Here is a 42,352-nt window from a genome sequence, read left to right as displayed (position 1 = left end):
GGGGGGGCCCCCCCACACCACCCGGGCCCCGGGGGGGCGGCCCCCGGGGGGGCGGCCCCCCCCGCCCCCGGGCCCCCGCGGGCGGTTCAGCCCGCCGGTCCCGGCGCGGGCTCCGGCTCCGGTACGGGGTCGGGGTCAGGGCCCGGCGGCCTCGGAATGGGGTCGGGCGCGGGTCCCGGCGGGGGCGAGGGAGTCGGCACCGGGCCGGGCAGCGGACCGGGATCGGGTCCGGGCGGGCCCGGCGTCGGGACCGGCGAAGGGGGTACGGGCGGCTGGGTCATGCCTGCCTCCAGAACGGTACGGAGTGGTGCGTTCCCAATGTCTCCCGTTGCGCGTGCCCACGCGCGCCGCGTCCACGCGTCATGATCGGGACGCGACTGCCTCCGCGGCCGCCCGCAGCCCTTGCCGGGGACTGGAGAGGACCGGGACAGCCGTCCTCGTACGGTCGGCGGCGCCCGCCATCGAGGCCTGGGCCAGAACGATGACATCCGCCTCGCGCACCGCGTCGACGGCGGCGGCCACCGCGTTCAGAAAGCCGTCGCGGTCGCCCGCCTCGAAGCGCTCCCAGGCACCGTCGACGAGCAGCGTGCGCAGGTCGACGCGACGGCCCGCGGCCTCTTCGCGGATCAGCGCGGCAGTCGGGTCCAGGGTGCTCTGCACGGTCGCGACCACGACGACACGCCCCTTTCCGGCCGCCGCCGCGGCCATCGGACGGTCGACCCGCAACACCGGTACGCCCAGGTCGGCGGCGCATGTCTCGGCGACGCCACCGATCGTGGAGCAGGTGCACAGCACCGCGGTCGCACCCTCGGCGACGGCTCCGGCGATCACGGCCGCGACTGCGGGTGCGACCGCCGCGGGGCCTGCCTCGCGAGCCCTTTCCAGTAGGTCCTCGTGGACGAGGTGACGCAGCGCGAGCCCCGGGTGGTCCTCGTCCCGCAGGGCCTCGAAGACGGGGACGTGGACCGGGGAGGTGTGCAGCAGCGCCAGCATGACCGGCATGCTAACGCCGCTGCTGCGGTCACCAGAGCCGCGGATTCGCCTTCAGCTGCTCCTGCGCGGCCCGCACCGGACCGGCCGGGGCCTCGGGGGCCTCGTCGGGGTGGCGGCGGGCCCACTCGGCGGCGTACGGACACAGCGGTACGACGGGAACGCCCTCACGTGCCGCCATCGCGTAGAACTCCCGTACCAGCGCGCTCGCGACGCCCTTGCCCTCGTGCCCCGGCTCCACCACGGTGTGCACGGCGACCAGGGCGGCCGGGGGCGTGTCGAGGGTGAAGTAGACGATGCGTCCTGCGACTTGGCCGTCCTCGTACGCCTCGCGGAGTCCCTCCGGACGGTTGTCGCGGATATCGGGATCTGCCATGGCGGGTGCCTCCTTCGGGCGGGCAGGACTTCGGGGAACGATCACACGGCGGCACGTCGGCGTACGGCGACACGTCGGCGTGCTGATCGGACGCCGACGTGCTGATCGGACGTCGGCGTGCGGTCAGACGACGGCGTGCGGGCTGCGTTCCGTCCGGCTGCCGGGCACCGGTGCGGAGGCATCCGAGCCGAGGGCGACGATCCGGTTCTCCGTGTCGACATGGACGACGCTGGGCACCAGGGTGCGCGCCTCGGCGTCGTCGACCTGGGCGTAGCTGATCAGGATCACCAGATCGCCGGGGTGCACAAGGTGGGCGGCCGCGCCGTTGATACCGATGACTCCCGAGCCGCGCTCGCCCTCGATGACGTACGTCTCCAGCCGGGCGCCGTTGGTGATGTCGACGATGTGGACGAGCTCGCCGGGGAGCAGATCGGCGGCTTCCATCAGCGCGGCGTCGACGGTGACCGAGCCGACGTAGTGCAGATCGGCCTGGGTCACGGTGGCCCGGTGGATCTTGGACTTGAACATGGTACGCAACATCGAGGCACTCCCGAATCTATGCTCCCTGCCTGCTTTTTTTGCAGGTCAAGGGCGGTTTCCATACCCAATCACGAGTCGGGTCCCCGGGCAGATTCACGAGGTTTTCAGGACTCATGCTGACCGATTGCCGACTTGTCCGACACCACGTCAGTTGGGTGCGGAGGCGCTGTCGGCAGCCTTCCGCCCCACCCACGTGGACCGCACCAGCCTACGCAACCACTCCTGGGATGCCCAGCCGCGGGTGGGAGCGGGCGACCGTGACCGCCCCCGGCCTCAGGGGGCGATCTTGCCCAGGCGGGCAGACAATGAGCGCCAGGGACCCGCTCGCGGCTGTGGCGGGATGTGTGGTTCTGCGGTCTGGAGGTCGTGGGACATGGGTTCGGTGCGGCCATGACGGTCGAAGAGCAGACACCTCAAGTCGGCGCATGCCTCCCCGTCGAGGGCTCGCGTCGCTGCCCCGGGCCGGTGGAGCGCGCCGATCCCGCAGGGCCGCCGGACCTCCCGACACCCGGCTCGCACCACGAACTCGTGTCCATCCGGAACTTGGTGGCACGGCTGAGTGCTGCCTACCCCTCGGTCGACGCGGTCACCGTCGAGGCGACGGTCAGGACCGCGTACGACTCGTTCCACCGGGCCAGGGTCAGAGCCTACGTCCCGATCCTGGTCGAACGCCGGTCCCGGAGGGTGCTCGGTGCCGCCTGCCGCACCGCTCCCGGACAGGCAATCGACGACAGGGCGGCTGAGGCCGGCCCGGAGCCGGACGCAGCCGCCCCCGCGGGTGGCGGAGGCCGTGAACGCTCCCACGGCCCCGGAAGCGGTGAGGAGCGGGCCGTGACCGTCCTGTCCCCCGAAACGCGCCGTGCTCACCCCCGACCAGCGAAGGACTGATAGGCGATGTCGGACGAGAGAGCGGAACGCATCGCGGATTTCATCGAGCCACTACGGGTGGAACCGGGGTCGAAGGTGCGCCTGGACCGGGACTTCGATCCTCGCTACAAGGCCGGTCTGAAGAAGCGGGACGGGATCGAGCTGCTGCGGAACGGGGTGTCGTTGCTGGCCGAGTACCAGGAGCGGCTGGCTGCCCAGGACACGTATGGCGTGCTGCTCTGTCTCCAGGCACTCGACGCCGGAGGCAAGGACGGGACGATCCGCCACGTGATGAGCGGCGTCAACCCCCAGGGCGTACGGGTCAGCAGCTTCAAGGTGCCCTCCACCGAGGAACTCGACCACGACTACCTGTGGCGTTACGCCCGGCGGCTGCCCACGCGCGGCGAGATCGCCATCTTCAATCGCTCGCACTACGAGGAGGTTCTCGTCGTGCGAGTCCACCCCGAGAACCTGGTCCGGCAGAAGCTGCCGGAGAACGCACGTGGGCCGGGCCTGTGGGACCGGCGCTACCGGGAGATCAACCACTGGGAGCGCTACCTCACGGACAACGGGTTCACAGTGGTGAAGATCTTCCTGAACCTGTCCAAGGAGGAGCAGCGCACCCGTTTCCTGAAGCGGATCGACCTGCCGGAGAAGAACTGGAAGTTCTCCGCGGCCGACGTCCGGGAACGGCGCCGGTGGGACGACTACCAGGACGCGTTCTCCGAAATGCTGTCGGCCACGAGTACGAAGTGGGCGCCGTGGTACGTCGTGCCGGCGGACCGGAAGTGGTTCGCGCGGATCTGCGCGGCTGCGGTCCTCGCGAACGCCCTGATGGACATCGATCCTCAGTACCCCGACGTGGGGGAAGAGGCGCGGAAGGATCTGCTCGTCACCAAACGGGAGCTGGAGCAGGAAGCCCCCGCCGGGGCCCCGGCCGATCCGTACGCCGACCGGCATCCGTCGGCCGCGCGAGCCACTGGGCGGAGGGACGGTCCGACGGCGAACAGGCGCACGTCCGGCGCCGGGCGGCCGAAGAAGAAGCAACGCGGCTAGGACCCTGTCGGACCGGCGCGCGACCGGTCCGGACGATCCGCGGCCACGGATCGGAGGCAGACGATGACGGTGCGTTCGGATTCCGTGGGAGGACAGCCTCGGCCTTCGGGGGACGGCTGGTACACCCGCGCTCCCGAGGAGGTCGTGGCCGCGTTCGGCGTCGATCCGGCGGTCGGTCTCTCCGCGGCCCGTGCCGCGGAACTCCTGACCACGCACGGCCCGAACTCGCTGCCCGAGGAGAAGCGAACTCCGGCCTGGCGCCGGTTTTTCCAGCAGTACCGCAGTTACATGCAGATCGTCCTCGTGGCCGCGGCGGTCGTCTCGCTGCTCATCAAGGAGTGGACCACCGCGATCCTGCTGATCGTCCTGACCCTGCTGAACGCGGTCGTGGGCCTGCGCCAGGAGGGCAAGGCCGAGAGCGCGATGAACGCGCTGCAGTCGATGATGAAGGCGACGGCGCGGGTGCGCAGGGACGGGACGGAGGCCGAGATCCCCGCCGAACAGCTTGTCGTCGGCGACATCGTGCTCATCGCCGCCGGGGACCAAGTGGCGGCGGACGGACGCATCATCGAGGCCAGTGCCCTGCAGATCGACGAGTCGGCGCTCACCGGCGAGAGCGTCCCTGCCTCGAAGGACACCCGTACGCTGCCGGGCCCCCGGCCGGCACCCGGCGACCAGACGAATATGGCGTTCATGAACACCCCGGTCACCCATGGCAGCGGCGTACTCGTCGTCACCGCGACCGGCGCCGGAACCGAAGTCGGCAAGATCTCCAGGATGCTGTCGGCCACCGAGAAGGAGGTACCGCCGCTCACCAAGGAGCTCGACACCCTGACGCTGTGGATCACGGGGGCGGCGGGCTTGACCATGATCGTGATGTTCGCCCTGGGGCGGCAACGGGACCAGGCCTGGGACGTCCTGTTCGTCAGCGCGGTCTCGCTGGCCATCGCCGCCATCCCCGAGGCTCTGCCGACCGTGACCCAGGCGATCCTGTCCGTCGGCAGCCTCAACCTGGCGAAGCGGAACGCCATCGTCAAGGAACTGCCGTCGGTCGAGACCCTGGCGTTCACGTCGGCGATCAACTCGGACAAGACCGGCACCCTGACGATGAACCAGATGACCGCCGTCGAAGTGGTGAGTCCCACCGACCGGTACACCGTCTCGGGCACGGGTTACGGGCTCGACGGGAAGATCCACCATGCCGCAGGTTCCTCCGCGGGCATCGAGGACGCGATCCTGCCGTATGTGGTGGCCAGCGACGCGAAGCTGGTGGACGGCGAGGTGGTGGGCGATCCCACCGAGGGCGCGCTGCTGGTGCTCGCGCACAAGGCCGGGCTGGACATCGAAGCCACCAGGGAAGGCCTTCCCCGGCTCGCCACGCTGCCGTTCGACCCGGACTACAAGTTGATGGCCACCTTCAATTCAGCGGTCGACGCCTCCGGGCGGCAGGTCGTCCGATGCTTCGTCAAAGGAGCGGTCCCGGCGGTGGTGGCGCGGGCCGCCACCGCGCTCGCGGCGGGCGAGACCATCCCGTGGGACGCCGAACTGGTCTCGCGTGCCGAGGCGCAGACCGAACGGATGGGCGGCGAGGGGCGCCGGGTGATGGCCGCGGCCACCCGTGATCTGGACCCGGCCGGCTTCGATCCGGACGGCGACCTGCTCGCGCACGTCACCGAGCTGCGGATGACCAGTCTCGTCGGCATGGTCGATCCGCCCCGCGAGGACGCCAGGGCCGCCGTGGCCGGCGCCCAGGCGGGGCACATCCGGGTCCGCATGGTGACCGGTGACGACGTCACCACCGGTGCGGCGATCGCCCGGCAGCTCGGTATCCCCGGCGAGGCGGTCCTCGGCACCGATTTCGCCGCCATGAGCGAGGACGAGCAACTCGCCCGCATCGACGGCATCGGTGTGGTGGGGCGCGTCGCGCCGGAGCACAAGGTGCTGCTCGCCCACACGCTCAAGAAGAAGGGCGATGTCGTGGCGATGACCGGGGACGGCGTCAACGACGCGCCCGCCATCAAGGCCGCCGATATCGGTATCGCCATGGGCAGCGGCACGGACGTGGCGAAAAACGCCGGACGCATGATCCTCTCCGACGACAACTTCGCCACCATCGTCTACGCCGTGGAGCAGGGCCGGAGAATCTACGACAACCTCACGAAGTACATCCGGTTCGTACTGCTCCTGCTGGTCACCTTCGTGCTGACCTTTCTCGGGGCCACCGTCTTCAACATCGCCGCCGGTGAGCCCTTCACCCCGCCGCAGGTGCTGTGGATCCACTTCGTGGTCAACGCCTCCTTCGGCTTCGCGCTCGGCTTCGACCGGGAGAGCCCCGGGCTCATGCGACGCAGGCCGCGTCCGCGAGGGGAGTCGGTGCTCACCCGGCCCGTACTGGTCACGGTCGGAGTCGGCGGGCTGGCGATCACCGTCATCCTGCTCGGACTGATCCAGCTCGGTCAGGCCCACGTCGACAGCGTCCGGACCGGTCAGTCGATCGCGTTCACCGCCTTCGCCCTCTGCCTGATCGTGGCCGCGTTCGAGTGCCGCAGCGAGACGGATTCGGTGCTGACGACGTCCACCTTCGACAGCAAGCAGATGAACTGGGTGGCACTGGCCCAGTTCGTGCTCGCCGTGCTGGTGACCCAGATGGACGGCTTCCGTCGCATCCTCGGGACGACCCAGATCGACGCGCGGCAGTTCGGCTGGGCTCTGCTGGCCGCCCTCACGCTCCTGCTCCTGTGGGAACTGGGCAAGCTCCTGGCCCGTCGGTCGAGAGGCACCTGATGCGCCGACACTTCGCCGCCCTCATACGGGCCTCACCATTCGCGTGCCGCCCTCTGCCGTGCGCGAACTCCCGACTCCCCTGGTGCCGGCCGGAGAGGACCGGGAGCAGTGAGGCAGAACGGAAGGACGGTCTGTGACAACCCAGCACAAGAGCCGCAAGCCTCTCTCCCGGTTGCGGGCTGTTCCCGGGATCCGTGCAGTGTCGTCCTACCGGCGCGAGTGGCTGGTCAAGGACCTGGTTGCGGGAGTCGTCCTGACCACGCTCCTGGTGCCGCAGGGCATGGCGTACGCCGAGTTGGCGGGCCTGCCGCCCATCACCGGCCTGTACACGACGATTCTCTGTCTGCTCGGATACGCGGTCTGCGGGCCGTCCCGGATCCTGGTGCTGGGCCCCGATTCCTCGCTGGGGCCGATGATCGCCGCCACCGTGCTGCCCCTGGTGGCGGCCGACGGGGATCCCGGCCGGGCGGTCGCGCTGGCGTCGATGCTCGCGCTCATGGTGGCGACCATCATGATCCTGGCCTCGGTGGCGAAGCTCGGTTTCATCGCCGACCTGATCTCCAAACCGACGATGATCGGCTATATGAACGGCCTGGCCCTGACCATTCTGATCGGTCAGCTGCCCAAACTGCTCGGCTTCAAGGTCGAGGCGGACAACCTGATCGGCGAGTGCGTCGGCTTCGTGCAGAAACTCGCCGACGGGGCGGCGGTGCCGGCCGCCGCCGCGGTCGGCGGCTGCGGGATCGTCCTGATCCTGGTCCTGCAGCGCCTCCTGCCGAAAGTCCCCGCGGTGCTCGCGATGGTGGTCCTGGCGATCGCCGCGACCACCGTCTTCGACCTGGGGAACCACGGCGTCGGCCTGGTCGGAGAACTGCCCGAGGGCTTCCCGCCGTTCACGATCCCCGATGTGCGGCCCGCCGACCTACCGCTGCTGCTCGGCGGTGCGCTGGGCATCGCCCTGGTGTCCCTGGCCGACACGATCTCCAACGCGTCGGCCTTCGCAGCCCGCACCGGGCAGGAGGTCCGCGGCAACCAGGAGATGGCGGGGGTCGGTGTGGCCAACCTGGCGGCCGGTCTCTTCCAGGGCTTCCCGGTCAGCACGAGCGGATCCCGTACGGCGGTGGCGGAGCGCGCGGGGGCCAGGAGTCAGCTCACCGGAGTCGTCGGAGCGGCGCTCATCGTCCTCATGCTCGTGCTGGCTCCGGGCCTGTTCCGCAATCTCCCCCAGCCTGCCCTTGCCGCCGTGGTCATCACCGCGTCACTGTCCCTGGCCGACGTCCCGGGGGCAGTACGGCTGTGGCGGCAGCGCCGGACGGAGTTCCTGCTGTGCTTCGCGGCCTTCGCCGGCGTGACCCTGCTCGGCGTGCTGCTCGGGATCGCCATCGCGGTGACCCTGTCCGTCCTCAACGTCTTCCGACGCATCTGGTGGCCGTACAACACCGTGCTGGGGCGGGTTCAGGACCTGGAGGGCTACCACGACGTCCGCTCCTACCCGCAGGCCGGGCAGCTGCCGGGCCTGGTGATCTACCGGTTCGACGCCCCGCTCATCTTCGCCAACGCCAAGGCCTTCCGCGACGAGATCCTGCGACTGGCCGACACGGACCCGCGGCCGAGCTGGATCGTGGTCGCGGCGGAGCCCATGACCGACGTGGACACCACCGCCTCCGACGTCCTGACGGAACTCGACGAGACGCTCAACGCAGACCACGTGCACCTCGTGTTCGCCGAGCTCAAGGACCCCGTGCGGCGCAAGATCGAACGGTACGGGCTCACCCGCACCATCGACCCCCGGCACTTCTTCCCCACCGTGGAGGCCGCCGTCGCCGCCTTCCGCCTGCGCACCGGGGCGGAGTGGACGCCCGTCACCACCGCCGAACAGCCCGCCCGGCCCGAACCCGACGCCGCTGCTCCGCCGCCCACCGCTGCTCCTCCGCCCGGCAACGAGCAGTGACCGCCCTCCGGATGGGAGAAATCCGGTGGTCTCCCGGACGACGAACCCGGGCGTCGCCGCACCAGTACCGCACCCGTACCGCACGCCGTTCGTCCCCCGGACCGACACCCGCCGTTGATCAAGCGGCACCGCGCCCTGCCGCGACCCGCCCCATCGTCAGCGCCAGACGACGCACCCGGCGCCAGTCCATCGGCGGCGCGGCGTGCGGCACGCCGGGCCGGTGCCGGGGCACGCGCACGCGCAGAGCGCCGGACGCGAGACGGCAGTGCACCGGAGTAGGCAGCATCAAGGCCTCGCCGTCGACACCGGCCGGGATGACGGGAGCGTCGGCGTCGACGACGACTTCTCGGGCGGTGACCTCGGTCAGCCCGCGGCCCTGCCCGCCGAGCAGCAGGAGCTCCGTCGCTTCGGCGGCGTTGTCGACGGCGACACCGAGCAACCCCAGCTCGCCGGAGTCCAGACGCTCTCGGCGCCCCAGTCCCGCCGGATCGCCGCTCTCATAGGGGTTGTTGCTCACCAGCACGGCCTGGGTACCGTCCATGGTCAGCGAACCGGCACGGACACTCAGCCGCGCGCCGCTGCGGCGAGTCAGCAGATCCGGCAGCATCTCCAGGATGGTGCGGGCCTTGTCCTCGCGATAGGCGGGACTCTGCACGACTTCTGCGTACACGCCGAACGAGGCGTTGTTGATGAAGGCGCGCCCCGCGCCTCGGTCCGCAGGATCTCCCGCATGGAGGTAGCCGAGGTCGACGCGCAGTTCGACGCCGTCGGTCAGTGCCTCCAGACACCTGGAGGGATCCTGCCGGTCCAGGCCCAGATCCATGGCGAAGTGGTTGCGGGTGCCGGCGCTGATCACCATGAAGGGAATGTCGTGCGCTGCGGCCACACCGGCGACCAAGGCCTGCGTACCGTCACCACCCGCGACGCCGAGCAGGTCGGCTCCACCCCGGACGGCCCGCCGCGCCAGCTCGGCCACATCCTGCCGCCGGTCCGGATCCAGCACGACGACCTCGGCCCCGAGTGCCCTGGCTCGCTCCGCCAGATGAAACCTCTCGACCTTTCCGCCACCTGAGCGCGGATTCATGATCAGGAACGGTCGCGCGGCCCGGCTGACGGAGCGCTCCGGCATGCTCGGTGCGGTGTCTTCGACAAGTGCGGCCTTGCCTGCGGAAACAGCCAGCACCCACAGGCCGAGCGAGACCAGCACGACCCACAGCAGCCCGGCAGCCGCGTACAGAACCAGGACACCGAGCGGCGCGGCGACCACCAGCAGCACGGCCAGCACCCTGATCCAGCCGGTGTGGGTGAGCATCCACCACGCGCCGGCCGCCGTGAGCGCCAGCCCTGCCCACCCCACCCCCATGAGCACGAGGCTTCCCAGCCCGGCGAAGACCACCAGCACCAGAAGCGCCGCTGTGCCCGCCGCCAGGGCCAGTCGCGCGGTCCAGCGCCTGCTCATGGGACAACCTCCAGCCGCTTCACCGAGTACCGGACAGGAATCTCGACCACTGCGCGCCTGGTGAGCCGACTTCCCGTGGAGATGGACGTCCGCAGGCATCCACTTCAGGGTACGAGCGGGCACCCTGCACGGCATGTCCATCGTGGACGTCTGATCGGCCGCTGGGGATGCGATGGGGCCGGCTCATTGGTGACTCGGGAGTGGCCCGCACAGCACCTTCCGTTCCAGTGCTCTTTGCAACACCCCGGTTCAGGGGATGGCAGGGACTTCGAGATCAGCAGTGTTCGGACGGTAACCCAAGGCCGCCGGCAACTGGTGCGTGAGCGGGAGGACTCCCAGCTCATGCAGCAGGGCCTGAGCGACAACGAGGCGGGCCGGATCACCGGTATCAACCCGAAGACCGGGCGGCGATGGCGCAACGGCCGCAGCGCCGACCACAAGCAGACGGCGAGCGCCGGCCTCTTCAGCCGCCACCCCGGGTACGGGCTACTCCCCGGCGGCGTCCGTGCGGCCCTCGCCGGACTGCGCGGCGGACTGCCTCGTGGCCCGCTTGCCCAGCACCGCGGCCGCGGCGAGCGCGCTGCCGAGGAAAGCCACGGCCACCACCCACGGCTGGTCGAAGCGGTGATCGGTCGCGTGGTCGAGGGAGTAGCGGCCGGCCCCGGCGAGTCCGATGGCGGCCGAGGTGAAGCCCAGGAAGGCCGGGTACTCGAAGCCTCCGGCCTGGTTGAAGAACCCGGCGGGCACGTGCACCGCCACCGCGCCGGCCATGGCGCCCGCGGCCGCGGCACCGGCCGCCGGGGTGGCCAGGCCCAGCGCGAGCAGTGCGCCACCGCCCGCCTCCCCGAGCCCGGCGGCGACGGCGCTCTCGCGGCCCGGGTGGAATCCCATGGCCTCCATGCCCTTTGCCGTGGCGTCCAGCCCGCCACCCCCGAACCAGCCGAACAGCTTCTGCGAGCCGTGTGCCGCGAGGACCGCGCCGGTGCCGACGCGCAGTACGAGCAGTCCGAGGTCACGTCGGTTGATGCAGGCCATGGAGGTCTCCCGGATCGGACACGGTGGGGTGGAGGGCGTACGGGATCCACTCTCACCCGGTTCGGGCCGCCGTCCCCGTACTGCTGCGCCGTACGGGTGATGCGGGCTCGTGATCCACTGGCCGGAACCATGCGGTACATTTTGCGCGCCCTTGACCAGCGTCAACTACTCGACATGGAGACCGGCCCCTCAATGAGTGACATCGTCAACGGACTTGGCCGCGCGAGCGCGTACGGCGCCCTCGGTGTGGTCCTCCTGATCCTCGGCATAGTCCTGATCGACGTGCTGACGCCCGGGAAGCTCGGCAGGCAGATCTGGGAGGACCGCAACCGCAACGCCGCGCTGCTGCTCAGCTCGGCTCTGCTCGGTATCGGCGGCATCGTGTTCACGTCGATCTGGACGACCTACGACAACTTCGGCAAGGGTCTCGCCTCCACTGCCGCCTTCGGCCTGCTGGGCCTGGTGATGATGGCTGTGGCGTTCCTGGTGGTGGACCTGGTCACGCCGGGCAAGCTCGGCGCGACGCTGGTCGAGGTGGAGCCGCACCCGGCGGTGTGGGTGACCGCGTCCTGCAATCTCGCCGTGTCCGCGATCGTCTCGGCGTCCATCGCCTGAGGTCGGCAAAGAGAGCGGATACACACCGCGATCAGCAGGCCGGTTGATATTCTCGGAGCTCGCCCGGGGCACCCGGGCGGGGGCTTTCGGGGGGAATCATGAAGCCGCGTCTGGTGTTTGTGCACGGCATCGGCGGTCCGCGGGACGCCGCCGCCGAACTGGACGCCTGGTTACGCGCGTTGGCCGACGGCGCCCGCTCCGCGGGCCATTCGCGCCGGGTCCTGGATCTGGTGCAGGGCTGGGCGGCGGATGCCCGATTCGCGTACTACGGCGATCTGTTCCGTTCGAGCGGCGCCCAGGGTGCGAGGGGCGGCCCCGAGTCGGACGAGGAGACGCGGCTGGTCGGCCAGTGGCTGCTGGAAGCCGTCGCCGAACGGCTGGCCGAGCCCGGCACCGACGAAGAGGTGCGCATGCTGCGCCATGCCCGGGCCCAACTCGTCCCCGAAGGCTCGCCGCAAGGCCTCGGTGAGGCCGGCCGGCATGTGCTCAACGCCGCGAACACGCTGCTGTCGCTGCCCGGGCTGCGCACCTTCGGCGGCTGGGCCGGCGCCCAGCTGATGGTCCTCCAGCTGCGCCAGGTGGCCCGCTATCTTCGCCGCGCCGAACCGGACGAGGAGGGCCTGACCCTCGACACACGCATCCGCCGCCGCGTCGGGGAGGCACTGGACCCCGCCGGGCCCACCATCGTCGTCGCCCACTCTCTGGGCACCGTCGTATCGCTGGAGACGCTGCACACATACCAAGGGCGCGTGCCACTGCTGGTCACCCTCGGTTCGCCGATGGGGATGCGCACGGTGGTGCAGCCCAAGGTGCGCCCGCAGCCGTTGCGGGTGCCCGGCACGGTCGACCGGTGGCTCAACTTCTGGGACCGGGACGACTTCATCGCGGGACGGCCGCGGCTGGAGAAGTTCGTACGACCCAATGACCGGTCCGTACTGCCCATCAGCAGGCGCATCGACTCCGACGGCGTGTGGGTGCACCCCGCCGCCAAATATCTCGCGCAGCCCGCCGTCGCCGGACCGGTCGTCGAGGCGATCGAGGCAGCCTCGATCACATGACAGCGCCGACTCCTCGCCGCCACACTCTGGTCATCGCGCCGCAGTGCGCGGAGTTGGGGCTGCTCGACGGTCTGGAAGAGGTGGCGCGGTCTCTGCACGGCTCGTTCACGGACCGCTGGACGGGCGGGTGCACTCCGGCCACCGCGTCGTCACTGCTGTACGGCCCGACCGTCGGCCAGGCGCAGATCGAGGCCGCGATCCGCGGCGCTGCCCAGCGGGCGGGCGAAGCGGGTGCGGTGCTCGTCCTCGCCTTGATCGGCCACGGCATCACGCCCGGCCACAACCCCACGCTGTATCTGATGGCGGGCGACTCGCGGGCCGATGTGATCGGCTCCGCGGTCAACGTCGGGGAGCTGCTGACCCAGGTCCTGGAGACACCGGGACTGCCCGGCGTGATCGCGCTTGTCGACACCTGCCACGCCGGGGGCGCCACGCCTGACCTCAAAGCGCTGGACGCCGGGTTGCGCCAGGGCGCGACCCGGTTCTCGCTGCTGATGTCCGTCGGTGCCGCGCAGACCGCGTACCGGCTCGGCTTCACCCGGGGCCTCGTCCATGTGCTCGCCGAAGGCATCAGCGGCGCGGGCGAGTTCCTGCGGCCCGCGGTCGTGCTCGATGCCGTACGGGACGCCGTGCCGGGCCAGGACGCGCGCCTCGTGGAGTACGACGGCGCGCAGTTCGGCGAACGCCCCTGGCTCGCGCGCAACGCCGGCCACCTCCTGCGGTCCGGGTCGGTGCTCGGGCCGCTGGCGACCGAGGAACTCGACCAGGCGCTGGAACCGCTCGGCGGCGCTGCCCTGCTGACCGCGCCCGTCACCGGTGCCGATGTGCTGGAGCGGCTGCGCGCCACCCTGCGCGAGCGTGCTCCGGGGAGCGCCGCCGAGCTGGCCTGGGCGCTGCGCGTCGTCGACGGCCTGCTCGACGGCCTGCGCACCATTGACCTGCTCACCTCCTGGCCGGGCCGGCCGCTTACGTCCGAGCGGCTGCGGCGTGCGATGTCGGCCGCGGCGGGCCGGTCCGGTGCACGGCTGCCGGACGCCTCGGGGAGCGAACTGCTGCGGGACGCCGTGGAGTACCTGCGACTGCGCGCCCCGCGTGTCGACGAGACGCGCACCACTCCTCTGGCGGCCTTCGTCGCGGCGCTCGCCACCGAGGACCAACCGGCCCCGGACAGTCCCCGGCTCACCGCCTGGGCGCACTCCGTCGGCGCGGAAGTCGAACTCAACGACGCCTTCGAGACGTTGCGGCAGCAGGGCACCAGATCGCGACTGCGACTGGTGGTGAGCCTGCATGCCGCGGTGGCCGACGAATGGCCTGAGACCCTCGAAGCCTGGCTTCTCGACCGCGGCGATGTGCACGCACACAAGGAGTTCGACTGCACCCCCGACCAGACCGGGGTCGAGCAGCGGCTGGTCGGCGTGCTGAAGTGGGCTTCCCTGCAGGCGAGAAGGACGGGAGTACGGCTGCAGCGGGTCGAGGTCGCCGCCTCCGCCGCGCTGCTGCTGCGCTGGCGGCCCGAGGAGACGGACTTCGGCGAGCGGCTCGGTGTCGCGTACGACGTCGTACTGCGCTGGAGCGAGCGGCTGTGCCCTCCGGACCATCTGTGGTGGATCAATGAACGGGCCAGGGAGAAGCTCGAGGCGATGAGCGCGTGCGGAGCGGGCGGCGCGCCCGTGGACTGGCTCGGCGAGCAGGAGACCGGACAGGCCCAGGAGCTCAGGAAGCGGCTCGGGCACGGCGCGTACGCGCGAGCGGTCGCCCTGGAGCACCGGCCGGCGCGGTTCGAGCAGGTGATGGAGGTGCTCCTGGCGTACGCCCCGATCGTGCTGTGGCCGGGCGGCGACGGCAGCGTGCCCGACAGGTCCCGGGACAGCCTCGACAGGTTCTGGCATCTGCTGCCCACGGAATTCAGCGAGGCCTACCGCCGCAGCTGGGGAAGCACGCCGGCCGAACCGGACGGCCGGGAACATCTGGCGCAGTGGCGCTCCGTGTGGCACGACGCCGAATGGCTCGACTTCTGCGACTGGTTCGAGCAGTTCACTACCGAGGGGGAGAACTCCGCATGACCTGGCAGCCTTTCTACGTCGGGGACGGCACGCCGCGCGATGTCGACCTCGGCGAGCCGCCTCCGTGGCGGAGCTTCCCCCGGCAGGCCCTGCACAAGCAGTTCCAGCCGCCGCCCGGTCTGGTCAAGGCGGTCAACGCCGCGCTGGCGCTGCGCCGGCCGCTGCTGGTGACGGGCGCGGCGGGTTCCGGCAAGTCCACGGTGATCGAGCAGGTCGCGGCGGAGCTGAAGCTCGGCGACGTACTGCGCTGGCACATCACCTCGCGAAGCACCCTTACGGAGGCGCTGTACCGGTACGACGCCCTGGGCCGCATCCACGCCCAGCGGCTCGACGGGCCCGGCGGCAGCGACGACATCTCGCCCTTCCTGCAGATGGGCCCGCTGGGCACGGCGCTCCTCCCGGCGGGGCGTCCGCGGGCGCTGCTGATCGACGAGATCGACAAGAGCGATCTGGATCTGCCGAGTGATCTGCTCGACGTGCTGGAGCGCGGCGAGTTCGAGATCCCCGAACTCGCCCGGTACAAGAGTGAGATCGTAGAGGTGCGCGAGTGGGACGGCGAGGCTCGCCGCCCGGTGGAGCGCGGGCTCGTCCAGTGCGACAGCTTCCCGTTCATCGTGATGACAAGCAACGGCGAACGGGACTTCCCCGCGGCCTTCCTGCGGCGCTGTATCCGCTACACCATGCCGCAGCCGACGGTCGACGCGCTACGCCGGGTGGTCGAGGCGCATCTGCGGATCGGTACGGATACGGAACGGTCCGGGGCCGTCGACCTGCTGATCGAGGCCTTCGTCGGGCGTGTAGCGGCGGGCGAGAGCCTGGCGATCGACCAGCTCCTCAACGCCGTACACCTGCTGAGCGGCGGCAGTGCTCCCGCCGGAGAGGACAAGCAGGAGGTCATGGACCTGGTCCTGCGCGAGCTGTCGCGTGCCTGAGGAGGCGTCGCTGGCGCGGGCGGTGGCGGCGCTGCGGGCCGCGGCGCCGGAGCTGGACGGGACTGCTTTGGCCGATGCGCTGTGGCTGGCGTCCCGGATGGCGGAGAACGGACAGGCAGAGGCGGTGTCCGGTGCGCCTTCGCCTGAACAGTCCACCGATGCGGTTCGCGAACCGGAGCCGGTGGCGGAAACTGCCGCGCCGTCGTCATCGGGTGCAGGAACCACTGCCCCCGAGCGTCCCCTGCACGAGCGGCTCGCCGGCGCGAGCTCGCGCATCCGGGGCGACGCGGTGGCCGCGTCACGGGCCGCGGGCCTGCCACTGGCGCTGGAGGTGACCCGCGCCCTGCGGCCGTGGAAGCGACCGTGGCGTCAGGGCCGTCGGGCCGCACTGGACATCGACGCCACGGTGGACGGCTATGCGCGCAGCGGGGAACTGATCCCGGCGTTCAACGCGGCGCCGGAGCGGTGGTTCGACCTCGTACTCGTGGTGGACCACTCCCCCGCGATGCAGGTGTGGCAGGAGACGATCGCCGACTTCGCCGGCGTACTTGACCGCCTCGGCGCGTTCCGTACGCTTCAGGTGCGCAATCTCGGCTTCGGGGACGACGGTCCCGAACTCCGTGACACAAACGGTCGGTTGACAGGCCCGGGACAGCTTCGGGCGCCCGATGCGCGTCGGCTGGTGGTAGCCGTGTCCGACTGCGCGGCACCGGGCTGGCGAGAGCCGACGGTGTGGCGGCAGCTGCGGGAGTGGTCGCTGTCGACGCCGGTCGCGCTGCTGAATCCCCTGCCGACGAAGCTGTGGCGCAGGACGGGTCTTGATCTGCCGACGGTGCGGGTCGCGCCGGGCGCTCCGGGATCGGTCAATTCACGTTTGGCCTTCGACCCACCGCCATTGCTGCCCGACGGGGACCAGGGCGCCTGGCTGCCCATCCCCGTGCTGTCGCTGTCCCCGCGCTCGCTGGACCGCTGGTCGCGGACACTGATGCGCGCGGCCCCGGAGGGATGCGGTGCGGTACTGGTCCCGCCCGGTGGCCGCACGGCGACTCGTCGCCGAGCTTCTCGCTCGCCGGCTGCCGACGCCCGTGCCGATGGCTTCCTGCGTACGGCTTCGCCCGCGGCGGCGCGACTGGCTGTGCTGTGCTCCGCCTTCGACAGGCTGAGCATGCGCCTGCTGCATCTCATCCGCCAGGAGCTGGTGCCCGAGGCGACAACGGCGGATGTCGCGGAGCTGCTCACCAGCGGGCTCTTCCCGCTCGGCACGGATCTCGGAGGAACGGTCGAGCTGGCCCTGCCCGAAGAGGTACAACGACGGCTGAGGCGGGAGCTCGCGGAGCACGACGTGTGGCGTATCAACCGGGCGCTGAGCCGGCATGTGTCGTCCCAGGGGGACGGAGGCGGGCAGCTTCCGTCGGTGGCGCACGACCCGGACGGAAGGACAGAACTTCCGGCGGAACTACAGCCGTTCGGGCAGGCGTCGCGGCGAACGCTGGAGCTGCTGGGGCTGCCGGCGGAGGTCCGCGAACCCCGTCGGGCGGGATCGGGAGGTCCGACGCCCACTCAACTTCCGCCAGAATCGTTGGAGTTCTTCATCGACCGGAGGAAACCCCTCCAGGAACTGCTGCGCATCCTCACACCGCACCAGTCCCCGGTGGTGTGCATCGGGGCCGACGGCGGTGCTCCCGGCGCCGGGAAGACCACGCTCGCCATCCGCGCTGCCCACCTGGTGAAGCAGCACTTCCCGGACGGCCAGCTCTTCGTGGACTTGCGGGGTTCAGGTTCCCGTCCGTTGGATCCGTCGTCCGTGCTGGTCGGCTTTCTGCAGGCTTTGGGCGTTCCGCTCGAATCGCTTCCGGCGGACCGGCACGAGCTCTCCGCTCTCTACCGGACGACCATGGCGGGGCGCCGTGTGCTGGTCGTACTCGACAACGCCCACGACGCCGCTCAAGTCGCTCCACTGCTGCCCGACACCGGCGCTCCCGGCTGTGCGGTCGTCGTCACCAGCAGGACGGCGATGCCGGACTGCGCCACGCACGTGGTCCAACTCGGCCCGCTGACTGACGAGTCCGGGGTCGCCCTGCTGAGCCGCCTCCTGGGGAAGAGGCGGAACTACCTGGCACTCGACGACGGCGTCGAAATTGTTCGGGGTTGTGGCGGATGGCCGCTGCCCATCACGCTGATCGCCAAGTGGATCGCCGTCGGAGGTACACCTCCTGCGAACCGGATCACTCTGGGGCTCAAGAGCACCGACCCCACCGATTCGGCTTTGGACGCCGCACTCAAGCTGCACTTCAGCCATCTGGACTCCGGGCTCGCGCGGGCCTTGATGCAGCTCGCGCTGATAGACACCGCGCAGCTGACGATTCAAGAGATCGCCGCCGTGCTCGACATGCCCCTCCGGTCGGCTGTCGAGACCGTCAACGAACTTGTCCTTCAGGGGCTGCTGGAGCGCTCCCCACTGCCAGATCGATACCCGTACCAATTCCACGACGAAGTACAGCGCTTCACCCGGCAGCGGGCCTGGGACGAGTCGGACGCCATGGAACGGCTCCTCAGCCTCTACTGCAGGGAGGCCGTGCGTGCCTGCGCGGCGGACCGCCCGGGTGATCTGCTCGCCGACCGCCTGGGGCTCGTCGGCTCCGACAAGGCCGCCGTCGCGAGGGGCACCGGCCTGGAGCGGCTCCTTGAAGAGTTGCCCCATGTGCTGACTGTGCTCTCCGCCGACGACGTCGGCCGCAGCGTCGCCCCGCGCATCCGGGCGAATCTGCTCCTGCTGCTCAAGGGTCTCGCAACCTCCCCCCTCCACGCGGCGCAGTACCGCGGCGCCGCGCTCACCATCTCCGACGACGCCATGACGGCCGGGGACGACGTGAGCCGTGCGAGGGCTCAGGTTGCCTTGGCCCACAGCCTTTTCTCAACGGGGCTGATGTCGGAGGCGCGGGCCGCCCTGGAGACGGCGGTTGGCGTGGAAGATCCCGCGACAGCAGGGATTGTCGCCCATCTCTTCGGGGCCATCGCGCAGCGGGAGGGCGACTACGCGCGCGCGGCGGACCACTACACACGGGCGCATGCCATCGCCGGTTCCTGCCGTGACCGCTTCGCGGAGGCATCGGCGCTCGACAGCCTTGCCCGGCTCCACCTGGAGCACGGGGCGCCCCCTCACGCGGTCGATGCGGCCACTCGCGGACTGGAGCTCCTGCGAGCATTGGGCATGTCACTCCGCGTCGCCGAGCTGCTGGGTGTGCTGTCCGACGCACACCACCGACTCGGCCATCACACCGAGGTGTTGGAGTGCCTCTCCGAGGCCGTGAGGCTGTTCCGGGAACATCGAAGTCACCAGGCCGTAGGCCTGGCGCTGCTGCGCATGGCCCAGACCCACCTGGACGTGGGCGATCTCGAGTCGGCGCACAGTGCCGCCCAGGCGTCGGCGTTGACACTCGTGCAGACCGGCAGCGCCTCACAGGAGGCGGAGGCCCTGACCGTACTGGGGCATATCCTCCATCGCTCGGGTGACAGGGACACCGCCCGACAGCGCTGGCGAGAGGCGCTGGCGCTCCTCCTGACGACCGGTGAGAGCGCCCGGGTAGCCGAGCTCCAAGAGCTGCTGGGGCCCGAGCAGGCGGAGCCGCCACCAGTCGCCGTCCAGGAACAACCCCGGCCCACGGTCGTCGCCGTCGACATCCAGGAACAACCCCGGCCCACGGTCGTCGCCGTCGACATCCAGGACTTCTCCACGTTCCGGAGCGCGGACCGACCGATCTTGCTCGATACGCTGGACGAGGTCCTGGCCGCTGTCGGCGTGGGCACGAGTCGGCGCAGGCCACGCTTCTGGGACGGCACGGTCGTCCTCGCCGTCGACGCGGACGTCCCGATCGCTCACATCCTGACCCGGCTGGTGGAAGACCTGCCGAGGGCTCTCGACGCCGTCAACGAACGGCGGGGCTCTCCCCGGCTCAGCGTGCGGGTCGCGGTACACGCCGGTGGCGTGAGGAGCGGGGTGTCAGGGCTTGCCGTGGACACGGCACTCAAGCTGCTCCGCTGCGATGACCTCGACAGCGTTGCACGAGCGTCGGGCGCTCCCCGCACGCTGTGTGTCTCCGCGACAGCCATGGAGGCCGCTCTGCGACACCCCGGCACAACTTTGTCGACGGAGCGTTTCGCGAAAATTCGCGTCACCGACGAGAGCGGCACGCTGAAAGCGTGGCTCCAAATCCCGGACCCCGGACCGCCGATGGACGAAGAACTCCAGCGCCTGCGCGAAGCGTTGCAGGCCGAGGATCCGGACGGACGCCGCCTGGCGAATGTGCTCAGGGACTGCATCGACAAGGCCCTCGACGGCCCCCGGACCGGTCGCTTCGACGTCGAAGAGCTGACGTCCTCCGAGCACGGCCACCTTTCCGAGTCCGTGGAACTGGCCGTACGCGAAGGGTTTGACCTGCCGGACATCCCATTCGACGTCCACTTCACGCTCTATGGGCCCCAGGGGTTGTTCTTGCCCGAGGCGCAGACCGGGCTCTCGCTCGCCCTGTACGCCAACGAAGGGAATTCCACGTGGTGGGCCGGGCTGATCCGGGCAGGGCACGGGTTGCCGGCAGACGCGGTCAACCATGACGGGAGAGCCCTCCCCCGTGATGCCGACCCTCGTGTGGAATGGCTCCATCGCAGAGCCGAGCTCCCGGAGAACCTCCTGTTGCACCTCCCCGAAGCAGACCGTACGGCGATCCTGTCCATGCCGACCGGCACCACCCGGATGTCCGAGCTCTTCAGGCGGGTGACCGGCCGCAGGATCACCACCGCCACGCTGCGTACGGTGACCGGACTGCGCGACATCTCCCGGCGGGTCCGCGAGGCGCGCCGCTTGCTCGACAGCGAAGGCATGATGATCCTCAGCCATCTGCCGGATGACCGTGAGCGCTGCCGCGAGTGGGGACTTCCGGTCGCTGAAGCGGGCGAGTGGGTGAGCGTTCGAAGGCCCTGACGGGGACAGCCTCACGTGTTCCAGAAGTGATGCACGGCGTACGAACTCCACGGCCGCCACCTCTCCCCGTCCTGCGCCGCCACCCCGGCGCGCCGCATCCCCGCCCGGACCGCCACGTCCTCCGCCAGGAGTACATCCGGGTCGCCGAGAGCCCGCATCCGGATGTAGCCCGCCGTCCAGGGGCCGATGCCCGGCAGGGCGAGCAGCTGCCGCTCGGTCCCGTCCCGGTCGGCGCCCGGGTCCAGTTCCACCGTGCCCTTTGCGAGCGCGGCCGTCAGCGTACGGAGCGTGGCGCGCCGCGCGTCAGGCATGCCGAGCTCGTCCAGAGAAGCCTCCGCCAGGCTCTCCGCCCGCGGGAACAGATGCGTAAGACCGCCGCTCGGCTCGGGGAGCGGCTCCCCGTACGCCGCGACCAGCGCGTCCCCGGGCTCCCGCCCCGCGGAAACCGAATCCTGCTGCCCGAGCACAGCCCGTACCGCGAGCTCGTGCGGTTCGGCCGCACCCGGGGCGCGCAGCCCTGGACGGGCGGCTACCAGCGGGGCCAGCGCCGGGTCCGTACCGAGGCGTTCGGCGACGGCGCACGGGTCGGCGTCCAGGTCGAAGAGGCGGCGCATCCGCTGTGTGGCCGTCGTCAGATCACGCAGGTCGGCGAGGTGCAGCCGGCACTCAAGCCAGCCGCCCGCGCCCGGCTGTTCGCCCACCTCGGCAATGCCGGGCCCGCACGGCAGCCGCAGGGTGCGCCGGTAGAAACGGGAGCCGCGCTCGCCGACCATCTCCTCAACGCCTGTGATCGCGCGACTGCCCAGATAGTCGAAGACTTCCACGGCGGCGTACGGACCGCGGTAGGCCAGCCGCAGCGGTACTCCGGCGGCGGCCCCGTTCTCCTGGGCGACCGGACCGAAACGGGAAGTGCGGCCGGGCCGGGCGGAGCGGAGTTCGCTGGGGGTGGCCGCGTAGATCTCCCGCATGGTGTCGTTGAACTGCCGCACGCTCGCGAACCCCGCGGCGAAGGCGATCTCCGCCGCCTGCATGGTGGTGGTCTGCAGCAGGACCCTTGCCGTGTGGCCGCGCTGGGCGCGCGCCAGCGCGATGGGGCCCGCGCCGAGTTCGGCGTTCAGCTGCCGCTGCACCTGCCGGGCGCTGTAGCCGAGCCGGTGGGCAAGGCCTGCCACACCTTCCCTGTCCACGATCCCGTCACCGATCAGACGCATGGCACGCCCGACGACATCGGCGCGGGCGTTCCATTCCGCGGAGCCCGGCACGGCGTCGGGACGGCAGCGGCGGCAGGCCCGGAAGCCCGCGCCCTGGGCCGCCGCGGCCGTCCGGTAGAACGACACGTTCCGGCGCTTGGGTGTGATCGCGGGGCAGCTCGGCCGGCAGTAGATCCCGGTGGTGGACACGGCGAAGAAGAACACCCCGTCGAACCGGGCGTCCCTGCTGCTCACCGCCTCGTATCTGCTGTCCTCGATCGTCATACGGCCAGTATGGGCACCGCGCCGGGCACCCGCTGGCGGAAATCGGACGTCGGCGTCCGGCTGTCCGGTGCGGCCGCCGGGTCCAGGGTCCCGTCCGGACGTCGCGTCCGGCGTCCCGTGCGGCCGTCGCGTCCGGGGTCCCGTCCGGACGGTCGCGTCCGGCTACCGGCGGCGGAGGAACGCGGACACGCCCAGCGCGAGAAGCGCGAGCACGGCGGCCACCCCGCCGAGGAGGACGGCCGTGCTGCCGCCCTCCGCCGACGCCGCGGCCGGCTGCCCGACGGGCTCGTCGGCAGGGGCCGAACCCGGCGCGGTGACCGGCGGGGACGCCGTCGGCTGCGCGGGGGGATCGGAGGCGGGCTGCGAGGCTGGATCTGTGACCGGCTCGGAGGATGGCTCGGCAGCGGGCCGAGAACCCGGCTGCCGAGCCACAGGCTCACCGCCCCGCTCCTTGTGGCCCGCAAACACCACGTCGGAACATGAGTAGTAGGTGTCCGGCGTGCTCGAGTTCCGCCACACCGTGTAGAGCACATGCCGGCCCGTCAGACCGGCCGGGAGCCGACCGGAGATCCGGTACGCGCCGTCCACGACCTGCGGATCGGTGGCCGTGGTGAAGGGCTTCGCCGACAGATCGGCCCACCGCAGCGGCGCTGCCGGATCGTAGCCCTCCTTGGTGAGATACAGGTCGAACGTCCCCTCGTGCGGGATCGTCGTCCGGTAGGTGAGGGTGAACCGGGCGCCGGCCTTCAGGGCCGTCGCCGGCCAGTCCGCGCGGGCGATGTCCAGGCCCTTGTACGCGTCGAGGCCCGCGCTGCACAGCTGCCCGTCCGGGACGACCTCGCGGTCTCTGCCCCGTACGTCGGCCACACGCAGGTTGTCCCACTGGTCGAACGCCGATCCCCCGTTCGCGGCAACGGCGGCGCGGCAGGCGGCCGACGCACCCTGGGCACCCTCGGGACCGCATGCGGCCACCCGGCTGACGGGATCGGTCGGCGCCCCGTGCGCCTGCGCGGTCCCGGCGGCCACGGCCGTCAGCAGGAGCGGTACGACACCGGCGAGCGCAGCGGCGGCGGCAGTTCGATGGGCAGTCATCCGCGGCAGACCTCCTTGATGGGCTCAACAGCCTGTCGTGTATTACGGCTTCGCCCGCCCGAGCGTTCACCGCGGCCGGTCGACGGCTCAGCAGGCGGTGATCTCCACCGGGCCGCCGCCCGGATCAGCACTCCCGATCCAGTCGGCGCGGAGGTGGAGTCCGCCGCCGGGCAGCGCGGTACGCAGCAGACGCCGCCGGCGGAGCACCCGGCCGTCCTGGCTGACGACGAGGACAGGCCGGGCGAGGGGCTCGCGGATGCGCAGGAGGAAGCGGTCCCGCAGCGGACGGGGGCCGTCCGGGGCGATGCGGTTCGGCGCCACCCACTGCAATGGTCCGGCAACCTGGACCCGCAGCCCGCCGTCCGGCCACGCTTCCCCGCTCAGGTGCCGCAGCACCCGGTCCGCGACGTACCGGCCCTCCTCTGCCGCGGTGCCGGCCGGCTCGGCTCCGTGCAGCAGGTTGCCGGCGGCGAAGACGCCTTCCTCTGCGGTGCGGAACGCGGTGTCGACGGCGGGGCCCCGGGTGCCGGGGTCGAGCGGGATCCCGCCGCGTCTGGCCAGTTCATGGTCGGGGATCCAGTCGCCGGTGAACACGACCGTGTCGCAGCCGACGGTGGTGCTTCTGCCGTCCCGGTGCCGCAGTCCGACTCCGGTCAGCCTGCCGCGGCCGGTCAGTTCGGTCACGGTGGCGCCGGTGAGCAGCGGGACACGGCGTTCCAGCAGCGGGCGCGCCGGCCGGCGCTCCTGGTCGGTCACCACGGCGAGGACCTCGACTCCGGCGGCCCGCAGAGTGCGTACCGCGGAGAAGGCGACCGGCTCCGCTCCCACGACGATCGCGCGGCTGCCGACCCGCCGGCCGTGGAGGTGGACCGCCTGCTGCAGTTCGCCCGTGGTGAGCACACCCGCCGGCCGGGTGCCGGGCACCAGCCGGGCGCTGCGCGGCCGTTCGCGTGCGCCGGTGGCGAGCACGACGGCACGCGCGGTGATCCGTTCCAGGCCTGCCGGGCTCGTGGTGTCCAGGGTCCGCGGGCCGGACCAGCCGGTGACGGTGACGCCGGTGCGCAGGTCCGCTCCGGCGCGTACGGCGTTGTCGACGAGGTGGCGGGCGTACTGCGGACCGCTCATCGCACGGCGCTGTTCGCGCCGCCCGAAGCCGCCGTGGCCGCAGTGGCGCGGGATGCCGCCGGCCTGTTGCTCACGCTCGACGATCTCGACGGCGCCCGCTCCCGCCCTGCCGAGCCGGGCGGCTGCCGCGAGGCCGGCCGGTCCCGCGCCGACGACGAGGACGTCGACGGTACGCGCCGGCCGGCTCATCGGCGTGCCTCGAAGAGCTCGCGCACCGCGGACCCGCAGTAGAAGCCCTGGCAGCGACCTCCGCGTGCGCGGGTACGGCGCCGGAGTCCGTCGAGCGAGCCCGGCGGGACCGTACTGGCCAGCGCGTCGCGGATCTCCCCGCGGGAGACGTGTTCGCAGTGGCAGACGAGCGTGCCGTACTCGGGATCCGCGGCGATGAGATCGGCACTCTGATAAGGGCGCGGGAACGCCTCCCCGAGGTTCGGCATGCGTACGGGCTCCGGTTCGCCCGCGTCCCCGAGGTCGAGGCCGGCGTCTCCGAGCAGGTCGGTGACGTGGGCGGCGATCGCCATCGAGGCGGTCAGTCCCGTGGAGCGGATGCCGCCGACGGCTATGTACCGCTGGCGTGCGTGGGCCCGGATCCGGTAGTCGTCGTGCTCGGTGGCGGCGCGCAGGCCCGCGTAGACAGCGGTGATCTCCTCATCGAGCAGCTCCGGCACGATCCGTCGGCCCTTCGCCCTCAGGAAGTCGAGTCCTTCTGCGGTCGATCCGGTGGCTTCCTTGTCGCCGAGGTCCTCGGCCGTCGGGCCGAGCATCACATTGCCGTACACGGTGGGCGCCACCAGTACGCCTTTGCCGAGCGCGGTCGGCACCGGCAGCAGGATGTGGCGGACCAGCTCCCGGGCAAGCTTGTCGAAGACGATGAGCTGGCCCCGGCGCGGAGTGACGGTGAAGTCGGCGTGGCCGAGTTCCCGGTCCAGTTCGTCGGCGTACAGTCCGGCCGCGTTGACGAGGTACCGGGTGCGCAACAGGCCGCGTTCGGTTGCGAGTTCATGGTGGCTGCCGCCACTGGTCACGCTCTCCACCCGGCAGTTCAGATGCAGGTCGACGCCGCCGCGGACGGCTTGGGTGGCGTACGCGAGTGTGGTGGTCCAGGGACAGATGATGCTCTCGCCCGGGACGTCGAGCGCGCCGAGCGCCCCCGGCCCGAGGTGCGGCTCGCGTTCGCGCACCTCGTCCGGGCCGATGAGCCGTGCGTCGTGGTATCCGTTGCGCTCCGCCTTGGCGGCGAGGGCGGGGAGTGCGGCGAGCTGCTCCTGGTCCCAGGCGACGAGGAGCGCACCGAGCGGTTCGACGGGGATGCCTGTTTCCGCGGCGTACGTGGCGAGCCGCCGCTGTCCCTCGCGCATGAGCCGGGACTCCAACGATCCGGGGACGGCGTCGAATCCGGTGTGCAGAATCGCCGTGTTCGCTTTCGACGTGCCGTTGCCGACGTCGTCACAGGCGTCCACGAAGGCGGCACGCAGCCGGTGGCGGGCGAGTTCGCGGGCGATGGCCGAGCCGACCACGCCGGCGCCGACCACGATCACGTCATGCATGGTCTCCGGCAGCGGCCCGGCGGTCGTGACGGTCATGGCGCTCCTGGTCCTGATCGCGCGTACGGACTCCGGCGCGGTTTCATGGAACAGCCGGGATTCATGGGGCGGTCGGCGTACGGTCCAGCAGCGCGGCCACCTCCGCGCGGAAGGCCGCGAGGCGCTCGGCCGCCTGTGCCGCGCTGATTCTCGGCTCATAGACGGCGGACGGTTTCCAGGCGGGTACCGCCTGCTCGACGGTCAGGCCCGGTTCCAGGCCCAGCCGCGCCACGGCTCCGACCCCGAGTGCGGTTACGTCGGGCAACGCCGATACCTCGACGGGCAGTTGAAGCAGATCGGCCTGTGTCTGCATCAGCAGGGCCGAGCGGGTCAGGCCGCCGTCGACGCGCAGACCCGTGAGCGGCGTCCCGAGGTCCGCGGCGACCGCGTCGGTGAGCCCGACGACCTGAGCGGCGATGCCTTCGCACAGCGCACGCACCAGATGTCCGGGGCCGGTGTCCAGTCCGAGGCCGGTCAGCGAGCCGCGCAGATCGCCGCGCCACCAGGGGGCCGCGAGGCCGGCGAGGGCCGGTACGAAGGTGACGCCGCCACTGTCCGGCACGGCGGAGCCGACGGGGTCCAGGTCCGCGGCCCCGGAGATCACTCCGAGCTCGGTCAGCCAGCGGACGGCGGAGGCCGCCGTATAGACCTGTCCGTCCAGGCAGTAGCTGGTGCGTCCACCGAGCCGCCAGGCGACACAGCTGACCAGGCCGTTGCTGGTACGGCGCGGGCGGGACCCGGTCTGGGCGAGGAGGAACGCACCGGTGCCGTAGGTGCACTTGGCGGTGCCCGGTTCGGTGACGCTCTGGGCGAGCAGCGCGGCCTGCTGGTCGACCAGGAGTCCGGTGAGCGGGACTTTGGTGCCGAAGGCTTCGGTGATGCCGACGGGGCCGTCCGAGTCGACGATCTCCGGCATCCGTTCGCCGGTCAGGCCGTGGATCTCGAGTGCCCGCGGCGACCAGGCGACACGGTCGAGGTCGAGGAGCTGGGTGCGTCCGGCGGTCGCCGCATCCGTGACGAAGGCACCGGTCAGCCGGTGGATCAGCCAGGCGTCGCTGGTGGTGACGACGCCTTCGCGGGCGAGCTCGCGGCGCACCCAGGCCATCTTGGGCGCGGCGAAGTACGGATCGAGCGGCAGTCCGGTCAGCTGCGCCAATTCTTCGGCGTGCGGGGCGAGTTCCGCACAGATCGGCTCGGCCCGCCGGTCCTGCCAGACGATCGCCTCGGTCAGCGGTTCGCCCGTGTCCGTATCCCAGGCCAGGACGGTCTCGCCCTGGTTGGCGAGACCGACAGCGACGACCGGCTCCCCGGCGCGGGAGAGGGCCTGGCGACCGGCCTCGACGACCGAGGAGAGCAGCGAGGCGGGGTCGACTTCCACGCGTCCGCCGCTTTGGTAGCGGGGGTTCACCGGTGCGGAGCCAGTGCCGATGACACCGCGCTCGGGGCAGATCACCAGTGCCTTCGTGCCCGACGTGCCCTGGTCGACGGCCAGCACTGGGCCTGTCATCGGGCCACCCCGCTCTTCGGTAGAAGGAATCCGGCAGAAGAAACGCAGAGAAACCTTGATCGCTTACTGAAAGCGTGGAGCAGGTCCGGGCCCGCCGTCAAGAGTCTCCCGGCGGACCCGCGACCCCCCGAGATGTCCAATCCTCAACCGGTTCCTGATACATCATCAACTTCTTGCCGTCACCCCATGGTTGAGTAAGATCACCGCAAAGCACCGCCTCAACTGCTCACCGTCACCAGAGGGCTTATGACCACCATGACGAGACCTGTAGCGGGCTGATGTCCGACGACGAGTTACGCCCGGTGTACCACCCGGCGGGTCACGACAGTGAACTGCGTACCGTGATGCAGGACTTACGCACCGGTCGATGGATGTCGATGCGGAACCTGCTGACCGCCACCTCCGACTGGGCGCTGTGGACCCAGCGGACCCAGGTGCTCGCGGCAGTGGCCGCCGGTTCCGATGCGGTGCGGGCCTGGCGCACGGAGGAGCCCCACTCGCTCGCGGCGACCGTGATGCACTGCCGGGTCGTGGTGGAGCGGGCACTGCGTGCCCACCGTGAGGGCCACCGGCGCACTCAGGAACTGTGGCACGAGGCCTGGGAGGCCTGCCGGATCGCCGCTCACCAGGCTCCGGAGGATCCGGTGCCGTGGGTCTGTCTGCTGGCGCTGGCCCAGCTGGACGACAAGCAGCTGATGGAGGAGCACCGTACGGCACCGCCGGGTCCGATGCTGTTCCCGGGCCCGTGGGGTCTGCTGGCGGAGGCCGACAAACGCGATCCGTTCAACCGCGAGGCGTACCACCGGATGCTGCAGTTCGTCTACGCGCGCAGGTCCGGCGGGCATCTGTCCGAGGCGGTCAACTTCGTTCAGTGGGCGGCGTCTTCCGCACCTTCCGGTTCGCCGTTGCACGCGCTCCCGCTCTATGTACGCGTGGAGCGCTACCGCCGGGAGCAGGGGCAGGAGAAGGCGCTGGATCTCCACTGGGTGACGGAGGACGCGGCCCGGGACGCCCAGCGCGCCCTGCACAGCTGGTTCAACCAGGTTCGCCCGGCCTGGCGTTCGCTGCTCGATCTCAACTACCTGTCCCACGCCCTGTGGGGCGCGCTCCAATTCCACGACGCCGCACCGGTCTTCGAGGCTCTGGGCCCGTACTACACCACCCTGCCGTGGGCCTACCGCACTCACACCCCCGCTGACGCGGGCCTGGCGGAAGAGGTGTTCCTGCGCGCCCGCGGCCGTTGTCTCGCGGCCGCGCGCGGCGCGGGCCCCTGACCGCGCCCCGGCCGCGCGGCTGATCCACCGTCCTCCCCGCACGCGTACGAGAGACAGGCCCCCGTACCCCGTACCTCGCCCTGTCCCTGCCCCTGCCCCTGTCCGCTCAGTGCATCACCCTTTCCCCGGAGGTTCTTCGATGTCCATATCCCCGCCGAAGTGGTCGAGTCCGGACCAGACTCCCCCCAAGGACGAGGAGGAACGGCTGCGGGAGCTCGGCTATCAGCCGGTTCTCGCACGCCGTATGGGTGGCTTCGGCAATTTCGCCATCAGCTTCTCCGTCATCTCGATCCTGTCCGGCTGCATGACCCTGTACGGCTTCGGGCTGAACACCGGCGGTCCCGCGGTGATGCTCTGGGGCTGGGCGGGCGTCGGCCTGTTCGTCCTGTGCGTCGGCATGGCGCTCGCCGAGGTGACCAGCGCGTACCCCACGTCGGGCGCGCTGTATTACATGGCCGACCGGCTCGGCGGCCGTAAGTGGGGCTGGTACACCGGCTGGCTGAATCTCCTCGGCCTGCTGGGTGCGATCGCCGGTATCGACTACGGCTGCGCCCTGTTCACCGGCGCGTTTCTGAATCTGCAGTGGGGATTCCACCCCACACCCGGCTCCACCATGATCATTTTCATGTGCATTCTGCTGCTGCACGCCGTCCTGAACCTGTTCGGGGTGCGGCTGGTCAGCCTGCTCAACTCGGTCAGTGTGTGGTGGCACCTCGGCGGCGTCGCTCTGATCGTCGGCGCACTGGCCATCGTGCCCTCCGACCACCAGTCGCCCGAATTCGTCTTCACCGAGTTCGTCAACGGCACCGGCTGGAACAGTCCCGTCTATGTGGCCGCGATCGGTCTGCTGTTGGCGCAGTACACCTTCTCCGGCTACGACGCCTCCGCGCACCTTTCGGAGGAGACCTCCAACGCGTCCGTCTCCGCCGCCCGCGGCATCGTGCGATCCATTTGGGTCTCCTGGATCGCCGGTTTCGCCCTGCTGGCCGGTCTCACCTTCGCCATCCAGGACTACGAGGGCACCCGGACGAGCGCCACCGGAGTACCCCCGGCCCAGATTCTGCTCGACGCGCTCGGCACCGGAGGCGCGACGGCCCTGCTGCTCGTCGTGATCGTGGCGCAGCTGTTCTGCGGCAACGCCGAGGTGGCAGCGGCCAGCCGCATGGTGTTCGCGTTCAGCCGCGACAACGCGCTGCCCGGCTCCGCGCTGTGGCGGAAGGTCAGCAGCCGTACCCAGACCCCGGTCCCCGCGGTGTGGCTGTCGGTCGTCTTCGCCTGCCTGCTGGCGCTGCCGTCCCTGTACTCCACGACCGCGTACGGCGCGGTGACGGCGATCAACGTCATCGGCATAACGCCGGCGTACGCGATCCCGATCTATCTGAAGCTGCGCGCCGGAGACCGCTTCGAACCGGGCCCGTGGAGCCTGGGCCGCTGGAGCAAGCCGGTCGGCTGGGTAGCCGTGGTGTGGGTGACGTGCGTGACGGTGCTGTTCTGCCTGCCGCAGTCCAACCCGGTCACCGTCGACACGATGAACTACGCCTCGATCGCGTTGGTCGCTGTGCTGGTGCTGGCCACCGTGTGGTGGTTCGTGGCACGCCGCTCGTACGGCACGCCGTCCGCGTACGGATCCGCCCGTGAGCAGGCGGAGATCGCGGAGAACATCGTCTGACGCGTCACTCGCACCACGCTCGACCGCCACGCCGTCAGGGCCCGTCCGAGGAGCAGCCCTGACGGCGTGGTGTCACTTGCCGGCAGGTTCCCGGTGACCTCGAGGTCGCGCAGGCTGCCCACGTTGTCGAACGAGCCGAAGCCACGCGCCTCCACCCCGGTGCCGCCGGCTCCCGCCACGCCTCCGTCCGCTCACTGCAGCGGTACGCCCGCCCCGGCGTCGACACGGTCGCCCACCACGTCGCCCAGCGCGACCCCGCCGCCCGCCGCCGCGGCTGACCTGCGCCGGAGGCGCCATGCCGGGCCGGCCACGTGGCACGTGCGGATCGCCACCGGCTTCGCGAGACAGCGGGCCTTCGGCGTCCCCGCTCAGGAGCTCGCCAATCGTGTCGCGCGCCTCAGGGGAGCGTGACGGCCGGGTAGTCCTCGGTGTAGGACTCGCCGTCGGCTCCGTAGTAGGCGCAGGTGCGGGCGGTGGTGTCCACGTCGTACCAGATGACGCCCGCGTTCCAGCAGCCGCAGACGAACTCGGGGAACGTTGTCTCACCGGCCTGATCCGCCCGCAGGGCGGGCGCGCATAGCTGCACAGCGACCTGAACCACCTCGGGTCCGTACGCCGGACCTGCGCCGCCGCGTCACCGAAACCCGCCGGAGGCCGGGCACCAGGCCCGGCTCGGACGTACTGCTCTCGCGCAGGATCCATGATTCCGGCCGGGCGGCGCCATGCGTGTCGGCCGGGGCGGTGAACCACAGCGGGCGCCGGCTTCCGTCCTCACCGAACAGGCTGTGGCGGTCCAGCTCGATGACCCCCGGCGCGGGGTGAACGATGCGCCTGTGGTCCACCCGGCGCCGCTGCCGTGGCAGTTGGCATGACGGGGCCAGTCGAGCGCACATCGGCCGCCGCGCCGGCCGCCACCCGTCAGTCCAGCCGGAACGCGTCCGCGAGTGCGTCGATCTGAGCGTCGAGCAGAGTCCCCGGATCGTGCCCCATACCGGTGAACTGACCGGCCACTTCGAGGCTGACCGCGCCATGCATCTGGGACCACGCGAGCACGGCCCCCGCCAGCGCCCGGCCTACACCGCCCGCCGACACCGGCACCTCTGTGTACTGCTCCGCCCACGACGCCACGGCGGGCTCCCGCTCCGCCCAGGCGGTCATCTGCTCGACAAGCTCAGTCGCCGGTCCCGACGGCTCCCCCGCGACGAAGACACTCAGGAACGGACCGAGCGCCGCCCGCGCCCGCGTCACCGTGTCGGCCGGTGCGCTGTAGCCGGGCAGGGGCGGCCCGGCGATCAGCAGATAGCGGTGCGGCTGCTCGACACCCCAGGCCCGGAACGCGGCGGCCAGCGCGTGCAGCCGTACGCGCGGCAACGCGTCGGCGCAGTCCTCCGCGGCGACACCGATGGACGCGGCGAGGTCGTCGTACGCATCCCGGATCAGTGCGCTCAACAGGTCGTCGCGGTTGGCGAAGTAGCGGTAGAGAGCGGGCCCCGACATGCCCATTTCCTTGGCGATACGGGTCAGAGCGATGGCCGCCAGGCCGCCTTCGGCCAGCTGTCGCAGCGCGGCTTCCTTGATCTCCGCGCGGGTCTGCTCCCGGTAACGAGCCCGGGGGCCCTGCGTGGTCGGCGCCACAGCCACGTCCTTCCCTCGATGATGCAAATCATCCTAGCGTCTGTTACGGTCCATAACTATCACGATGATGCATAACACGATTGGTTTGCCGATCCCGATGCCCAGGAGGCTCTGATGACTTTTCCTCACACCATCGACGCGGACGCACCGGTCGTGGTCCGCCGCCGCATCACCGTCGACGCGCCCGCCGCGCCGGTCTGGCGCATCCACACGGACATCGACGCCTGGCCCAGCTGGAATCCCGGCATCGAGACGGCACGTCTCAACGACCCGTTCGCGTCCGGTGCCACCTTCCGGTGGCTGACCGGCGGCCTGGACATCGAATCGACGGTCTATCAGGTCGTTCCCGGTGAGCACGTCATCTGGGGTGGGCCGGCCCACGGCATCACCGGAATCCACCTGTGGACCTTCACCGAGGAGGACGGCCGCACCGTCGTTTCGACGGAGGAGTCCTGGAGCGGTGACCCCGTCCTCGCGCAGCCCAGGGAGATGCACAGGCTCCTGGACGAGTCGCTCGAGGCCTGGCTCCGGCATCTGAAGACAGCGGCGGAGCAGGCATAGAGACCCGGCCGCCCCAGGCGCCTCACCCGGTCGCGGCGACCTTGGGGCGCAGCGTCGGGAGCGGGGCCGAAACGATCACGGCCTGACCGGGCCGGCACGCGGCCCGTGGTTACGTCGGGCCCGCGGGAAATCTTCGAACGGCTGTGACATTTCCGCAGGTCCAGGCGCTGTGATCGGTGGGGGACATCGGCAAGGGTCTGCCGTGCGGCGCGACGAAGAGGAACGAGTGGGCAAGGTGGGGAGCGGTCGCCGTGCGGAGACGTACGACGCGGATCTCGGTGAACATGTCGCGCGAGCACAGGAGGGGGACGAAGGGGCTTTCGCCGCTGCCTACAGACTCGTACACCCGCCTCTGCTCGGCTATCTGCGGGGCCTGGTGAGGGACGATGCCGAGGATGTTGCGTCCGATGCCTGGCTCGAGATCGCGCGTGACCTGGGGCGGTCCCGAGGGGACGGGGCCGGTTTCCGTGCGTGGACGGCGAGCATCGCGCGCAACCGGGCCATCGACCATCTGCGACGGCTGAAGAGCAGGCCGCGCGGCACACTTCTCGAACAGGATCTGCGGGAGTTGCCGGCCGCTCAGGACACGGCCGGAGAGGCCTTCGAAACCATCTCGACGGAATATGCCCTCGCGCTGATCGCGACCCTGCCCCGACAGCAGGCGGAAGCGGTGCTCCTCCAGACCGTCATCGGACTTGACGGGGCGGCGGCCGCGCGGGTGCTGGGCAAGCGGCCCGGCGCGGTACGGTCCGCCACGCACCGCGGGCTGAGGCGGCTGGGGAAACACCTGGCGACGCTCGAACGAAACCGTGTGACAGATTCGGACTCCCGTGCGCTGGGAGATGCGACATGACCGAAAAGCGATCCAGAGGTGCCATGGACTCCGGGGACGAGCCGCCGACGCCGACGCCGACGCCGACTCCGACAAAGACACCGACTCCGACGCAGACGCCGACGCCGACTCCGACGCTGGATGAGCTGCTCGCTGCTGCCGCCCGCCCGGCACCCGCCGCACCGGAGGCCGAGGAGCGAGCCGTCGCCGCCTTCCGGACGGCGCGCGACGAAGGTGCGCCGACAGCGCCCACCCGGCACATGGACGACTGGCGGCCCGCGGCGCCGCGGTTCCGCACCGGCTGGATCAAGGTGGGACTCGGCACTCTCATGGCCGGGCTGGCACTGGGCGGGGTGGCGATGGCGGCCGGCGCGATCCCCACGCCGTTCGGCGATACGCGTGAGAAGCCCGGCCCGAGGCCGGGCGCTTCCTCGCCCCAGGACATGGAGAGCCCGGGCCCGGCGCGCCCCTCCGGCCCCGTGCCGTCGGCGGCCGGACCGGCCGCGCGCCCTCCCGGCGAGCGTCCACCCACCGCGCAGGATCAACTGGCTCAGTGCCGTGTGTACGAGTCGAAGCAGGGACCGGGCCGGGCGCTGGACAGTACTGCGCGGCAGCGTCTCGAAGACGCCGCCGGCGGTCCCGGCGCCGTTGCCGCGTACTGCGCGCGGCTGTTGAGCGAGCAGCCTCCCAAGCAGCCGCCCCACACAAGTCCGTCCCAGGACAAGAAGGACCCTCCCGTGCCTGCCGGGCAGCCGAAGGGACCGGAGCAGGGTGGCGCTCCCGGGCAGAAGCCGCCCTGGAACCGGGCGAACTGACGGACTGACGGACTGACGGACTGACGGACTGCCGCAGGCACCCTTCGCCCCTGCGCAAGCGGCCGGGGTCCCCTTCTCCGTGGGACCCCGGCCGCAGTCCGTGAGCGGCCGTCGGGCTACGGCGTCAGTACCAGGCCGACGCGTGCGCCTGCCGGCGCGCCGAGAACCGTGACGCCGTAGTAGACGCCCGACGAGGGGATCACGCCGGACGTACCGCTGTTGTCGATCTGAAGGACCGCGCCGTCGTTCGCGTCCTCGCCGTCCGCGCCGATGGCGAGATCCGCCCGCGTGTAGCCGGACAGATCAGTCAGCGAAACGGATGAACCGAGACGGTCGTTGGTCTCGGTGTCACCCGGCACACCGGCGGTGTCCTGGTGATACGCGACCGAGCCTGTGGCCGTCGGTCCCGCGGCAGAACCGCGGAGCAGGATCACCTGGCCCGCATTGGTCCGGGCGACTCCGCCGCGGGTGATGTCCTCGCCCGGAAGTCCGGTGAGGATGTCGCCGTATCCGTCGAGGTTGACGTCGCCGATGGAGACCGAAGCACCCATGTCGTCGCCGGTCTCGCCGGTGTCCGGGACGCCGGTGGTGTCCTGGCCGAATGTCAGCCTGCCGGTCGAGGTCAGCCCGGTCGCCGAGCCGAACACCGCGGTGACCGCTCCGCCCTTGGCGGTGTGACCGGACTCGGCGGCGACGGGCTGGCCGACGGCGAGATCGGCATAGCCGTCACCGTTGAGGTCACCGGCGGCGAGGGAGCGGCCGCCCTTGGCGTCCAGGATGCCGACCCGCTGGAGACCGGTGGAGGAGCCCTTCAGCCAGAGCAGGCGTGCGATACCGCCCGGGTCGCGGAAACTGATCGCCACATCGGCATAGCCGTCCCTGTTGAAGTCACCGGTCACGGCGGAGGAGAGGCTCGTCGCCGCGGTGTACGCGGAAGTGCCGAGGAAGCCGGCCTTCGTGGCGTACTCGGACTTGTCCTCGAACACCCACCAGCGGCCGGGCTTGCCCGGAGCGACGGTCAGAACGTCGGCCCTGCCGTCCGCGTTGAAGTCGCCCACGGTGACGGCGGAGCCGAGCTTCTCGCTGATCAGCCGGTACGCGGGAGAGGTCATGTACTGCTTGCCGGTGTCGAGCCCCGGGCCGTACATGACGGTGACCGAACCGGTGTCTCCATGGCCGGAGTCGTCGTCCTCACCGAGCGCGCCGATGGCGAGGTCGGCGTAGCCGTCACCGTTGACGTCGCCGTACGCCGACGAGGAACCGAAGTTGTCGCTGGTCTCGTTCTCGCCGGGGACGCCGGGTGAGGCCTGGGTGAGGGTGCGCCGGGCCGTGGCGACCGGCCCGTTCGTGCCGCCGGGCAGGACACTCACCGTGCCACCGGTGGCAGCGATCTTCGGCAGGCCGACAGCCAGGTCCGTGATGCCGTTCCGGTCGAAGTCGGAGGTGGGGATCGCGGAGTTGCGGCCCGCGCTCACGGCGAAGTCACGGATCGACGAGAGCTTGGCGTACAGGTTCTTGCCCGGGCACGCGGTCGCGAAGGCGTCGCGGTGGCCGGAGATCACATTCATCGTGGCCTGCTGGCCCTCGGTCCACCTGCCGGTGTCGCCCTGGGCCGTGAGCGTGACCGTGGCCTTCGGGCTGCCGCCGTACTGGCCGAGCTTCCAGGCGGCGAGACGGGCGGCCGACTGCAGAGCGGCCGTGGTCGGCTTTCCGGCAGGCTTTGCGGTGGCGGTATCGCCCTCGAAGTCACCGAGCAGAGCGATGCCGGTGGAGTAGCTGTTGAATCCGTAGGTGTGCGCACCCTTGACCGGCAGGTCGACGCCGCCGGCCCGGCCCTCGAAGATCTGGCCGCACTTGTCGATCAGGAAGTTGTAGCCCAGATCGTTCCAGCCCTCGGTCTTGACGTGGTACGTCATGATGCCCCGTACCAGGGCGGCCGACTCGGCGCCCGGCGGGGTCGTCGACCATCGCCTCGTCGGCACCCCACTGGGCGCGGCCGATGATCGGCGGCTGCTTCACCGTCGACGGTGGTGCGGTCGGCTTGGTGGGCGTCGGGCTCGGCGTCACTGTGGGAGCCGCGGTCGGTTCGGCCGTGTCGGTCGGAGAACTCGTCGGCGTGGCCGAGTCTGTGGGAGCCGCGGTGTCCGTCGGCGACGCGGGAGCCGTCGGGGTGACCGGATCGCCCGGAGATGCGGACGGAGTCTCGTCCACGGCGAACGCGGCGTTGTCCATGACCGTGGCGGCGGGGTTCTTGGCCTCGGCACTGCTCACACCGGGGTCGACCATGTGCAGCTTCAGGTTCCTGGGCAGCGCCTTGCCCGAGTCGACGCGTACCTGCACCCCCGTGGACGGTCCGACCCACAGCGGCTCGGACGCGCCGTGTGCCGTGGCCTCGGCCCCGTCCGGCCGGTGTGCGTCCAGTTCGAGCGCCTGCCAGCCGGACCACTTGCCGGTCTCGGCATTGCGCGTACGTACCTGTGCCGTGCCTTTGACCTCGACCGTGGCACTGTCCCAGCCGATACCGACGAGGGAGAACGGATCGGTGCCGGTGGCCGGCAGCTCCCGCTCGGTGGCTCCACCCTTGTCCAGCTGGAGCGTACGGAGTTTCGCCGCCCGCTCCTGCTGATGCGGCTTCTTGGGCGGGTCGGACGGGTTGGCCACGGCGATCGTGACCACCCCCGCCCCGCCCAGCACGACGGCGCCGACGGTCAGCCAGGCTCGGCGCTTCATGCTCAGTGGTCTGTACGCATGCGACGTACGCGGGCTCAAGTGCCCCACCTCTCCAGAAAGTTCACTTGCGGCGCACCCGTCACATGGGCGGCCTGAGCTACCCAGCGCACCGCGCTGACGAAACATCACGGGTCAGCGGTTGAATGTGATGTGGATCACGCATTGCTGGTGCCATGGCGTCAGGCGCGAGAAGTCCGGCGCCGGCCACCGGTTCGCCTTCGCCACCGAGCGGGCGTGAACACAGCCCGCCACTGGTCCGCAAAACGGTCAGAGGCCGTATCGAATCTCATCGATACGGCCTCTGACCTGCGACTTCGAAAAGTCGGGACGACAGGATTTGAACCTGCGACCCCTTGACCCCCAGTCAAGTGCGCTACCAAGCTGCGCCACGTCCCGGTGCGCGTTTCTTCCGGATTTCCGGCCGAGCACGCAAGAGAACATTACCCCACTTCGGAGGGCCCCCCGACGTCCTGCCTGGGGTCATGCGGCCCGCACAGGCCACGCCAGCGAGGGCCCCACCCCCGCACCTCGAAGGGCCCGGGGTTGGCGGGCTGCTCCTCGGCCGACGGCTCGGCCGGCCGGAGCGCGGAGGATGCTCGCTGGACGGCAGCCGGACACGAGGACGCCGGCGTGCCGCCCTCCCTGGTGCGCACCTTCACACTCACCGGGTTGCCGCATCCAACTCACGGCCTCGGGAATCGCGCCCGTCGGACGTCGGACGCCGGACGGCAGGCGCCCGACGGACCACGGTGGACAATCGAGGTGTGGACAACGCACCGAGGGACCGCGACGCCGAGGGGCGCGCACGCAACGCCCGTCCTCGCGATGGACTGGGACGCCCGCTCCCCTACGGAACACCGGGGGTGGAGCGGCAGCCCGAGGGTGTGGTGCGTACACCCGGTCAGACACTGACGGAGGCGCAGCGGCTGCTCGACGCGGGCATGCCCTTCCATGCGCACGAGGTCTTCGAGGACGCCTGGAAGTCCGGTCCCGAGGCCGAGCGTGAGCTGTGGCGAGGACTCGCGCAGCTGGCGGTGGGACTCACCCACGCCGCCCGCGGCAATACGGCGGGCGGCGCGCGGCTGCTGCGCAGAGGCGCGGACCGGATCGCCGGCTTCCGCGACCCGTACGACATCGATGTGACCGGGCTGACCGCCTGGGCGCGGGAGCTCGCGGCCCGCGTCCAAGGGCCGGTGGACGCGGGCGCCGAGGCACCCCGGCTGACCTCAGCCCTGTAGCAGGACCACTTCAAGGGTGCGCGGGCCGTGGACGCCCTCGACCCGGTCGAGTTCGATGTCGCTGGTCGCCGAGGGTCCCGAGATCCAGGTCAGCGGGCGGGTCGGGTCGAGGCGTGCCATCGCCTGCGGTACGGACGCGACGACCTGGTCCGGGACGCGTACGACACAGATGTGATGGTCGGGGATGAGCGTGATGCGCCGACGGCCCTGTCCGGGGCCGGCGTCCAGCACGATCGTGCCGGTCTCGGCGATGGCGAGCGCGCAGCCTGTGACGACACTGTCGACCTCGTCGAGTTCCCGCGCGGTGGAGACCGAACGGTCGTGGATCCGGGTCGCGTCGGCGGCGGAGAGCCAATCGGGCGGAAGTCCGGACGGTACGAGCACGGTCGCTGAGCCCCGCTCCGCGAGCAGCCGCATGAGCAGCAACGGCATTTCGTCCCGGGTGGTCCGGTGGACGATGGCCCGGTAGTCAGCGAGGTTCTCGTGGAGGAGGTCGAGGACCGCGGCCGGGTCGTCGGGAGTGTGGGTGGTGAGGTAGTCGCGGGCCGGTTCGGGGGCCTCGGGCGCGTCGGCGACCGCGCTGCGCACTCGGGCGAGGATGCGGTCGCGGGAGCTCGTAGGGGAGTAGGGTCCGGCGCTCATGTGCGGTTCTTCTTCCACCAGTCACGGAAGGATTCGGCGGGCAGCTCGGGCAGTTCACGGGCGGCGGTCCAGGCCCCTGTGCCCGGCAGTCTCTTCGGGTGCAGTTTGCGGGTCCTGGACGCGGCGCGTTCCCCGGCGGCGAGCGCGGCGGGATGGTCGAGGACCCAGCCGGCGGCCTTGATCGCGGCCTTCTCCAAGCGGTGACCCCTGCCTCCCTGGTCGGCGACCTTCTCACGGAGGTGGACGAGGACTTCGGGGATGTCGATGGCGACCGGGCACACCTCGTAGCAGGCGCCGCAGAGGGAGGACGCGTACGGCAGCGAGGCGTCGATCTCGCTCTGGATGCCGCGCAGTTGGGGGCTGAGGATGGCGCCGATCGGGCCGGGGTAGACCGAGCCGTACGCATGCCCGCCGGCCCGCTCGTACACCGGGCAGACATTGAGGCAGGCGGAACAGCGGATGCAGCGCAGCGCCTGCCGGCCGACCTCGTCGGCGAGTGCGTCGGTGCGGCCGTTGTCGAGGAGGACCAGATGGAAGGTCTGCGATCCGTCGGTATCAGCGGTGCCGGTCCACATGGAGGTGTACGGGTTCATGCGCTCGGCGGTCGATGAGCGCGGCAGCGTCTGCAGGAAGACTTCCAGATCGCGCCAGCTCGGCACCACCTTCTCGATGCCGACGACCGAGATCAGCGTCTCGGGGAGGGTCAGGCACATCCGGCCATTGCCCTCGGACTCGAAGACCACGAGCGTGCCGGTCTCGGCGACCATGAAGTTGGCCCCGGAGATACCGACCTTCGCCCGCAGGAACTTCTCGCGGAGGTGCAGGCGTGCGGCTTCGGCGAGTTCGCTGGGGCTGTCGGAGAGGCCGGCGGGGGCGGGCCGTCCCCAGCTCCCCATCTTCTCCGCGAAGATGTCGCGGATCTCGCCGCGGTTGCGGTGGATGGCCGGCACCAGGATGTGCGAGGGCCGGTCGTCGCCGAGCTGCACGATGAGTTCGGCGAGGTCGGTCTCGTAAGCCGAGATGCCTTCGGCCTCCAGGGCTTCGTTGAGCCCGATCTCCTGTGTGGCCATCGACTTGACCTTGACGACCTCGCGCTCGCCGGTCGCCTTCACCAGATCGGCGACGATCCGGTTGGCCTCCTCCGCGTCGGCGGCCCAGTGCACGGTGCCTCCGGCCTCGGTGACCGCCGTCTCCAACTGCTCAAGATAGCGGTCGAGATACCGGAGTGTCCGGTTCTTGATCTGCTTTCCGGCCTCTCGCAGCTCCGCCCAGTCGGCGAGTTCCGCCACCGCGCGGGCCCGCTTGTCGCGGATGGTGTGGGTGGCGTGCCGCAGATTGGCGCGCAGCGTCACATTGTGCAGGGCCTCGCCGGCCGCCTCGGGGAAGGACGGCATCCCCAGATATGTAGCGCTCATACGTAGGGCTCCTCTTCGGTACTGGCGAGGATGTCCGCGATGTGCAGGGCGCGCAGCGGCACACCCTGCGTGGGCACAGCCTGGCGGCGCAGGATGCCGTCGATGTGCATCAGGCAGGAGTTGTCGGCTCCGCACAGCACATCCGCTCCGGTGGAGACGGCATTGCGGACCTTGTCCCGGCCCATGGCGGCGGAGACCTCGGCATTCTTGACGGCGAAGGTGCCGCCGAAACCGCAGCACTCCTCGGCGCCGGGCAGTTCGCGCAGCTCGAGGCCCTTCACCGCGTCGAGGAGCTTTCGCGGCCGGTCGCCGAGGCCGAGCATCCGCAGACCGTGACAGGAGGGGTGGTAGGTGACGGTGTGCGGGAAGTAGGCGCCGACATCGGTGACGCCGAGGACGTCGACGAGGAACTCGGTGAGTTCGTACGTACGGGAGGGGAGCGAGGTCTCACCGAACTTGGGGTAGTGGTCACGCACCATGGCCACGCACGATCCCGACGGCGACACGACGTACTCGTACCCCTCGAAGGCCCGCGTCGTCCGGCGTACCAGGGGCTCGGTCTCGCGCCGGTAGCCGGTGTTGAACTGCGGCTGTCCGCAGCAGGTCTGCGCGGCCGGGAAGTCCACCTCTACGCCCAGCCGCTCCAGGAGTCTCACCGTCGCGATGCCCGTGGCCGGGTACAACGCGTCATTGACGCAGGTGACGAAGAGTGCGACACGCATGGTCGGAGGATATGCCGCTTCCGATGGACCCGGTAGCTCCCACGAACAGCCGGGTACGGCAGACTCGACAGGGTGAGAAAGATCTATGTGATCGGCATCGGGGCGGGTGACCCCGACCATCTGACGCTGCAGGCAGTCAAGGCGCTGAACAAGGCGGATGCGTTCTTCATCCTCGACAAGGGCGAGGAGAAGTCGGATCTGACGCGACTGCGGCGCGACATTCTGGACGCGCACATCGAGGATCCTTCGTACCGTCTGATCGAGGCACGGGATCCGGAGCGGGACCGGAAAACATCGGATTACTCCCCCGCGGTCGACGACTGGCGCCACCGCCGGGCCGACCTCTATGAGCGGTTCATCGCCGCGGAGCTGGGCGAGGACGAGTGCGGGGCCTTCCTGGTCTGGGGCGATCCGGCGCTGTACGACTCCACCCTCGGCATCCTGGAAGAGATCCTCGAACGCGGCGCGGTCGCCTTCGACCATGAGGTGGTTCCCGGCATCAGCAGTGTTTCGGCGCTGCTGGCCAGACACCGCACCGGTCTCAACCGGGTCGCGCGTCCTGTGCAGATCACCACAGGCCGGAGGCTTGCCGAAGGCTGGCCGGACGGCGTCGACGATGTGGTCGTGATGCTCGACGCCCGGCAGGCCTTCACCCGCCATCTCGACCAGGATCTCTTCATCTACTGGGGCGCCTACGTGGGCACCGAGGACGAGATCCTGGTGTCGGGGCGGCTGGCGGAGGTCTCCGGCCGGATCGAGGAACTGAGGGCCGAGGCGCGCGCCCGGAAGGGCTGGATCATGGACACCTATCTGCTGCGGCGCGGCTGAGCGGTCCGAGCAGCTCGAGCCGTCAAAGCTGTCAAAGCTGTCCGAGCTGTCAAAGCTGTCAAAGCTGTCAAAGCTGTCCGAGGAGCTCGAGTACGCCCGCCACGTCCGGCGCGATGGGCACCCCGGGCGGCGCGGGCGGACGTCGGACCACCACCACGGGCACGCCCAGCTCACGCGCGGCGACGAGCTTGGCGGAGGTGGCGGGTCCGCCGCTGTCCTTCGTCACCAGGACGTCGATTCCCTGGGTACGGAGCAGCTCCCGCTCGCCCTCGACGGTGAACGGTCCGCGGTCCAGGAGGACCCGGGTGTGGCGGGGCAGCGGCGGCTCGGGCGGCTCCACCGACCGCACGAGAAATCGCAGCTGGTCGAGGCCTGCGAAGGCGGCGAGGCCGAGGCGACCGGTGGTGAGGAAGACGCGCCGGCCCAGCGCGGGCAGCTGCGCGGCGGCGTCGGCGAGCGAGAGGGCCGAATGCCAGAGGTCCCCGGGCCCGGCGCTCCAGCCGGG

Annotated in this window: 34 protein-coding genes, 1 tRNA gene and 1 pseudogene; 17 read left to right on the top strand and 19 right to left on the bottom strand. The window is 70.7% G+C overall.

What is annotated here, in order from left to right:
- Nucleotides 1-360: 360 nt before the first annotated feature.
- From ACWDZ6_RS30990 to panD, 3 genes are all read right to left on the bottom strand, one after another.
- Nucleotides 361-993, bottom strand: coding sequence for an aspartate/glutamate racemase family protein (locus ACWDZ6_RS30990; RefSeq protein ID WP_451505478.1), 633 nt, complete (start codon nucleotides 991-993; stop codon nucleotides 361-363).
- A gap of 28 nt (nucleotides 994-1,021) precedes the next feature.
- Nucleotides 1,022-1,366, bottom strand: a complete 345-nt coding sequence (locus ACWDZ6_RS30985; RefSeq protein WP_451505477.1) for a GNAT family N-acetyltransferase — start codon at nucleotides 1,364-1,366, stop codon at nucleotides 1,022-1,024.
- Between the two features lie 123 nt (nucleotides 1,367-1,489).
- The gene (gene panD, locus ACWDZ6_RS30980; protein WP_451505476.1) at nucleotides 1,490-1,906 is read right to left on the bottom strand and encodes an aspartate 1-decarboxylase; all 417 of its coding nucleotides are present in this window, start codon (nucleotides 1,904-1,906) and stop codon (nucleotides 1,490-1,492) included.
- Nucleotides 1,907-2,296: 390 nt separating this feature from the next.
- Here panD and ACWDZ6_RS30975 point away from each other — a divergent pair, with 390 nt between their 5' ends.
- From ACWDZ6_RS30975 to ACWDZ6_RS30960, 4 genes are all read left to right on the top strand, one after another.
- Nucleotides 2,297-2,794: a three-helix bundle dimerization domain-containing protein gene (locus ACWDZ6_RS30975; RefSeq protein ID WP_451505475.1), complete on the top strand. Its 498-nt coding sequence runs from the start codon at nucleotides 2,297-2,299 to the stop codon at nucleotides 2,792-2,794.
- Between the two features lie 6 nt (nucleotides 2,795-2,800).
- On the top strand, nucleotides 2,801-3,829 hold the full coding sequence (locus ACWDZ6_RS30970) for a polyphosphate kinase 2 family protein (RefSeq protein WP_451505474.1): 1,029 nt from the start codon (nucleotides 2,801-2,803) through the stop codon (nucleotides 3,827-3,829).
- Nucleotides 3,830-3,892: 63 nt separating this feature from the next.
- Entirely contained in the window at nucleotides 3,893-6,613 is a 2,721-nt protein-coding gene (locus ACWDZ6_RS30965; RefSeq protein WP_451505473.1) for a cation-translocating P-type ATPase, read from the top strand.
- Between the two features lie 133 nt (nucleotides 6,614-6,746).
- On the top strand, nucleotides 6,747-8,564 hold the full coding sequence (locus ACWDZ6_RS30960) for a SulP family inorganic anion transporter (RefSeq protein WP_451505472.1): 1,818 nt from the start codon (nucleotides 6,747-6,749) through the stop codon (nucleotides 8,562-8,564).
- 118 nt (nucleotides 8,565-8,682) lie between these two features.
- Here ACWDZ6_RS30960 and ACWDZ6_RS30955 read toward each other — a convergent pair whose 3' ends face one another.
- Nucleotides 8,683-10,023, bottom strand: a complete 1,341-nt coding sequence (locus tag ACWDZ6_RS30955; protein WP_451505471.1) for a diacylglycerol/lipid kinase family protein — start codon at nucleotides 10,021-10,023, stop codon at nucleotides 8,683-8,685.
- A 234-nt stretch (nucleotides 10,024-10,257) separates the two neighbouring features.
- Here ACWDZ6_RS30955 and ACWDZ6_RS30950 point away from each other — a divergent pair.
- Nucleotides 10,258-10,476 (top strand): annotated as a pseudogene (locus ACWDZ6_RS30950) (hypothetical protein); the annotation flags it as partial.
- Nucleotides 10,477-10,509: 33 nt separating this feature from the next.
- Here ACWDZ6_RS30950 and ACWDZ6_RS30945 read toward each other — a convergent pair.
- Nucleotides 10,510-11,058 carry a DoxX family protein gene (locus ACWDZ6_RS30945; protein WP_451505481.1) on the bottom strand — a complete coding sequence of 183 codons (549 nt, stop codon included), beginning with the start codon at nucleotides 11,056-11,058 and terminating at the stop codon, nucleotides 10,510-10,512.
- 192 nt (nucleotides 11,059-11,250) lie between these two features.
- Between ACWDZ6_RS30945 and ACWDZ6_RS30940 the strand changes: the two genes are divergently transcribed.
- The 5 genes from ACWDZ6_RS30940 to ACWDZ6_RS30920 all read left to right on the top strand — a co-directional run bounded on the left by ACWDZ6_RS30940 (nucleotide 11,251) and on the right by ACWDZ6_RS30920 (nucleotide 20,704).
- Nucleotides 11,251-11,673: a DUF350 domain-containing protein gene (locus ACWDZ6_RS30940; RefSeq protein WP_326653972.1), complete on the top strand. Its 423-nt coding sequence runs from the start codon at nucleotides 11,251-11,253 to the stop codon at nucleotides 11,671-11,673.
- Between the two features lie 98 nt (nucleotides 11,674-11,771).
- Entirely contained in the window at nucleotides 11,772-12,731 is a 960-nt protein-coding gene (locus tag ACWDZ6_RS30935) for an alpha/beta hydrolase (protein ID WP_451505470.1), read from the top strand.
- A complete protein-coding gene (locus ACWDZ6_RS30930; protein WP_451505469.1) occupies nucleotides 12,728-14,794 on the top strand; it encodes a vWA-MoxR associated conflict system protein in 2,067 nt (688 codons plus the stop codon). The genes ACWDZ6_RS30935 and ACWDZ6_RS30930 overlap by 4 nt, the downstream gene beginning before the upstream one ends.
- Nucleotides 14,791-15,726: an AAA family ATPase gene (locus tag ACWDZ6_RS30925; protein ID WP_451505468.1), complete on the top strand. Its 936-nt coding sequence runs from the start codon at nucleotides 14,791-14,793 to the stop codon at nucleotides 15,724-15,726. The genes ACWDZ6_RS30930 and ACWDZ6_RS30925 overlap by 4 nt, the downstream gene beginning before the upstream one ends.
- A complete protein-coding gene (locus ACWDZ6_RS30920) occupies nucleotides 15,719-20,704 on the top strand; it encodes a NaeI family type II restriction endonuclease (RefSeq protein WP_451505467.1) in 4,986 nt (1,661 codons plus the stop codon). The genes ACWDZ6_RS30925 and ACWDZ6_RS30920 overlap by 8 nt, the downstream gene beginning before the upstream one ends.
- Before the next feature lie 11 nt (nucleotides 20,705-20,715).
- Here ACWDZ6_RS30920 and ACWDZ6_RS30915 read toward each other — a convergent pair whose 3' ends face one another.
- The 5 genes from ACWDZ6_RS30915 to ACWDZ6_RS30895 form a co-directional block, all read right to left on the bottom strand.
- Nucleotides 20,716-22,179 (bottom strand): AlkA N-terminal domain-containing protein, encoded by a 1,464-nt coding sequence (locus ACWDZ6_RS30915; protein ID WP_451505466.1) that lies wholly within the window; start codon nucleotides 22,177-22,179, stop codon nucleotides 20,716-20,718.
- A gap of 162 nt (nucleotides 22,180-22,341) precedes the next feature.
- Nucleotides 22,342-23,271 carry a lytic polysaccharide monooxygenase auxiliary activity family 9 protein gene (locus tag ACWDZ6_RS30910; protein ID WP_451505465.1) on the bottom strand — a complete coding sequence of 310 codons (930 nt, stop codon included), beginning with the start codon at nucleotides 23,269-23,271 and terminating at the stop codon, nucleotides 22,342-22,344.
- An 87-nt stretch (nucleotides 23,272-23,358) separates the two neighbouring features.
- A complete protein-coding gene (locus tag ACWDZ6_RS30905; RefSeq protein WP_451505464.1) occupies nucleotides 23,359-24,585 on the bottom strand; it encodes an NAD(P)/FAD-dependent oxidoreductase in 1,227 nt (408 codons plus the stop codon).
- Entirely contained in the window at nucleotides 24,582-25,979 is a 1,398-nt protein-coding gene (locus ACWDZ6_RS30900; RefSeq protein WP_451505463.1) for an FAD-dependent oxidoreductase, read from the bottom strand. Before ACWDZ6_RS30900 ends, ACWDZ6_RS30905 begins: the two co-directional genes overlap by 4 nt.
- Before the next feature lie 61 nt (nucleotides 25,980-26,040).
- Nucleotides 26,041-27,486 carry an FGGY family carbohydrate kinase gene (locus ACWDZ6_RS30895; protein WP_451505462.1) on the bottom strand — a complete coding sequence of 482 codons (1,446 nt, stop codon included), beginning with the start codon at nucleotides 27,484-27,486 and terminating at the stop codon, nucleotides 26,041-26,043.
- 278 nt (nucleotides 27,487-27,764) lie between these two features.
- On the opposite strand from ACWDZ6_RS30895, the gene ACWDZ6_RS30890 reads away from it, so the two are divergent.
- Both ACWDZ6_RS30890 and ACWDZ6_RS30885 read left to right on the top strand, forming a co-directional pair.
- The gene (locus tag ACWDZ6_RS30890) at nucleotides 27,765-28,760 is read left to right on the top strand and encodes a hypothetical protein (protein ID WP_451505461.1); all 996 of its coding nucleotides are present in this window, start codon (nucleotides 27,765-27,767) and stop codon (nucleotides 28,758-28,760) included.
- 139 nt (nucleotides 28,761-28,899) lie between these two features.
- On the top strand, nucleotides 28,900-30,429 hold the full coding sequence (locus ACWDZ6_RS30885) for an amino acid permease (RefSeq protein ID WP_451505460.1): 1,530 nt from the start codon (nucleotides 28,900-28,902) through the stop codon (nucleotides 30,427-30,429).
- 397 nt (nucleotides 30,430-30,826) lie between these two features.
- Here ACWDZ6_RS30885 and ACWDZ6_RS30880 read toward each other — a convergent pair whose 3' ends face one another.
- Nucleotides 30,827-31,030, bottom strand: a complete 204-nt coding sequence (locus ACWDZ6_RS30880) for a DUF1398 family protein (protein ID WP_451505459.1) — start codon at nucleotides 31,028-31,030, stop codon at nucleotides 30,827-30,829.
- Between the two features lie 317 nt (nucleotides 31,031-31,347).
- On the bottom strand, nucleotides 31,348-32,064 hold the full coding sequence (locus ACWDZ6_RS30875; protein WP_451505458.1) for a TetR/AcrR family transcriptional regulator: 717 nt from the start codon (nucleotides 32,062-32,064) through the stop codon (nucleotides 31,348-31,350).
- A 114-nt stretch (nucleotides 32,065-32,178) separates the two neighbouring features.
- Here ACWDZ6_RS30875 and ACWDZ6_RS30870 point away from each other — a divergent pair, with 114 nt between their 5' ends.
- From ACWDZ6_RS30870 to ACWDZ6_RS30860, 3 genes are all read left to right on the top strand, one after another.
- The gene (locus ACWDZ6_RS30870; RefSeq protein WP_451505457.1) at nucleotides 32,179-32,625 is read left to right on the top strand and encodes an SRPBCC family protein; all 447 of its coding nucleotides are present in this window, start codon (nucleotides 32,179-32,181) and stop codon (nucleotides 32,623-32,625) included.
- A 226-nt stretch (nucleotides 32,626-32,851) separates the two neighbouring features.
- A complete protein-coding gene (locus ACWDZ6_RS30865) occupies nucleotides 32,852-33,478 on the top strand; it encodes an RNA polymerase sigma factor (RefSeq protein WP_451505480.1) in 627 nt (208 codons plus the stop codon).
- Nucleotides 33,475-34,272: a hypothetical protein gene (locus ACWDZ6_RS30860; RefSeq protein WP_451505456.1), complete on the top strand. Its 798-nt coding sequence runs from the start codon at nucleotides 33,475-33,477 to the stop codon at nucleotides 34,270-34,272. The genes ACWDZ6_RS30865 and ACWDZ6_RS30860 overlap by 4 nt, the downstream gene beginning before the upstream one ends.
- Nucleotides 34,273-34,388: 116 nt before the next feature.
- Here the strand turns inward: ACWDZ6_RS30860 and ACWDZ6_RS30855 are convergent, their stop codons facing one another.
- From ACWDZ6_RS30855 to ACWDZ6_RS30845, 3 genes are all read right to left on the bottom strand, one after another.
- Complete coding sequence (locus ACWDZ6_RS30855; protein WP_451505479.1) at nucleotides 34,389-36,116, bottom strand: FG-GAP-like repeat-containing protein; 1,728 nt, start codon at nucleotides 36,114-36,116, stop codon at nucleotides 34,389-34,391.
- Nucleotides 36,019-37,002 carry a hypothetical protein gene (locus ACWDZ6_RS30850; protein ID WP_451505455.1) on the bottom strand — a complete coding sequence of 328 codons (984 nt, stop codon included), beginning with the start codon at nucleotides 37,000-37,002 and terminating at the stop codon, nucleotides 36,019-36,021. Before ACWDZ6_RS30850 ends, ACWDZ6_RS30855 begins: the two co-directional genes overlap by 98 nt.
- Nucleotides 37,003-37,324: 322 nt before the next feature.
- Nucleotides 37,325-37,398 (bottom strand) — tRNA-Pro (locus ACWDZ6_RS30845).
- A gap of 368 nt (nucleotides 37,399-37,766) precedes the next feature.
- Between ACWDZ6_RS30845 and ACWDZ6_RS30840 the strand changes: the two genes are divergently transcribed.
- Nucleotides 37,767-38,240 carry a DUF309 domain-containing protein gene (locus ACWDZ6_RS30840; RefSeq protein WP_451505454.1) on the top strand — a complete coding sequence of 158 codons (474 nt, stop codon included), beginning with the start codon at nucleotides 37,767-37,769 and terminating at the stop codon, nucleotides 38,238-38,240.
- On the opposite strand, the gene ACWDZ6_RS30835 is transcribed toward ACWDZ6_RS30840, so the two are convergent.
- The 3 genes from ACWDZ6_RS30835 to ACWDZ6_RS30825 are packed head-to-tail and all read right to left on the bottom strand — an operon-like array spanning nucleotide 38,229 to nucleotide 41,019.
- Nucleotides 38,229-38,882 carry a LutC/YkgG family protein gene (locus tag ACWDZ6_RS30835; RefSeq protein WP_451505453.1) on the bottom strand — a complete coding sequence of 218 codons (654 nt, stop codon included), beginning with the start codon at nucleotides 38,880-38,882 and terminating at the stop codon, nucleotides 38,229-38,231. The two genes, ACWDZ6_RS30840 and ACWDZ6_RS30835, sit on opposite strands and share 12 nt — an antisense overlap.
- Nucleotides 38,879-40,297 (bottom strand): LutB/LldF family L-lactate oxidation iron-sulfur protein, encoded by a 1,419-nt coding sequence (locus ACWDZ6_RS30830; protein ID WP_451505452.1) that lies wholly within the window; start codon nucleotides 40,295-40,297, stop codon nucleotides 38,879-38,881. The genes ACWDZ6_RS30835 and ACWDZ6_RS30830 overlap by 4 nt, the downstream gene beginning before the upstream one ends.
- Complete coding sequence (locus ACWDZ6_RS30825) at nucleotides 40,294-41,019, bottom strand: (Fe-S)-binding protein (protein ID WP_451505451.1); 726 nt, start codon at nucleotides 41,017-41,019, stop codon at nucleotides 40,294-40,296. Before ACWDZ6_RS30825 ends, ACWDZ6_RS30830 begins: the two co-directional genes overlap by 4 nt.
- Before the next feature lie 72 nt (nucleotides 41,020-41,091).
- On the opposite strand from ACWDZ6_RS30825, the gene cobF reads away from it, so the two are divergent.
- Entirely contained in the window at nucleotides 41,092-41,847 is a 756-nt protein-coding gene (gene cobF, locus ACWDZ6_RS30820; RefSeq protein ID WP_451505450.1) for a precorrin-6A synthase (deacetylating), read from the top strand.
- A gap of 67 nt (nucleotides 41,848-41,914) precedes the next feature.
- On the opposite strand, the gene ACWDZ6_RS30815 is transcribed toward cobF, so the two are convergent.
- A partial coding sequence (locus ACWDZ6_RS30815) for a precorrin-6A/cobalt-precorrin-6A reductase (protein ID WP_451505449.1) occupies nucleotides 41,915-42,352 on the bottom strand: 438 nt, incomplete at its 5' end.

The sequence above is a fragment of the Streptomyces sp. NPDC002926 genome (assembly GCF_053591755.1).
Note: the sequence above shows the minus strand (reverse complement) of the source record. Positions and strands in the feature narration are given on the sequence as shown.

Coding starts and splice junctions, on each gene's coding strand:
- ACWDZ6_RS30990 (WP_451505478.1), bottom strand. CDS start 993: ATGCTGGCGCTGCTGCACACCTCCCCGGTCCACGTCCCCGTCTTCGAG.
- ACWDZ6_RS30985 (WP_451505477.1), bottom strand. CDS start 1,366: ATGGCAGATCCCGATATCCGCGACAACCGTCCGGAGGGACTCCGCGAG.
- panD (WP_451505476.1), bottom strand. CDS start 1,906: ATGTTGCGTACCATGTTCAAGTCCAAGATCCACCGGGCCACCGTGACC.
- ACWDZ6_RS30975 (WP_451505475.1), top strand. CDS start 2,297: ATGACGGTCGAAGAGCAGACACCTCAAGTCGGCGCATGCCTCCCCGTC.
- ACWDZ6_RS30970 (WP_451505474.1), top strand. CDS start 2,801: ATGTCGGACGAGAGAGCGGAACGCATCGCGGATTTCATCGAGCCACTA.
- ACWDZ6_RS30965 (WP_451505473.1), top strand. CDS start 3,893: ATGACGGTGCGTTCGGATTCCGTGGGAGGACAGCCTCGGCCTTCGGGG.
- ACWDZ6_RS30955 (WP_451505471.1), bottom strand. CDS start 10,023: ATGAGCAGGCGCTGGACCGCGCGACTGGCCCTGGCGGCGGGCACAGCG.
- ACWDZ6_RS30945 (WP_451505481.1), bottom strand. CDS start 11,058: ATGGCCTGCATCAACCGACGTGACCTCGGACTGCTCGTACTGCGCGTC.
- ACWDZ6_RS30940 (WP_326653972.1), top strand. CDS start 11,251: ATGAGTGACATCGTCAACGGACTTGGCCGCGCGAGCGCGTACGGCGCC.
- ACWDZ6_RS30935 (WP_451505470.1), top strand. CDS start 11,772: ATGAAGCCGCGTCTGGTGTTTGTGCACGGCATCGGCGGTCCGCGGGAC.
- ACWDZ6_RS30930 (WP_451505469.1), top strand. CDS start 12,728: ATGACAGCGCCGACTCCTCGCCGCCACACTCTGGTCATCGCGCCGCAG.
- ACWDZ6_RS30925 (WP_451505468.1), top strand. CDS start 14,791: ATGACCTGGCAGCCTTTCTACGTCGGGGACGGCACGCCGCGCGATGTC.
- ACWDZ6_RS30915 (WP_451505466.1), bottom strand. CDS start 22,179: ATGACGATCGAGGACAGCAGATACGAGGCGGTGAGCAGCAGGGACGCC.
- ACWDZ6_RS30910 (WP_451505465.1), bottom strand. CDS start 23,271: ATGACTGCCCATCGAACTGCCGCCGCCGCTGCGCTCGCCGGTGTCGTA.
- ACWDZ6_RS30905 (WP_451505464.1), bottom strand. CDS start 24,585: ATGAGCCGGCCGGCGCGTACCGTCGACGTCCTCGTCGTCGGCGCGGGA.
- ACWDZ6_RS30900 (WP_451505463.1), bottom strand. CDS start 25,979: ATGACCGTCACGACCGCCGGGCCGCTGCCGGAGACCATGCATGACGTG.
- ACWDZ6_RS30895 (WP_451505462.1), bottom strand. CDS start 27,486: ATGACAGGCCCAGTGCTGGCCGTCGACCAGGGCACGTCGGGCACGAAG.
- ACWDZ6_RS30890 (WP_451505461.1), top strand. CDS start 27,765: ATGTCCGACGACGAGTTACGCCCGGTGTACCACCCGGCGGGTCACGAC.
- ACWDZ6_RS30885 (WP_451505460.1), top strand. CDS start 28,900: ATGTCCATATCCCCGCCGAAGTGGTCGAGTCCGGACCAGACTCCCCCC.
- ACWDZ6_RS30870 (WP_451505457.1), top strand. CDS start 32,179: ATGACTTTTCCTCACACCATCGACGCGGACGCACCGGTCGTGGTCCGC.
- ACWDZ6_RS30860 (WP_451505456.1), top strand. CDS start 33,475: ATGACCGAAAAGCGATCCAGAGGTGCCATGGACTCCGGGGACGAGCCG.
- ACWDZ6_RS30850 (WP_451505455.1), bottom strand. CDS start 37,002: ATGAAGCGCCGAGCCTGGCTGACCGTCGGCGCCGTCGTGCTGGGCGGG.
- ACWDZ6_RS30835 (WP_451505453.1), bottom strand. CDS start 38,882: ATGAGCGCCGGACCCTACTCCCCTACGAGCTCCCGCGACCGCATCCTC.
- ACWDZ6_RS30830 (WP_451505452.1), bottom strand. CDS start 40,297: ATGAGCGCTACATATCTGGGGATGCCGTCCTTCCCCGAGGCGGCCGGC.
- ACWDZ6_RS30825 (WP_451505451.1), bottom strand. CDS start 41,019: ATGCGTGTCGCACTCTTCGTCACCTGCGTCAATGACGCGTTGTACCCG.